Annotated in this window: 59 protein-coding genes and 3 tRNA genes (2 of these 62 running past the window's edge); 33 read left to right on the top strand and 29 right to left on the bottom strand. The window is 49.5% G+C overall.

Annotation, left to right across the window (positions count from 1 at the left end; all coding sequences use genetic code 11):
- Window positions 1–1,033 carry the 3' portion of an RtcB family protein gene (locus tag BM091_RS00855; protein ID WP_093392724.1) on the top strand. Its footprint begins 422 nt before the window's first position, so the window shows 1,033 of its 1,455 coding nt (coding positions 423–1,455); its start codon lies off the left edge, out of view; it ends in the stop codon at window positions 1,031–1,033.
- 42 nt (window positions 1,034–1,075) lie between these two features.
- Here BM091_RS00855 and BM091_RS00850 read toward each other — a convergent pair whose 3' ends face one another.
- The 3 genes from BM091_RS00850 to BM091_RS00840 all read right to left on the bottom strand — a co-directional run bounded on the left by BM091_RS00850 (window position 1,076) and on the right by BM091_RS00840 (window position 5,045).
- Window positions 1,076–2,668 (bottom strand): 4Fe-4S binding protein, encoded by a 1,593-nt coding sequence (locus BM091_RS00850; RefSeq protein ID WP_093392722.1) that lies wholly within the window; start codon window positions 2,666–2,668, stop codon window positions 1,076–1,078.
- A complete protein-coding gene (locus BM091_RS00845) occupies window positions 2,665–3,618 on the bottom strand; it encodes a DUF362 domain-containing protein (protein ID WP_093392720.1) in 954 nt (317 codons plus the stop codon). The genes BM091_RS00850 and BM091_RS00845 overlap by 4 nt, the downstream gene beginning before the upstream one ends.
- 83 nt (window positions 3,619–3,701) lie before the next feature.
- Entirely contained in the window at window positions 3,702–5,045 is a 1,344-nt protein-coding gene (locus tag BM091_RS00840) for a lipopolysaccharide biosynthesis protein (protein WP_093392718.1), read from the bottom strand.
- A 114-nt stretch (window positions 5,046–5,159) separates the two neighbouring features.
- On the opposite strand from BM091_RS00840, the gene BM091_RS00835 reads away from it, so the two are divergent.
- Window positions 5,160–5,235 (top strand) — tRNA-Ala (locus tag BM091_RS00835).
- 478 nt (window positions 5,236–5,713) lie between these two features.
- Here the strand turns inward: BM091_RS00835 and BM091_RS00830 are convergent.
- Window positions 5,714–5,790 (bottom strand) — tRNA-Arg (locus BM091_RS00830).
- 195 nt (window positions 5,791–5,985) lie between these two features.
- On the opposite strand from BM091_RS00830, the gene BM091_RS14455 reads away from it, so the two are divergent.
- From BM091_RS14455 to BM091_RS00795, 6 genes are all read left to right on the top strand, one after another.
- The gene (locus BM091_RS14455) at window positions 5,986–6,672 is read left to right on the top strand and encodes a transposase (RefSeq protein WP_093392716.1); all 687 of its coding nucleotides are present in this window, start codon (window positions 5,986–5,988) and stop codon (window positions 6,670–6,672) included.
- Window positions 6,673–6,899: 227 nt separating this feature from the next.
- On the top strand, window positions 6,900–7,136 hold the full coding sequence (locus BM091_RS14170; RefSeq protein WP_342745434.1) for a transposase: 237 nt from the start codon (window positions 6,900–6,902) through the stop codon (window positions 7,134–7,136).
- Between the two features lie 1,052 nt (window positions 7,137–8,188).
- Window positions 8,189–8,629: a thioesterase family protein gene (locus tag BM091_RS00810; protein ID WP_093392710.1), complete on the top strand. Its 441-nt coding sequence runs from the start codon at window positions 8,189–8,191 to the stop codon at window positions 8,627–8,629.
- Between the two features lie 172 nt (window positions 8,630–8,801).
- On the top strand, window positions 8,802–9,239 hold the full coding sequence (locus BM091_RS00805; RefSeq protein ID WP_143083074.1) for a hypothetical protein: 438 nt from the start codon (window positions 8,802–8,804) through the stop codon (window positions 9,237–9,239).
- 16 nt (window positions 9,240–9,255) lie between these two features.
- Window positions 9,256–10,167 (top strand): SAM hydrolase/SAM-dependent halogenase family protein, encoded by a 912-nt coding sequence (locus BM091_RS00800; protein WP_093392705.1) that lies wholly within the window; start codon window positions 9,256–9,258, stop codon window positions 10,165–10,167.
- 151 nt (window positions 10,168–10,318) lie between these two features.
- Window positions 10,319–11,239, top strand: a complete 921-nt coding sequence (locus tag BM091_RS00795; RefSeq protein ID WP_177193466.1) for a LysR family transcriptional regulator — start codon at window positions 10,319–10,321, stop codon at window positions 11,237–11,239.
- Between the two features lie 55 nt (window positions 11,240–11,294).
- Here the strand turns inward: BM091_RS00795 and BM091_RS13790 are convergent, their stop codons facing one another.
- The 7 genes from BM091_RS13790 to BM091_RS00765 form a co-directional block, all read right to left on the bottom strand.
- Window positions 11,295–11,453: a hypothetical protein gene (locus BM091_RS13790; RefSeq protein ID WP_177193465.1), complete on the bottom strand. Its 159-nt coding sequence runs from the start codon at window positions 11,451–11,453 to the stop codon at window positions 11,295–11,297.
- 191 nt (window positions 11,454–11,644) lie between these two features.
- Window positions 11,645–11,721, bottom strand: a tRNA-Arg gene (locus tag BM091_RS00790).
- Window positions 11,722–11,794: 73 nt separating this feature from the next.
- Window positions 11,795–12,994, bottom strand: coding sequence for a thiolase family protein (locus tag BM091_RS00785; RefSeq protein WP_093392702.1), 1,200 nt, complete (start codon window positions 12,992–12,994; stop codon window positions 11,795–11,797).
- 124 nt (window positions 12,995–13,118) lie between these two features.
- The gene (locus tag BM091_RS00780; RefSeq protein WP_093392700.1) at window positions 13,119–14,282 is read right to left on the bottom strand and encodes an acyl-CoA dehydrogenase family protein; all 1,164 of its coding nucleotides are present in this window, start codon (window positions 14,280–14,282) and stop codon (window positions 13,119–13,121) included.
- A gap of 4 nt (window positions 14,283–14,286) precedes the next feature.
- A complete protein-coding gene (locus BM091_RS00775) occupies window positions 14,287–15,153 on the bottom strand; it encodes a 3-hydroxybutyryl-CoA dehydrogenase (protein ID WP_093393505.1) in 867 nt (288 codons plus the stop codon).
- A gap of 15 nt (window positions 15,154–15,168) precedes the next feature.
- Window positions 15,169–15,744 carry a TetR/AcrR family transcriptional regulator gene (locus BM091_RS00770; protein WP_093392698.1) on the bottom strand — a complete coding sequence of 192 codons (576 nt, stop codon included), beginning with the start codon at window positions 15,742–15,744 and terminating at the stop codon, window positions 15,169–15,171.
- A gap of 92 nt (window positions 15,745–15,836) precedes the next feature.
- Complete coding sequence (locus tag BM091_RS00765) at window positions 15,837–16,163, bottom strand: hypothetical protein (protein WP_143083073.1); 327 nt, start codon at window positions 16,161–16,163, stop codon at window positions 15,837–15,839.
- Between the two features lie 128 nt (window positions 16,164–16,291).
- Between BM091_RS00765 and BM091_RS00760 the strand changes: the two genes are divergently transcribed.
- The 8 genes from BM091_RS00760 to BM091_RS00725 all read left to right on the top strand — a co-directional run bounded on the left by BM091_RS00760 (window position 16,292) and on the right by BM091_RS00725 (window position 22,363).
- Complete coding sequence (locus BM091_RS00760) at window positions 16,292–16,636, top strand: STAS domain-containing protein (RefSeq protein WP_093392694.1); 345 nt, start codon at window positions 16,292–16,294, stop codon at window positions 16,634–16,636.
- A gap of 15 nt (window positions 16,637–16,651) precedes the next feature.
- A complete protein-coding gene (locus BM091_RS00755) occupies window positions 16,652–17,452 on the top strand; it encodes an ABC transporter ATP-binding protein (protein ID WP_093392692.1) in 801 nt (266 codons plus the stop codon).
- Window positions 17,449–18,243, top strand: a complete 795-nt coding sequence (locus BM091_RS00750; RefSeq protein WP_093392690.1) for an MlaE family ABC transporter permease — start codon at window positions 17,449–17,451, stop codon at window positions 18,241–18,243. The genes BM091_RS00755 and BM091_RS00750 overlap by 4 nt, the downstream gene beginning before the upstream one ends.
- 19 nt (window positions 18,244–18,262) lie before the next feature.
- The gene (gene mlaD / locus BM091_RS00745; protein WP_093392688.1) at window positions 18,263–18,721 is read left to right on the top strand and encodes an outer membrane lipid asymmetry maintenance protein MlaD; all 459 of its coding nucleotides are present in this window, start codon (window positions 18,263–18,265) and stop codon (window positions 18,719–18,721) included.
- A gap of 175 nt (window positions 18,722–18,896) precedes the next feature.
- Window positions 18,897–20,609, top strand: coding sequence for a tetratricopeptide repeat protein (locus tag BM091_RS00740; RefSeq protein WP_093392686.1), 1,713 nt, complete (start codon window positions 18,897–18,899; stop codon window positions 20,607–20,609).
- 3 nt (window positions 20,610–20,612) lie between these two features.
- Complete coding sequence (locus BM091_RS00735) at window positions 20,613–21,350, top strand: hypothetical protein (RefSeq protein ID WP_093392684.1); 738 nt, start codon at window positions 20,613–20,615, stop codon at window positions 21,348–21,350.
- Between the two features lie 97 nt (window positions 21,351–21,447).
- Window positions 21,448–21,951 carry a Mut7-C RNAse domain-containing protein gene (locus tag BM091_RS00730; protein ID WP_093392682.1) on the top strand — a complete coding sequence of 168 codons (504 nt, stop codon included), beginning with the start codon at window positions 21,448–21,450 and terminating at the stop codon, window positions 21,949–21,951.
- The gene (locus tag BM091_RS00725) at window positions 21,935–22,363 is read left to right on the top strand and encodes a hypothetical protein (protein WP_093392680.1); all 429 of its coding nucleotides are present in this window, start codon (window positions 21,935–21,937) and stop codon (window positions 22,361–22,363) included. The genes BM091_RS00730 and BM091_RS00725 overlap by 17 nt, the downstream gene beginning before the upstream one ends.
- A gap of 14 nt (window positions 22,364–22,377) precedes the next feature.
- Here the strand turns inward: BM091_RS00725 and BM091_RS00720 are convergent, their stop codons facing one another.
- Window positions 22,378–22,875, bottom strand: a complete 498-nt coding sequence (locus BM091_RS00720) for a MogA/MoaB family molybdenum cofactor biosynthesis protein (RefSeq protein WP_177193464.1) — start codon at window positions 22,873–22,875, stop codon at window positions 22,378–22,380.
- Window positions 22,876–22,934: 59 nt separating this feature from the next.
- Window positions 22,935–25,019 (bottom strand): elongation factor G, encoded by a 2,085-nt coding sequence (gene fusA, locus BM091_RS00715; RefSeq protein WP_218148763.1) that lies wholly within the window; start codon window positions 25,017–25,019, stop codon window positions 22,935–22,937.
- A gap of 226 nt (window positions 25,020–25,245) precedes the next feature.
- On the opposite strand from fusA, the gene BM091_RS00710 reads away from it, so the two are divergent.
- Window positions 25,246–26,175, top strand: a complete 930-nt coding sequence (locus BM091_RS00710; RefSeq protein ID WP_093392676.1) for a TetR/AcrR family transcriptional regulator — start codon at window positions 25,246–25,248, stop codon at window positions 26,173–26,175.
- Window positions 26,176–26,189: 14 nt separating this feature from the next.
- Window positions 26,190–26,441 (top strand): acyl carrier protein, encoded by a 252-nt coding sequence (gene acpP, locus BM091_RS00705; protein ID WP_093392674.1) that lies wholly within the window; start codon window positions 26,190–26,192, stop codon window positions 26,439–26,441.
- Window positions 26,442–26,477: 36 nt separating this feature from the next.
- Here acpP and BM091_RS00700 read toward each other — a convergent pair whose 3' ends face one another.
- Complete coding sequence (locus tag BM091_RS00700) at window positions 26,478–26,669, bottom strand: hypothetical protein (protein ID WP_093392672.1); 192 nt, start codon at window positions 26,667–26,669, stop codon at window positions 26,478–26,480.
- Window positions 26,670–26,817: 148 nt separating this feature from the next.
- On the bottom strand, window positions 26,818–27,057 hold the full coding sequence (locus BM091_RS00695; RefSeq protein WP_093392670.1) for a hypothetical protein: 240 nt from the start codon (window positions 27,055–27,057) through the stop codon (window positions 26,818–26,820).
- A 157-nt stretch (window positions 27,058–27,214) separates the two neighbouring features.
- Between BM091_RS00695 and recD2 the strand changes: the two genes are divergently transcribed.
- The 14 genes from recD2 (at window position 27,215) to BM091_RS00625 (ending at window position 44,731) form a co-directional block, all read left to right on the top strand.
- Window positions 27,215–29,392, top strand: coding sequence for an SF1B family DNA helicase RecD2 (gene recD2, locus BM091_RS00690; RefSeq protein WP_093392668.1), 2,178 nt, complete (start codon window positions 27,215–27,217; stop codon window positions 29,390–29,392).
- Window positions 29,389–30,549, top strand: a complete 1,161-nt coding sequence (locus BM091_RS00685) for an efflux RND transporter periplasmic adaptor subunit (protein ID WP_093392666.1) — start codon at window positions 29,389–29,391, stop codon at window positions 30,547–30,549. Before recD2 ends, BM091_RS00685 begins: the two co-directional genes overlap by 4 nt.
- Before the next feature lie 9 nt (window positions 30,550–30,558).
- Window positions 30,559–33,702: an efflux RND transporter permease subunit gene (locus BM091_RS00680; RefSeq protein WP_093392664.1), complete on the top strand. Its 3,144-nt coding sequence runs from the start codon at window positions 30,559–30,561 to the stop codon at window positions 33,700–33,702.
- Window positions 33,699–35,138, top strand: coding sequence for a DNA integrity scanning protein DisA nucleotide-binding domain protein (locus tag BM091_RS00675; RefSeq protein WP_093392662.1), 1,440 nt, complete (start codon window positions 33,699–33,701; stop codon window positions 35,136–35,138). Before BM091_RS00680 ends, BM091_RS00675 begins: the two co-directional genes overlap by 4 nt.
- 13 nt (window positions 35,139–35,151) lie before the next feature.
- Window positions 35,152–35,604, top strand: coding sequence for a PPC domain-containing DNA-binding protein (locus BM091_RS00670; protein WP_093392660.1), 453 nt, complete (start codon window positions 35,152–35,154; stop codon window positions 35,602–35,604).
- Window positions 35,605–35,666: 62 nt separating this feature from the next.
- Window positions 35,667–36,653 (top strand): PhoH family protein, encoded by a 987-nt coding sequence (locus tag BM091_RS00665; RefSeq protein WP_093392658.1) that lies wholly within the window; start codon window positions 35,667–35,669, stop codon window positions 36,651–36,653.
- Window positions 36,650–38,302: an HD family phosphohydrolase gene (locus BM091_RS00660; protein ID WP_093392656.1), complete on the top strand. Its 1,653-nt coding sequence runs from the start codon at window positions 36,650–36,652 to the stop codon at window positions 38,300–38,302. The genes BM091_RS00665 and BM091_RS00660 overlap by 4 nt, the downstream gene beginning before the upstream one ends.
- Entirely contained in the window at window positions 38,274–38,699 is a 426-nt protein-coding gene (gene ybeY, locus BM091_RS00655) for an rRNA maturation RNase YbeY (RefSeq protein WP_177193463.1), read from the top strand. Before BM091_RS00660 ends, ybeY begins: the two co-directional genes overlap by 29 nt.
- Window position 38,700: 1 nt before the next feature.
- Window positions 38,701–39,417: a pyridoxine 5'-phosphate synthase gene (locus BM091_RS00650; RefSeq protein WP_093392651.1), complete on the top strand. Its 717-nt coding sequence runs from the start codon at window positions 38,701–38,703 to the stop codon at window positions 39,415–39,417.
- The gene (acpS, locus tag BM091_RS00645; protein WP_093392649.1) at window positions 39,417–39,806 is read left to right on the top strand and encodes a holo-ACP synthase; all 390 of its coding nucleotides are present in this window, start codon (window positions 39,417–39,419) and stop codon (window positions 39,804–39,806) included. The genes BM091_RS00650 and acpS overlap by 1 nt, the downstream gene beginning before the upstream one ends.
- A 9-nt stretch (window positions 39,807–39,815) precedes the next feature.
- Window positions 39,816–41,411: an NAD(P)H-hydrate dehydratase gene (locus tag BM091_RS00640; RefSeq protein WP_093392647.1), complete on the top strand. Its 1,596-nt coding sequence runs from the start codon at window positions 39,816–39,818 to the stop codon at window positions 41,409–41,411.
- Entirely contained in the window at window positions 41,377–41,817 is a 441-nt protein-coding gene (tsaE, locus tag BM091_RS00635; protein ID WP_093392645.1) for a tRNA (adenosine(37)-N6)-threonylcarbamoyltransferase complex ATPase subunit type 1 TsaE, read from the top strand. The genes BM091_RS00640 and tsaE overlap by 35 nt, the downstream gene beginning before the upstream one ends.
- Window positions 41,814–42,557, top strand: a complete 744-nt coding sequence (locus BM091_RS00630) for a competence/damage-inducible protein A (protein WP_093392643.1) — start codon at window positions 41,814–41,816, stop codon at window positions 42,555–42,557. Before tsaE ends, BM091_RS00630 begins: the two co-directional genes overlap by 4 nt.
- Window positions 42,554–44,731: a 6-phosphofructokinase gene (locus tag BM091_RS00625; protein WP_093392641.1), complete on the top strand. Its 2,178-nt coding sequence runs from the start codon at window positions 42,554–42,556 to the stop codon at window positions 44,729–44,731. Before BM091_RS00630 ends, BM091_RS00625 begins: the two co-directional genes overlap by 4 nt.
- 10 nt (window positions 44,732–44,741) lie before the next feature.
- Here BM091_RS00625 and BM091_RS00620 read toward each other — a convergent pair whose 3' ends face one another.
- From BM091_RS00620 to rpsB, 14 genes are all read right to left on the bottom strand, one after another.
- Window positions 44,742–45,578 carry a class I SAM-dependent methyltransferase gene (locus BM091_RS00620; RefSeq protein WP_093392639.1) on the bottom strand — a complete coding sequence of 279 codons (837 nt, stop codon included), beginning with the start codon at window positions 45,576–45,578 and terminating at the stop codon, window positions 44,742–44,744.
- A gap of 85 nt (window positions 45,579–45,663) precedes the next feature.
- On the bottom strand, window positions 45,664–46,662 hold the full coding sequence (locus BM091_RS00615) for a glycoside hydrolase family 3 N-terminal domain-containing protein (protein ID WP_093392637.1): 999 nt from the start codon (window positions 46,660–46,662) through the stop codon (window positions 45,664–45,666).
- Window positions 46,652–47,290 carry a hypothetical protein gene (locus BM091_RS00610; RefSeq protein ID WP_093392635.1) on the bottom strand — a complete coding sequence of 213 codons (639 nt, stop codon included), beginning with the start codon at window positions 47,288–47,290 and terminating at the stop codon, window positions 46,652–46,654. The genes BM091_RS00615 and BM091_RS00610 overlap by 11 nt, the downstream gene beginning before the upstream one ends.
- Window positions 47,287–47,922 (bottom strand): poly-gamma-glutamate hydrolase family protein, encoded by a 636-nt coding sequence (locus tag BM091_RS00605; protein ID WP_245735241.1) that lies wholly within the window; start codon window positions 47,920–47,922, stop codon window positions 47,287–47,289. The genes BM091_RS00610 and BM091_RS00605 overlap by 4 nt, the downstream gene beginning before the upstream one ends.
- An 18-nt stretch (window positions 47,923–47,940) precedes the next feature.
- Window positions 47,941–48,588: a YkgJ family cysteine cluster protein gene (locus tag BM091_RS00600; protein ID WP_093392631.1), complete on the bottom strand. Its 648-nt coding sequence runs from the start codon at window positions 48,586–48,588 to the stop codon at window positions 47,941–47,943.
- Window positions 48,585–49,316, bottom strand: coding sequence for a tRNA (adenosine(37)-N6)-threonylcarbamoyltransferase complex dimerization subunit type 1 TsaB (gene tsaB / locus BM091_RS00595; RefSeq protein ID WP_093392629.1), 732 nt, complete (start codon window positions 49,314–49,316; stop codon window positions 48,585–48,587). Before tsaB ends, BM091_RS00600 begins: the two co-directional genes overlap by 4 nt.
- Entirely contained in the window at window positions 49,313–50,407 is a 1,095-nt protein-coding gene (gene rseP, locus BM091_RS00590; protein ID WP_093392627.1) for an RIP metalloprotease RseP, read from the bottom strand. Before rseP ends, tsaB begins: the two co-directional genes overlap by 4 nt.
- 10 nt (window positions 50,408–50,417) lie before the next feature.
- Complete coding sequence (gene dxr, locus BM091_RS00585; protein ID WP_245735206.1) at window positions 50,418–51,602, bottom strand: 1-deoxy-D-xylulose-5-phosphate reductoisomerase; 1,185 nt, start codon at window positions 51,600–51,602, stop codon at window positions 50,418–50,420.
- Window positions 51,599–52,426 (bottom strand): phosphatidate cytidylyltransferase, encoded by an 828-nt coding sequence (locus BM091_RS00580; RefSeq protein WP_093392626.1) that lies wholly within the window; start codon window positions 52,424–52,426, stop codon window positions 51,599–51,601. The genes dxr and BM091_RS00580 overlap by 4 nt, the downstream gene beginning before the upstream one ends.
- Before the next feature lie 5 nt (window positions 52,427–52,431).
- Window positions 52,432–53,163, bottom strand: a complete 732-nt coding sequence (locus BM091_RS00575; protein ID WP_281243971.1) for an undecaprenyl pyrophosphate synthase — start codon at window positions 53,161–53,163, stop codon at window positions 52,432–52,434.
- A gap of 44 nt (window positions 53,164–53,207) precedes the next feature.
- On the bottom strand, window positions 53,208–53,765 hold the full coding sequence (gene frr / locus BM091_RS00570; RefSeq protein WP_093392622.1) for a ribosome recycling factor: 558 nt from the start codon (window positions 53,763–53,765) through the stop codon (window positions 53,208–53,210).
- Window positions 53,755–54,498 (bottom strand): UMP kinase, encoded by a 744-nt coding sequence (pyrH, locus tag BM091_RS00565; RefSeq protein WP_093392620.1) that lies wholly within the window; start codon window positions 54,496–54,498, stop codon window positions 53,755–53,757. Before pyrH ends, frr begins: the two co-directional genes overlap by 11 nt.
- A 3-nt stretch (window positions 54,499–54,501) precedes the next feature.
- Complete coding sequence (gene tsf, locus BM091_RS00560) at window positions 54,502–55,086, bottom strand: translation elongation factor Ts (RefSeq protein ID WP_425443302.1); 585 nt, start codon at window positions 55,084–55,086, stop codon at window positions 54,502–54,504.
- A 38-nt stretch (window positions 55,087–55,124) separates the two neighbouring features.
- Window positions 55,125–55,949: a 30S ribosomal protein S2 gene (rpsB, locus tag BM091_RS00555; protein ID WP_093392616.1), complete on the bottom strand. Its 825-nt coding sequence runs from the start codon at window positions 55,947–55,949 to the stop codon at window positions 55,125–55,127.
- Window positions 55,950–56,214: 265 nt separating this feature from the next.
- Between rpsB and gspG the strand changes: the two genes are divergently transcribed.
- On the top strand, window positions 56,215–56,291 hold the 5' portion of the coding sequence (gene gspG, locus BM091_RS00550; protein ID WP_093392614.1) for a type II secretion system major pseudopilin GspG. The gene runs 355 nt beyond the window's last position; 77 of the gene's 432 nt are visible here — the first part of the coding sequence; its start codon is at window positions 56,215–56,217; its stop codon lies beyond the right edge, outside the window.

Raw genomic sequence — 56,291 nt, 5'->3', positions numbered from 1 at the left:
TTCTCTTTCTCAGAAGGAATTGAAAAAAGTTCTGGCCGAAGGAGCCCGTTGGGCGGTCAGGAACGGTTTTGGAACGGAGAGCGACCTGGATCGTATAGAAGAGGGTGGGTGTATTTCCTGGGCTGACCCGGATCAGGTTTCTCAGAAGGCTCTTGAGCGGGGCAAAGATCAGCTTGGCACGCTTGGATCGGGAAACCATTTCATAGAAATAGGTTTTGTGGAAGAAATATTTGACGAGGAAGCCGCGAAGGCCTTTGGTCTTTTTCCGGGACAATTGACGGTGTTTGTGCACACGGGATCCCGTGGTCTCGGTCACCAGGTCTGCGATGATTTTATTTCCCTGCTTGTCAAAACCAGCCAGAAGTACGGTATCGACCTGCCTGACCGGCAACTTTGCTGTGCTCCCATCAGTTCTCCGGAAGGAAAAGCCTATTTAGGAGCCATGGGGGCTGCGGCCAATTTTGCTTTTGCCAACCGCCAGATGATTTCTCACTGGGTTAGAGAAACCTTTGAACAATTCTTCAGAGAGTCGGCAGAGCGTCTGCAGATCCGCCTGCTTTACGATATTGCTCATAACATTGCCAAGATAGAAACCCATGAATATCAGGGGAAGAAGGTAAAAGTATGCGTTCATCGAAAGGGTGCTACCCGATGTTTCGGGCCCGGTAGACCTGAAGTCCCCGAAGCCTATCGACATGTGGGCCAGCCCGTCCTTATTCCCGGTGATATGGGTCGTTATAGTTATGTGCTGGTGGGAACGGAACGGGCAATGGAAGAAACCTTTGGGAGCACCTGCCACGGCGCCGGACGGCTCTTGAGCCGAAATCAGGCAATCAAAGCCGCCAGGGGGCGTTCAATTGCCCAGGAACTTGCCGACCGTGGGATCTACGTTAAAGGTGCCAGTAAGGCGACGATTAAAGAGGAAATGCCCGAAGCGTACAAGGATGTAAGCGACGTTGTTGAAGTGGTTCACAATGCAGGGATAGCGAAAAAAGTAGCCCGCCTTAGACCTGCAGGAGTCATGAAGGGCTAAGAGGGAAGGGGAAAGAATGCAGGCTTCCTTCCTCTTCCCCCCTTAACGCAGTAGCAACGGTATCCCTGATCGACTTTCCCCGCTGGAAGTAATCCTGATCGCCGGTTTCGATTTTACCGGGCATTTGTTTTCACAGATTCCACAACCCGTGCATCTTGCAAGATCAACGCAGGGAAGCTGGAGATCCACAACGCTCCCGTCTTTCCGTTTCAGTCTTTTCGTTTCAAAGTAGATTGCCTTGGGAGACGTGGGGCAGTGTTCTTCACAGACAATGCATGGAATGTTTTGCGACCAGGGCAAACAAAGGCTTCTGTCGATGTAGGCCGATCCAATCCTTATGGGCTTTCCGATTTTTTCTTCAACCGTAAGCGGCCGAATGGCCCCGGTGGGACAGAGGGCACCGCAGGCCGTGCAGGTATGTTCACAATACCCGAAGGCCATGACGAGCACGGGAGTCCACAAGCCCGCAACACCGGCCTCACCAAGTGCAGGCTGGATGGCGTTCGTCGGACATCTTTTCATACAGATCCCACACCTGTAGCAGGTCTTCAGGAATTCCTCTTCAGGAAGAGAACCCGGGGGCCGAATGAGCCTATCCCGTGGAATCACCACGCCCCGACCCTTTACGCGTTCCATAAGAGGTAACGACAGCCCTGCTATCGCACCCGTTAGAAAAACACGCCTTGTAATACCGGTATCACCTTCGTGACCTTGCTTGCTTGCGAAAGAAAATGAAATAACCCCTTCAGGACATTTGGACATACACCTCAGGCAGAGTAAACATTCACTTTTTCGCCAGTCAACGCCCGGTTCGGGATCTGCATTACCGGGACAATATTTCATGCAGATCCCACAGTGGGTACATCTTTTTTCCCGTCTTTTTATTGTTAGCAGGGAAAACCGGACGAGCAGTGCAAATAACGCCCCCAGAGGACACAAGATGCGGCACCAGAATCGCGGATAAACCCGGTTTAAAGCGACGATGCCTATAAACAGCAGACCCGTTAGCCAGCTGACCTGATAAAATCTGAGTTTCCATCCGGAAAGTTCCATTGCCCACGCTTCCATGTGACCTGAGATTTCGTAAAAGAAATTTATGCCCAGACCGCCCATGAACTCCGAGATTTTCTGTAATCCCAGAAATAACGCCGGAAGAATGAGCAGGGCAAAAGATCGATAGATCAGAGAAATGGGATCAATAACGCCGGCCATGTTCAGACCTGCAACAGAGGATATTATCAAAGCCAACAGCACGGCATACTTGATTCGCCGGTAACGAAGGGCCCTAACCTGGCTCATTACACCCTGAGACGCTACATGATGTACCGTTCCCAGAGGACAAAAGAATCCGCAGAAGAACCGTCCTGCCACTAACGTCAGGGCCACGACGAGAAGAGACCACAAAAAACCCTTACCGGGTAGGTTCCCCCCGAGAAGAAGGGACAAAGCCGTAAGTGGATTCACCAGAAAAAAGAAGCGAATTGGCCCCGCCGATGGCGCTGAAAGGCTCTCGGTTCCTTCCTCGATCACGTCATAACCGACCCGCTCTGCGTTAATGAGCAGAAACCACAGGAAAAGAACGAAAAAGATCCCCTGACTTACCCTTCTCAGCCAGATCCAGTGCGCAGGCTTCATAAAGTCACCGTCTTAATCATATCATCGGGAATCTGCATCGTGCCGAGCCCCTCTTCCGCCGCCAGCCTGATGTAATGAATTTCACCGGGGATTCGGCCGAACAATACAGCTGCTCTGGCGTCGGCAGCTACCTGATCGTTGCTCAAGATCACCCTGTTTAACCGGGTTACGGCTTTGAGGTCCCCTCCTGACGGCCCGTTACGGGTTAGTATCCTTGTGGCGTCAACAAGGGTCACGGCCGGTCTAAAAAAGCCGGCCAGGTCGACTATGCTCTGATGGATGTCCTGATGAAGAACCCATCTGCTACCCCCTACCGCTCCAATCCAGTTTTTCATAGCCCCGGTAATCCCCGTGAGGGAGTGGTGCTTCAGTACGGGAACATTGATTATTACGTCGGCTTCGAGAAAGGGGGTGAGGACCGGCCAGGCCTTTATCCGGACTCCGGATATTTCGGCTTCCCGGATAATACCGGGACGAGGATATATCAGCTCTGCTCCGGTGTATTTGGCCACGGCGGATACGCCGGTCAAAGAAAAGCATCGGTTTGCGTCGTGGATTGTGTTGTCGGCAATTACGACCTTTTTTGCTCCGGCGTCGATGCAGAGTTCGACAAGAGAGCGCAAAACCTCCGGATTGGTTGTTGCGGCATACTCAGGACGGCGTGCCCACGATATGTTCGGCTTTATTGCCACGGTGCTTCCGGGTGGAATAAATCTGTTGATGCCCCCTGCGGCTTCGAAAACCTTTTTTACAAGAAGATGATGAGATGAGGCATCATCCCGGGTGCTGATTCCTTCGATGAGAAAAGGTTGATGTGCTGCACCGATACGGCTTGCCTGGGCATTAAGGCGGTAAAATCCCGTGGTTTTCGCTATAAAAAGCGCAAAGCCCGTAACTGCTGATTTTAATACCATTCTTCTTGAACATCCGTTATTTTTCAACTTTTCCATGGTTTTCCCCTTCTTTCCACCAGTTCCTCAGGGTTCTTTCGCGAAAGTCCCTCTGTTTCGGAGAATAGTTAGCATTTAAATCATTATACTGCCCGATCTCCGGAGTTAAAGTTTTTATTTATCATGAGTAGTCTTAGAGATGATGAAATAAAGGCATGAACCCCTATTGCAGAAATCACCCCTACAAAACCGAATTTGGATCCAAGAATCCAAATACACAGAAGAAAAGCTGTATTGGCGGCGGCCTGAATTAGAAAATTTTCTCTTACAAGGCCACGGGCCACAATCAGGGGAGAAAGTGGAGTGACGGCAACAGCGTAAGCTTGAACAAGCATAAAAATTGTAAATTCTAAAACGTATTTCCTGAAAACAGGCCCGAAGATTTGGGGAAGCCATATTGGAGAAGATGCGGAAAGCACCGTCGCTGTTGCAAAGGCCACGAGCGCCAGAGCCAGCACAGCCTTTAATGCCGATCTTAACAAATGACGAGGGCGGGAATGGACATTCATGTTGCTGAAATGGGGGTAGAGGACTTGGATCAGAGGTTCCGTCGGCTTTTTGAGCACGTGGCTGACCTGCTGAAAGATCTTGTAAATTCCCGTCGCATCTACGGAGACGAAGTAGGAAACGAAAAAAACATCCAGAAATTTTACCGGTATGTCTATAGTAGACGTTACATTGGTCCAGATTGCAAAGGTTATGAAGGGTTTTTTGGGAAGTCTTGAGGTAGATGACCACCAGGATCCCCAGCCATTTTTGCTTATCACGTACTGAGCGCAGAGGTTTAAAAAAATATAGCCGGCACACTCTGAAAGAAGCCAGGCCAGCAGAAAGCTTATCAGACCACCGTGATAGAGTGTGACCGTCATTACCCCTGCAATCCTGATAAGGCTGTACGTAAACCTTTGCACCGCAAGCATTGAAAAGTTATCGGTGAGTCTGAGGATACCGGTGGACGTTCCCGTTGCATTAAACAGAATTAGAAATGAATATAGCCTGCAGGCTATTACAATTTCATCGCTCCATCCCATAAGACCTCCAACGGCTGGAGCAACAAAATAGGCCACGGCGGCGCCTGTTATCGCAGAAAGACAATCAAGAGTGTATCCAAGACGGATATATCCTCTGAACTCATCGGGCTTTCCTTCGCCCAGCGCCATAGAGCCGAATCGTATCAATGCGGCCCAGGACTGAAAGGTGAAGATGCGATCCAAAAGTTTCGCGTAGGTTTCGGCGAGAACAAGCACGCCAAATGACGCCGTTCCCAGACTTCTCACCGTGATGGTCAAAGCAACGAGTGAAATGATTCGGGCAGAAGCATCGCCTCCAAGAAGAACGATCGTGTTGCGCAGTACACTGCTCTTTAAAAGCTTTTTCGGGCTCCAGAGGGTTCTGGTTAGAGTGAACAGAATTTCCGATGTTTTCATCTCAATCGCTCGTTCTTTAATTTTCCTTCCCCTGAGTAAATACCACGCATCTGCTGCCCGCAAAAGGAACAGTTTGACATCGGTCGCGTAATTGTATAGGAATTTGCTAAAAGTGGGGATGTAGCTCAGGTGGGAGAGCGCAGCCTTCGCAAGGCTGAGGTCACGGGTTCGAATCCCGTCATCTCCACCATTTGTTTAAAATCCATGCCCACTCGGAAACCCCTGTTAAGTTAAGAGCTTATAAGCCCGGATGTTATTCACATGGGTCACCTTGGCGATCGGCAACCCGTTGCCGTGACGGTACTCGGTGTAAAATGCCCTCATGTACCATTGTGATGATGGAGAACAACGGTTCTTAAAGATAGTCACCGAAGAAATCCAGAGCCCAGAAACAAACCCAACAAAGGCATCTGTCTGGTTACACACCCTGACATGTGGCGTATCCGAGAAGCGAGAATTGGCTTATATAACCGAAATCTATAAAGGCAGGACCAATAACAGATGACCAGAACGATATGGCAAAAAGCAAAAATCAGAATGATGAAACCTGCCCTTCTTTCCCATCTCTGCGAAAAGAGCCGTTTAAAAGAAACCTTCCATTGCGGCGCCCTATGGACGCACCGCCAATTTCGTCTCTCCGTGAAACCCGGATAAGTTATTGAAATTACTGGTGCGCCCGGCAGGATTCGAACCTGCGACCTACGGATTCGTAGTCCGGCACTCTATCCAGCTGAGCTACGGGCGCATCCAAGCTATCTTTATCTAGCAAACTTGTTGGGAATGATCAAGTGCAAAGGCCCGTTCATCCGGGAAATCGATGCCCGGCAGTTGTCAACGAAAAATGGATACGGCAGGATCTTGGCTGATCAACACCGCTCTCACAGCCAAAGGAAGTCCTGACCATGTCCACATCTATTTTCTGTAACACGCTTTCGGACTGATGGGAATCACTTATGAAGCGACGGAATGCGCTGGTTCTACAGTCGTCTTCAGGGCTCGGCTGAATCACAGTCTGCACAGATGCCCGGAATGTGGTCACCGGGAAGCGGTCTTCAGGGGAAGCAAAACACGGCGTCTGCTGATGGGCCCTATGGGGCGTAAACGTTGTTATTTGGCCATCCAGTATCACCGCATGGGGTGCCTGCAATGCGGCGCGTTGCGCTGGTCCAGACTCCCCTTTGTCGACGGCAAACACCGGTGCGGCGGTGCTGGACATGCTCTGCTTCGGCACAATTCGCTCGGTTGCCGACCACTTTTACGTTGGCTGGGAGTGGATCAAAACATCCATCGAACCAAACTCGAGAGACTCAACCGGACGATTCCTCTCGACAGAGTCAATTACATCGGTATCGACGAGTTCAGCATCAAGAAGGGAGACCACTGCATGACCATTTTCGTTGACCTGACGAACGGGCGGATCCTCCATGCCGTTGAGGGCAAGAGCAGGCAAGCCATCAGCCCTTTCCTGCATACCTTGAAAAGAAAGGCCAAGAAGCTGAGGGCAATCGCTATGGACATGAACGGTGCCTGCATCTGGGCCGTTCGTGAAGTCCTTCCGGACATTGCCGGGATTTTCAATTGCTACCATGTGATGGCTATGACGAATCAGACCGTCGATGAGTTTTGAAGTGATTACCGGCGGGAACTGGATGTTTTTGACAAAAAAACTCTCAAAGGGAGCCGCTTCCTGCTGCTTCGCAATTACGAATACCTTGACGACAACAGCCGGGCCGGACTTGAGTAATCGTTGGAAGTCAACCAGCCGCTCTACGTCATTCATAGCATGAAGGAACAGCTAAGGGTATTCCGGGAAAAGAGCGACGAATTCAGTGCCGCAAAATTCTTGGAAACTCGGTGTCGCGATACGCGATACGATGGCTTCCGGCATCCAACCATCTGGTGAAGGATGCAAAGACCTTGGCCGCCTACAAAACGGGCTTGCTCAATTACTTCCATCACCGCATCACCAACGGCCCGGTAGAAGGATGTATCATCAAAATCAAAACGCTGAAACGTCGGGCCTATGGCTTCAGGAACATGCACTATTTTCGCCTCCGCCTCTACCATCTGCACAGTCAGAAGTGCTCATAGCCGGATGAACCAAAGTGAAAGATAACCGGCAAGTAAGGATACTCCAGGGCACGGGTGATCAGCAATGCCGTAAACCGGAAACTTACTTCCACACCCGTTAATCGCTCGAATTTTGTGCCGACCTGTGCCGCAAAATCAGACCCGAACCACAAGGATCCAGAGCGCGGGACGGGGTGGCAAAAAGTCCGGGGATGCGGTCAGTTTGCCTGTCCTGGATGTGTCTGCGCCATGATTGAAATAGTTGTTAAGGTGCCAATTGGCTTTCCTGCTCGGGAAGCATTAGGACAGGAAGGACAGGTCAGCTTGTAGTGATTGTTAGCCTTCAGGGCTGTACTCTTAAGCTTCTTCCCGAACAATCCACAGTATGTCAGGGAGGTTTAAATGAAAGGCCTGTGAGGAGATCTTTGAGATGAACGCAGCCACAAACTCAAGTTTTCCACAAAATGACATAACTGATGGAAATCATTATAGATATAGTGTAATGCCATATGATCTACAGAAAGCTTGTGATTTCAATACCTTAGTAGAAACCTTGGCTTTGCAGCATTCTTATCAATTCATGAAAATAAAAGGAATCTTATTGTTTTTTGTGTACCATTACACATTTGTGCTAGCAATTACAGGCAGTTAGATGGTAAAATTATCATTTATGGAAAACTTGGGACAAAGTTAACCAAACATATAAGCATTTTGGAATTGGCTGAGATTCTGGATAATGTATCGGAGGCTTGCAGGAGAAGGAAGATCAGCAGAGGGGAGCAGGTTAATCTTATTGAAAAATGAATCCTGCTTTCAGGGAACCCCATGTTGAGTCCAGCAGGTCCGGGAAGCTACTCTGTCAGGATACCTTATCCCAGGTCATGTGCAAACAGCCAGCAATTCAGGTACCTGTAAATAAACTTCCTGCTAGAAGCACATTTATTAGTGTTTCTCATGAGCTGCATTAGAAAAATTAATTGGCCTCACCATAACCGACAAGATATACATATTAAACAAAACACTAATTAAGCTATTAAACAAGACACTATTTAAATTCAAGAGGAGGAAGCGAGATGCGTGATTTAAATCGTGATTTGGAATATCGGTTTACATATACTGTTCCGGAAGATAGGACGGTTCCATATCTGCTTCCTGAGTCTTCCGAATTTCAGGCAATGCCTCGAGTCCTTGCGAGTGGGTTCATGATAGGAATAATAGAGTGGGCATGTATTAAGGCTGTAAACCCTTATCTTGACTGGCCTAAGGAGCAAACAGTTGGAATTGGTTTCAATTTGACACACAGTGCGGCGACACCCCCAGGGATGACCGTCACTATAAATGTAAAGCTATTGAAGGTTGAGGGTCGGAAATTAACCTTTCAGATCGAGGCTTTCGATGAAGTTGATACGATTTCGGAGGGCATACACGAAAGGTTTATCATTTACCCGGATAAATTCGCCGCGAAAATGGAGCAAAAACTACTTAAGAAAGGCCCGGCATCGGCGAAACCTTGAAAGGGCACTGTCCGAGTTTCTTTCCGACAATGACGTTCTGCCCCTGCTGTCTTCGGTTTTAATGCTTTTTGAATCCGTAAATATCGTTTCTAGTGATCTTATAAAGACAACGGCAGGTGTTGCCTATCACGAAGTTTTGTTAACGGCTTATGAATGGCGGCTTCTGCTTCCGATGATGGCTACTAAAAACTCTGCATGGGAGGATCGGTTACTTCAGGGCCTCATTGCTCCCTACTATGAAATGCCCGAAGTGATTAGGTGCATGGTTTTAATTGCTATGTCGAGAGGCGTATGGGATGGGTACGCCGCACTGAATTATCTTTTTAAAGATCAGGGACTTGTAGATGCTTCCAATAAGATCATAACGGTGATTAAGGAGCTTGCAAGGTTAAAGCGACATGTAACGGCAATGGATGTGGTTTCTGCCTGTGACAATAATAAAATGCCATACACAGCGGACTTTCTCATTAGTATTTTCAAAAGCTTCGGTATAATCAGTCCGAAATTCAGTGATTTGACAAGGTTTTCTTACCATAAAGGACCCGTGTACGAGTTAAACCCAAACCTGGTCTTTACTATGAACGATAAAAATGTCAGCCAGCTAAAGTAGCAAAAAGGAGATTAATATGGATATCGGACCCATCATAGGGTTTGCAAGTGATCTGGGCTTAAAAGACGATTCGGTTGCGCTCTGTAAAGGGTTGATGATTAGCATATGCCCGGAAGTTTATATCGTGGACATATGCCACACGATGACCCCCTTTGATATCGAGGAGGGAGCGTGGTTGGCTCTTGATTTGCCCAGATTTTTTCCGGAAGGCCGAACTATATTTGCCGTTACCACATATCCTGCTACCGGCACAGAGGCTAGATCCATAGCTGTCCGAATAAAAAAAGCCGTGCCGGGTGGATCACTTGAGAAGTGGGAAGGACCGGGAGGGGGTATGGAGCGTACTTTGGAGGGAGGTTACATTTATGTGGCACCGAATAATGGCTTGTTGACCTTTGTACTCGAAAGATACGGGTATATTGAAGCGTATGAAATAATTTCAACTGAGTTCATTCCCGAAAATCCTGAACCTACTTTTTTCAGCAGAGAAATGGTTGCAATACGGGCAGCCTGCATTGCCAAAAAAGTGGTATCACAGGGGGTGCCTCTGTCCAAAGTTGGCCCTCCAATAACAGAAGATAAGCTAGCAAGAATAAAACTGTCTCTGCCGGAGAAAATAGCGCACAATGAGATAAGAGGCAAGATAATTAGAATTGATTATCCTTATGGAAATGTGTGGACTAATATATCTTTCAACGATCTGAAGTCTATGGGAATTAATTATGGTTCACGACTTACAGTTGTTATAGGAGATATATTGAGTTTTAATGTTTACCTGACACGGACGTTTGCCGATGCAGGCGGTATCGGAGATGTTATCTCATATATAAATAGCAGGGGTTATTTTTCTCTGGGCGGGTACGCTGCGAACCTGGCCGACCTGTGTAATTTAAGAAGGGGTATGAATGTTGTTGTTATAAAGGTGTAGCTTATAGATAAGATGATTGTTCTGCCTGCTATGGTATTTAATCGTGAGTCAAAGAATAAGGTTTATGTTCATCCATGCGGACATTTAACGTTACCGATGATTGTTTAGAATTTTTGATATTTCTTTGTTAGGCGACATGAGAGTGGAAAAAATGGAATGGCAACAAATTGTAGCGTTCTACGAGCTGGTTAGGTGTGGCAGCTTTACAAAGGCGGCGGATAAAACGTACAGAACGCAGTCTGCCATCAGCCAGCAGATAAAGGCACTGGAGGAAGAGCTAGGATGCACTCTCGTTGAACGAATTGGCAAGAAAAGCATAAAACTCACGAGAGCCGGCGAGCTGTTTTTCAGGTTTTGCAAACAGGTATTGAGTATGTACGATGCTGTGGTGGGTGAACTTGAGAATATAAAGGATAATCCACAGGGTAGGCTCGCAATTGCGGCACCCTATACGACGCTCTATAATGTTTTACCTCCCTATTTCAGAAAATATCTGTCTCAATATCCCGGTATCGAACTGATCATCCTGGACCGAACACAAAGCGAAGTATTGCAGCTTGTAAATAACGGCGAGGTTGATTTTGGAATAATACTGGAATCCAGAGTTTCTCAAAACCTCGTGGTCATACCGTGGCATGTTGTTCGATTCATGTTGCTTACGCCGATTGGACACCCTCTAGCCGGATTGAAAGAGCTAAACCTTTCGGACATTGTTCAGTATCCATTGATACTTCCGCTTAGAGGTCATCCGCACAGGAAACGGCTGGATCAACTATTTGCCCGAGAAAAAGTGTGCTGTCATGTTGTGATGGAATCGTCGAATGTTGAACTCAGCGCTCTATATGTCGAAAATGGCCTGGGGATTTCTTTTGCCACAGTGATACCACATTTATTGCCGTTCAAATACAGAAAACTGGAGTTTATCCCCCTTGATTGGCTTTTTGACCCGGACCGTATTGCGATTGTAATGAGGCGTGGGACCGAACTACCCGATTACAAGAAGGCTTTTTTGCAAAACCTGTTTACAGATATTGAAGATATCGACCTGAATAGTTATCTGGCAGATTTATGAGGCTTTTATTCTTGTTTAGTCAAGTGTGTCCGTAGGGGAAGGGGCTTTTCCGGATTTAGCGATGGTTTTCCGAAATCACGGTGAGCTTTTCCACCCGTATTTTTTGTTTCACCTCATAGATGAGACGGTAAAGCCCCAAACCGCTACCGTCACGGATCTTATAGGACGTGCCCCTGGGTTTTGCGTTTCGCAGGTGTATATCCCTTGTGATCATAACAACTTACCCATGGTTTGACGGTATCTGTTACGGCCACGCAGCCGTAATTAACCCCATACGGTCAAAATACCGTCAGGGGAGCTGGGTTTCAATGGACGCCGTTGGTCGTTATTGCCTTTTTCGTGTGCCCTGAAGCCCTGATTTTGCTTGCTTTGCTGGAGTGTGCTGGTTTGTGCTATGCTGTAAACTGGTGCCCCCGGCAGGATTCGAACCTGCGGCACCGAGATTAGGAATCTCGTGCTCTATCCTCCTGAGCTACGGGGGCATTAAAGTACCTGGGTGCTCAATATCACGGACGATGCCTCCGTGTCAACGAAAGCATCGCCCGAAGAATTTATTTAATCTCGGGCAACGATTGTAGCCATGCCCATCCCGCCGCCGACACAGAGTGTTGCAAGACCCACGTTGAGATCGCGGCGCTTCATCTCATAGGCGAGAGATATTATGATTCTCAGGCCTGTACAGCCCACGGGGTGTCCAAGGCTTATTCCGCTTCCATTTACGTTCGTTATGGACCGATCGATTCCAAGGCCTCGTTCGCAGGCTATGTATTGAGCGGCAAAGGCCTCGTTGAGCTCTATAAGCTCTACGTTTTTCAGCGTCATTCCGGCTTTTTTTAACACCTTCTGGGTAGCGGGAACGGGACCATAGCCCATAAATTCCGGCTCCACGCCCGCCACGGCCGTTGCAACAATCCTTACCAGGGGTTCAAGGCCCAGTTCGCGGGCCTTTCTACGGGTTGTAATCAGGGCGGCTGCGGCTCCATCATTTATGCCTGAAGAATTTCCGGCAGTAACCGTGCCGTTTTTTTTGAAGACCGGAGGAAGTTTTGCGAGATCTTCAAGGGTAAGCCCAAAGCGGGGATGTTCGTCCTGATCGAACACGATTACCTGTCCCTTGGGTCCTTTTACCTCTATGGGCACTATCTCGTCTTTGAACTTTCCGGCCTTTATGGCCGCTTCGGCCTTTTGATGACTGGCCAAAGCAACTTCGTCCTGTTCCCGTCTGGAGATGTTGTATTTCTCCGCAAGGTTCTCAGCAGTTTCTCCCATAATCATGGGGCGGCCCAGAAGCCGGCTTCCAGAGTGGAGAGCTTCCCACAGGGCGTCCGTACATTCCTGATGCTGGAGCCGCATTCCCCATCTTGCCTTTGACAAGTAGTAAGGTGCGGAACTCATGGATTCCACCCCGACAACCATAATCAGTTCCGCATCCCCTGCCTTTATTGCCTGAGCTGCCGAGGCTACGGCCTGCATGGATGAGGAGCACTGCCTCTGTATGGTGTATGCCGGTACATGAACGGGAAACCCGGCAAGAAGGGCTGCCGTACGGGCCGTGTTGGCCTCGTCGGCGTTCTGCAAGCAATCTCCGGCAATTATGTCATCGAGCATACCCGGGTCAATCCCGGTGCGATCAACAACGGCCTTCATTACGTGGGCGGCCAGTTGAGATGCTCTGACGTCTTTCAGAGTTCCTCCAAATCGCCCGATGGCCGTACGAACACCTCCCACCAGTACTATGTCATCATCTCTCGCCACGACTACCCTCCGTGCTGAAATGTTGCCAGTCCTTTCCCGCCCGAACCATCCCCCTCGGTGCGGGCGGGTACCGGCATATGGTTCAATCGCTTTCCCTTACCCCTTCCTGACCCTGCTCCGAGCGTTATAAAGTCCTCGATATAATGAGGCGTTGAATCTCATTGGTTCCTTCGTAAATCTGGGTAATCTTCGCATCTCTCATCATCCGCTCTACCGGGTATTCTTTTATGTATCCATAACCGCCCAATACCTGCACTGCCTCGGTAGTTACCTCCATGGCGACATCGGCGCAGAAGCACTTCGCCATGGCACTCATCCTTATGAGTTCGGGGCTGAGGCGGCTCATGTCCTTGGGGAGATGGTCGTACATGGAACAGGCCTTGTAGAGCAGCTGTCTTGCTGCCTCAACCTTCATGGCCATATCGGCGAGCTTAAAACCTATTCCCTGGTGTTCTATTATGGGTTTTCCAAAGGCAATTCTTTCTTTAGCGTAGGCCGTTGCGTATTCAAATGCACCTGCCGCAATCCCCAGGGCCTGAGCGGCAACGCCGAGTCGCGAGAAGTCCAGAGTTTTCATCATGATGTGGAAGCCGTCGGTTCCGGAGCCGAGAAGGTTTTCAGCCGGTACTCGGCAGTCTTCAAAAATAAGCTCCACAGTGTCAGACCATCTGATGCCCATTTTGTTTTCTTTTTTTCCGACGGAAAAACCGGGAAAATCCTTTTCGACGATGAAAACGCCGGCATTTTTGTGAGAAGGGCCCTGCGGATCGGTTATGGCATAAACGGTTATTACGTCCGCCACTCCGCCGTTTGTGATAAAGGTCTTTGTGCCGTTCAGCACCCATTCATTTCCGTCTTTTACTGCCCGGCACCTGAGGCCCGCAACGTCGGATCCGGCGGCCGGCTCTGTAAGTGCAAAGGCCGCAAGGAATTCTCCGGTAGCAAGCTTGGGAAGGTATTTCTTTTTCTGTTCTTCGTTAGCTGCGAGCAGTATGGGAAGGGATCCGAGTTCGTGATCTGCTATGAGAAGGCCGCAGGCCGCATCGACCTTGGAGAGCTCTTCGACGACAATGGCCATGGCAAGCATCCCGGCTCCGGAGCCGCCGTATTCTACCGGGAAATCTACGCCGTAGAGCCCGTTTTCCCTGAGAAGGTTCACCATGTCCCAGTCGAACTCTCCTGTTTCATCCCGGCGTGCGGCCCCTGGAGCTACCTGCTCTTTGGCCAGACGCCGCACCATGTCTCGAAGCATCTTCTGTTCTTCCGTAAGTTCGTACTGATGAGGCATATCGTTACCTCCCCTCATATTTATTGGTATAGTCGTAAAAACCTTTCCCCGTTTTACGGCCAAGGTATCCGGCTCTTACCATTTTCCTCAGAAGCGGTGCGGGCCTGTATTTATCTTCACCCAGCTCTTTGTGAAGACCTTCAAGAACGTGAAGTAATGTGTCCAGCCCGACCATGTCGGCAAGGGCAAGGGGCCCGATGGGGTGATTTGCTCCAAGCATCATCGCCCTGTCGATGTCCTCTGCGGAAGCCAGGCCTTCGGAATAAACGAATATGGCTTCGTTTATCATGGGGCAGAGGATTCTATTGACGACGAAGCCCGGAGCTTCCTTAACTTCAACGGGGGTTTTTCCTATTTTTTCCACGAAGGATCGGGCAATGTTGAAGGTGTCGTCAGAAGTGGCAAATCCTCTTATGAGTTCCACGAGTTTCATGACGGGTACGGGATTGAAAAAGTGCATGCCGATAAAGCGGTCGGGTCTTCGGGTGACGGAAGCCATCTCCGTTATGGAAAGACCGGATGTGTTGGATGCAAAGATGACGGATTCGGGGCAGAGTTCGTCTATTTCTTTGAAGACCTGTTTTTTGAGCTCCATTACTTCGACGATTGCCTCTATGACCAGATCTGCTCCCTCAACGGCTTCCTTGATGTCAGTTGTGCCCTTTATTTTGCCCAATATTGAGTCAGCCGAAGCTGCATCCAGCTTGCCCTTCGCCACCGCTCGTTCCAGGTTTTTCTTTATCGTTGACAGGCCTTTTTCTACGAAGGCACTTTCGATGTCCCTTATTTTAACTTCGAAGCCGGCTTCGGCGATAACCTGGGCTATTCCCGATCCCATGATTCCTGCGCCGAGTACACAAACCCTTTTAATTTCCATTTTATCCTCCTACCAAAGGCTTAGCATTGACAAAAAACCATGAGCCAGTGTGTTTATGTCCGTTTCATCTTCTCGCATTAACCCCTGGACTGCAATTCCCTGTACTGCTCCGATAAAGGCTATTGAGGCTGCTCTGGGATTTGAAACGCGGGGGTGGTGTTCGAGGACCCGTGACATGGCTTCCACAAAGATTTCGTATACTTCCTTGATGACCTTTTCCGCCGGGTGGTGGGATCCCGAGAATTCCGTTGCCAGAGTGGCAAAGCATATGGTGGCCTCGGGGTAGCGGTTGAAGTGAGAACACATGAGGTCTATGATGTCTGAGATGGTTTTGCTGGAAGGGTGCTTTACCCGATTCAACTGATCGGCGTAGGCTTTGATGCCTTTGGAGAGCCACTCGATTACGGCATAGAGCAGATCTTCCTTGGTTGTGAAGTGGTGAAAGAGTGCTCCCGTTGTGACTCCTGCCATGCGGGCTATTTCGGAAACCGTGGTTTTATGGTAGCCGAATCTTGCGAAATGCCAGACGGCGCTTTTGATGATGCTCATGCGGGTATTTTGAGCCTGAATCTCTTTCTTGGTCATTTTTCTTATTCCGTAGTGGGTTAAGTTACATAGTACGTACTAGCCATTATGCGACTCAGGGCCAGTGTGTCAAGCTTTTTGTCCTTTAATTGTTAGCAACACATTAATTGTTCATTGCATTTGGCCGATTTCCGTGGACCATGGAAAACTGCCATACTTCCGTCGGAATATCTATGTGCCCCTACCCTTGCTCTGAGGTAACCCATCCGATAAGGATTGGGAGGAATAATTTCATTTTCTAAAAGGATACGCAATTGAAGGAAAGGTATCCTGACCGTGTCGATTTCCCCGCTTACCCCTTTGAAAGAATCTTCCCGTCTGTAGCTTTCCTGTTCTGATCCTTTCAGACACAGCATGAGCTGCACGACTAATGTGCTGAAGGACTCATAGGTTCTATGGCCTCTACGGCTTTTCATCATACCGGAACAGGGTTTTCCCTGCCGTGTCCTTATCGGGGTAAGATGAGCACTTTACAAGCAAAGGGCCTCAAAGCTATAGAGGTAACTACATAACTTTGAAATTCCCTGAATTAAATAAGGGTGGGCTTATGCAGAATGGTTTGTCCGGAGATCTTATTGACATGAGAGTTTCATCATCGGGAACTCTTTCCATCGAAATCAGGGGAAGGCTTACGAGGTATGAAGTTCCGCGGATATATCGAAGGCTTAAAAAAGAGTTGAATTCCCGGGCAATAGCCGGCGTCGAGCTGAACCTTTTCAATGTGTCCACGGTGGATACGGCGGGAGTGGCACTTTTTGTTGCGCTTTGCAGAGAGGCTAAAAAGAGAGGGATTTCCTTCAAGTTGAAAAACCCTTCCGAACATGCCGTGAGAGTGATAAAACTGGCCCGTCTTGAAAATCTTCTGCTGGAGAACCGGACTGGTGAGGGCTGACGGAGTAATCGTCTTATGACCGGTGATATTGCAATAGAGGTGAAAGGACTTAACAGCTTCTACGGCACGAGACAGGTACTCTACGATGTGTCGGCCCTTATACCCAGACATGAGATTTTCGTCATAATGGGCATAAGCGGTTCCGGTAAAACGACTCTTTTCCGCCATCTAATCGGCCTTAAGGAAACGCCGTCGGGGTGTATATGGATTGACGGAGAAGACGTCGGAAGATGGGGTAGTTCGGAGTGGAATAACTATCACAAGCGTATCGGGGTTCTGTTTCAGAACGGGGCTCTTTTTAACTCTCTTACGGTAGGCGAAAATGTGGCCACGCCTCTACGGGTTCATACCGGTCTTCCCGGCGAAATCATTGACATCATGGTTGAGATGAAACTGCACATGGTGGGCCTGTCGGGACTGTCGGGATTTATGCCGTCTCAGTTGAGCGGAGGGATGCGCAAGAGAGCCGGACTTGCAAGGGCTCTGGCGATGGACCCTGAGTTTCTTTTTGTTGACGAGCCCTCATCAGGGCTTGATCCAATTACTGCTGCGGGGCTTGACGAACTCCTGCTTTCTCTTAAGGCTGCCCTGGGAATGACCGTTATCGTGGTTACCCATGAGCTCGAAAGCGCTTTCAGGATAGCCGACAGAATGATGGTAATGGATCGTGGACGCATCCTTGCATCGGGAACCCCCGATGAAATAAGAAGAAACGATAATCCAAGGGTGAGGCAGTTTCTGGAACGAAGAGCCGAAGAGGCGGGAGAGGACGTGGAAGCTTATCTTGAAAGGCTGTGCGCGGTGAGGCGACGATGAATTACGGAATTACCTTGATTTATTCTCTCGGGCGATGGGGTCTTGGACAGATATTCGGTTTGGGTCGTCTGGGGATTTTCCTGCTGTCCTCTGTTGCCGGGCTCTTTCGACCCCCGGGAAAGTTCCTTGCTGTGATCAAGCACATCCACTTCATCGGCCACAAATCCCTTTTTGTGATATGCTTTACCGGTGCCTTTTCGGGCATGGTGCTGGGACTTCAGGGGTATTACACTCTTTCCAAATTCGGTTCCGAGGGTCTTCTTGGGGCGGCCGTAGCTCTCAGCCTGATCCGGGAACTGGGGCCTGTTCTCACGGCGCTTATGATAACCGGCCGTGCGGGATCGGCAATATGCGCGGAAATAGGGATAATGAGGATTGAAGAGCAGATAGATGCTCTGCGTTGTATGGCCATAGATCCTCATTCTTACATGATTACTCCCAGATTTATCGCCGGCCTTATCTGCTTTCCCCTGCTAACCTCGATTTTCGACCTAATCGGTATCATAGGCGGTTATGGGGTAGGGGTTTTGCTTCTCGGTGCAAACCCAGGCGCTTATTGGGACGGGATATACAAAAGCGTTGACTGGTCCGATGTCTCCATGGGCTATGTAAAGGCTTTTGTATTTGCGATAATAACTATATGGATCTGTACATACAAGGGGTTTTATGCGGGGGTGGATACGGGCTCCATGGGGCCGGAAGATGTAAGCAAAGCAACGACCGATGCGGTTGTGGCTTCTTCCGTATCTGTGCTTGTTGCGGACTATGTGATTACGTCCATTATGCTTTAGTGACGAAGGAGTCCTTAAAATGGAACATGTAAGCCGCCGTCTCGAGTTTGCCGTTGGCTTATTCCTGCTCATCGGTTTGCTTGCAACGGGATACGTTTCTTTCAGGCTCGGAGAGGTTTCTTTGTGGAACCTGAAAGATTATTATACCGTATACGCCCGTTTCAGTAATGTGGCCGGATTAAAGAAAAAAGCTCCGGTCACCATTGCGGGCGTTGAAGTCGGTTATGTGGAAGACATTGTGCTCGATCAGGGACAGGCTCTGGTTAAGCTTCGTGTGAAGAAGGATGTCAGACTCGAAGAAGATGTAATAGCAAGCATAAAAACCATGGGCATTATCGGGGACAAGTACATTGCCATATCTCCTGGAGGACTTGACTCTTACATTCCTCCGGGAGGCGAAATAGTGGACACTCAGCCTCCCCTGGATATTGAAGAGCTCCTTGGGAAATTCGTCTTCGGTAAGGTCAAAGAAGAGTGACGGTTTCGCTTTTTTCCCGCAGCCCTGATTTTTTGAAATTCCGTCATGATTTATGCCCTTCCGGCTTCCTTCGGCTTAAATTGACTTTCCGGAATAGGCTGTGATATGCACTACTACACCGATCCTTTAGTTTTGAATATTTAAGGTGCTACTTACGGAGGTTCACGTACTATCCATGAAAAAATTTGTGATGATTATAGCGCTGAGCCTTATGGTTTCCTGTGCAACCTTTCATAACCCGCCGAATCTTAAATACGAAGCGGTGGAGCCGGAATTGAAAAATTCCCCCCTCTACTTCAAGTATCTGAAAGCTCAGTTGTTGCTTCACGAAGAACGGTTTGATGAGGCTATAGAGGTTTATAAAGAGGTCCTCAGCCTGCGGCCGGGATCGATTGAAATTCTGAGGGAATTATCAACCTTACTGGTTCGGCAGGGTCGCATAGAAGAGGCGTTGGGTTATGCCGAAAAACTGCTGAACCGTGCCCCGGGCGATCCTGAAGTTCTGGTCTTTGTCGGGCGACTTTACGCCGGAGCAGGGCGGTGGAAGCAGGCCATTGATGTGTTTGAGAGGGCCTTTGCCATCAATCCTGAAGATGCCGATGTGTGTTTGCTTCTTGGGACGCTTTACGCTCAGGTGGGAATGTACGATGAAGCCATTAAAAGGCTGGACCTTCTCACGGAGATTCTTCCTGACAACCCCCTTGCCTACTACTATAAAGCCAGGGTCCTGCTGGAGATGAGGTTGTACGAATTTGCCGAAAAGATGTATCTGAAGGCCCTGGAGATTGATCCTTATCTTACCGAGGCTCTCCTTGACCTTTCCTATCTTTATGAGAACACGGGCAAGAAAGATAAAGCCGTGGAGGCTTACAGGCGCATTTTATCTTACGATCCCGATAACCCGCTGGCTCTTGAGCGGCTGGGTAACTTTTTTATGAGGACCGGCCGGCTGGATGAGGCGCTGGAGATCTTTGAACGGCTGAGCATGCTGGAAAAGTCGGGAGATCTGGAGAACAGGCTTAAAATCGGAATTATACATCTAAAAAAGCGCAGCTATGAGGAAGCAATAAAAGATTTCAGAGCCGTTTTACAGAAGGAGCCGGAGTACGATCAGGCTCTTTTCTACCTTGCCACCACCTACGAAGAACAGGGGGATTTTGAACAGGCCATAGTAAACTATCGGCTTATTCAGCCTTCCAGCAGTTTGTGGAAGATTGCTCAGATAAGGCTTGCGGTTATCTTTTCCCGCAAAGGGGAATACGATACGGCCGTTGATGTTTTGAGAAAGGCGGCGGCTGTGCCCGAAGGTGGGCATCCCGAGTTTTTCCTCTATATGGCCATGTTTCGTGAGGAGCAGGGCAGGCTGGAGGAGGCCATTGCTATCCTTGACGAGGGCCTTGATAAGTTTCCCGGAGACGTTGATCTGCTTTATCGTAAGGGTATTGTGCTGGATAAGCAGGGTAGGAAGAACGATGCAATTAAGGTGATGGAGAAGATTCTCGAAAAGGACCCCAATAATGCCGAAGCGCTGAATTATATCGGATATACTTACGCGGACCAGGGTATCCGCCTGGATGAAGCAGAAAAGCTTATAAGGCGAGCTCTGGAACAGCAACCCGACGACGGCTACATTCTGGACAGTATGGCCTGGGTGTACTACCGGATGGGGAAGTACGATAAAGCCCGGATCTACATCGATAAGGCACTTGAAAGAGTTCCCGAGGATCCCGTAATAACCGACCATGCCGGGGATATATACAGAGCGCTGGGAAGCCTGAAGAAGGCCCTTCGGTTTTACGAGCGGGCTATTGAGCTGGGGCATGAAAAAAAGGCCGAAATCGAAAAAAAGATTAAACAGATTAAGGCCCGTTTTGGAAGACCGGATTGATCGATGAAACTCGAGGATGTTTGCATATCTGGGAGGGAAATTTTCTCGAAAAGCCGGAGGTTGTGCTCCTTCGCAGCCTTTGCACTTTATCTGACGGGATTGATTTCCTTGATCCTGTGCCTTTCTTCCTGTACGCCGGGGTTCGTGCATCTCGGTGGAAAGCTGAAAAAATCCGGGGTGGCAACGGCCGATCGCTGTGCTCTCTGGGAGCAGTATTTCTGTCGCCTTCAGGGCCGGGTTGTGGTCGAAGGTTCCGAAAGGGCCTTTACGCTGGTAATATGGAGTGCTCCGGAAAGAATCAGGGTTGATGTGGTTTCAGGATGGGGCGGTACGGTGGCCGTGGGGATTTTCGATGAGAAAAGGGATAATCTTGTGTGGCTACCGTCCAGGAAGGAAGTCTATCTGTCTAAGGATGGCAGCCAGCTGACGAAGTATCTTCTGGGTGTTGAATTTCCGCCTCAAAAAATTCGGGAACTTATTTCAGGATGCGGTCCCGACATGGGCGAAAGGCGGAGTGGCTACGAGATTAGAAGATTAATAATCGGAGAGCAGAAGAAGGTGATCGTAGAATACGATCCGCCTTTTAGATTCTCCGATTCGGGAACCTATCCACAGCATATATTGATAAGCACGGAAGAGGGATCTGTCAGGCTGGATGTTGAAACGGTTGAATTGCGGAGTGTAGAGACGGAAGTATACAAGTTATCTTTTCCCGGGGACGTTAAGGTGTTTCGCCTGTAGCCGGTCTTTCGGACAGGGTGGTATTTATTGCAACCTTGCCCTTTGAGAAGGTTTTTATTAGCGTCCCGGACGGATAAGGAAGGCGAAGCTTTTGGCCATGCTTTGCGAAGTACCGAGGTTTGCGGTTGATGCCATGCTCGGAAAGATGGCTAAATGGCTCCGTTTTATGGGATTTGATACGCTCTATGTCTATGTCAGGTATCCCCATGAAGTCAGACGGCTCGTATCGGAAGGTCGTGTTTTTGTGACGCGGAATCGCAGGTGGCAGGGGATGAAGGGAGTTATAGTAATTTCTGCAAACGATCTTGACGATCAGATAGTGGAGCTTGCCGAAGTGCTGGATTTTGCCCTTCCGGATGACGACGAATGGTTTTCCAGATGCGGCCGCTGCAACGCCGTTCTCGAGCAGGTGGATCGCCGGTCCGTAACCGGAATGGTTCCTGAGTACGTGTGGGAAACGACGGAAGAGTTTTTTCGGTGTCCCACCTGCGGGAAGGTTTACTGGCCGGGAAGTCACGTTGAGAGGATGCAGGGTAAACTTGAGAGTTTAAAAAGGGCCTTAGCAGAAAAGGGAGGTAGGGATTATGGCGGATCTTTTTGAAAAAGTTAAGGTGATGGGACAGAAGGCAGCTCTTACCGCTCAACAATATGGTGAAACCGCTCTTCAGTGGAAGATGAAGCTCTTGAAGAAACAGCAACAGAAGCTTCGTCAGAAGCTTGCCGCTCGGAAGGCGGAGAAAGTTTTTAGCGAGTTTGGCCTTGAGATCTATCGTCTTATTAAAGAGGGCGTAACCGATTGGCAGAATGCTCCTTCCGTAAAAGAAAAGCTGGAAAAGATGAAACTGGCGGAAGCCGACATAGCACAGTTCAATCAGATCATTGAGGAGATTGAGAGGGCTTTTGAAGAGAAGAAGCGAGAAATTAGAGAGAAGTTTGAAGCCCGGAAAAAGAAACTGGAGTCTTCAGAAGCCGCGCAGGAGCAGACCGAGAAGCCCGAAGAACCCGCGGAATAATTCGTCACTTTTTCTTACGAACCCGGGGGAGCGCATTCTTCAGTGCTCCCCCGAATTTTTTCCAGGGCGTGAGGGATGGCCTTACGAATGACCTGATAATTTTCCTTTGCGCCTTTTGGGCTTCCGGGAAGGTTTACGATCAGGCTCTGCTTTCTTATGCCCACGACGGCTCGGGAAATCAGAGCATGAGGGGTTATCCTGAAGCTTTCCATTCTCATGGCTTCGGCCATGCCGGGAACTTCCCTTTCTATTACTTCTCTCGTCGCATCGGGCGTAACATCTCGAGGGCTTACCCCGGTGCCGCCGTTGGTAACTATAAGCTCGTAACCCTTAACATCCGAGAACTCTATTAATTTTCGTACGATTTCATCTCTTTCATCGGGAACTATGACCTTTTCGGCAACGTGAAATCCGTCTTCTTCCAGCAAGACCCTGAGGGCTTCCCCCGTCAGGTCTTCTCTCTGACCCCGTGAGCACCGATCACTGACGGTGATAATGGCCGCCTTTATCATCGACGTAATCCGAATTTCGGGTGAAGGGGGAGCGTATTTTTGCCGCTCCCCGTGCCACACTAACGACCTTCTTTTTCAGCTTCGGCCTTGGCCTGCTCTATTATTTTTTCCTGAAGATGAGCGGGAACCTCTTCGTAATGGTCGAATCTCATGGTGAACATTCCGCGTCCTGCCGTCATGGAGCGAAGATCGGCAGCATACCTCTGGACCTCTGCAAGGGGAACATGGGCCTTTATAATTTGCTTCTTCCCTTTGCTTTCCATACCGAGCACTTTGCCTCTCCGGCCGTTCAGATCGCCTATGACATCCCCCATGCAATCGTCGGGAACGACTATTTCCATGTACATTATGGGTTCCAGCAGAGTCGGCTTTGCCTCCATGGCGGCCTTCTTAAAGGCCATGGATCCGGCGATCTTAAAAGCCAGTTCCGAAGAGTCAACGGAATGATAGGACCCGTCCACGAGGTCCACCTTGAAATCTATCATAGGATATCCGGCCAGCACTCCCTCCTGAGCCGCTTCAACAATACCTTTTTCCACGGCAGGGATGAACTGCTTTGGTATCACGCCTCCAACTATCTTATCGACGAACTGAAAGCCTTCGCCTCTTGGCAACGGCTCCATCTCAATCCAGCAGTCTCCGTATTGTCCCCGTCCTCCTGTCTGCTTCTTGTACTTACCCTGAACCCTTGCTTTGCCTTTGATGGTTTCTTTATAGGGCACTTTGGGCAGACGGAGATTTACTTCCACTCCGTACTTCCTCTGAAGTTTTTCTACCGTTGCCTCTATGTGGATTTCTCCCATTCCCGAGATAACCATCTCTTTCGTTTCGTCATTCCGCTCCAGCTTGAGGGCCACGTCTTCTTCCATAAGCCGTGCTAAGGACGAAAAGATTTTTTCTTCGTCGCCTCTGGTTTTGGGTTCTATGGCAAGAGAATAAACCACGGGTGGAAGAGGCAGAGTTTTGAAAATCACGGGGTTTTTCTCATCACAAAGGGTATCCCCCGTTGCGGTGTCCTTAAGCTTTGCTACGGCCACTATGGAGCCCGGCAGTGCTTCCTGAACGGGTTTCTGGGTTTTACCCTGAAGGGTCAAAATGTTTCCGAATCTTTCCCTGGTCTGCTTGGATGAATTATACACGGTGGAATCCGGCACGAGCTTCCCTGAAAATACGCGCATGATCGTAAGCCGCCCGGCATAGGGATCGCTCAGGGTCTTGATCACGAGAGCGCTGAAGGGTTCTTCTTCGGAGGGTGCACGCTCAACCTCATTCCCCGCCGGATCCGTTGCCTTCCTTGGGCCTCGTTCCACGGGAGAGGGGAAGTACTTTTCAATAAGGTTCAAAAGCTGCGCTATGCCCTTATTTGCGACTCCGGAACCACAGGCTATTGGTATGAGCTTCTGAGAGATTATCGCTTTTTTGATGCCCCCTTCAATTTCTTCCGGCGTCAGGGCCTCTCCTTCCAGGTATTTTTCCAGCAATTCGTCGTCTGATTCGGCAACTCTTTCCATAATCTGTTCACGGTACTGTTCAACCAGATCTGCCAGATCCGCAGGTGGTTCGGTTACCTCAAACTTTCCCGACTCGTCATCGCCGTACATGTAAGCCTTTTGTTCAAGGACGTTTACCACGCCTTTGAAGTCTTCTCCGGCCCCGACAGGAACGATAAGGGGGACGCAGACGTCTCCGAAGTTGGCGACTATTTCATCGACGGTTTTCTGGAAATCGGCACGTTCTCTGTCGATTTTGCTTATGAAGATAAAACGAGGATGCTCAAGGGCGTCTGCCAGCTCCCAGGCTTTTTCGGTCTGGACCTTGATTCCATCTACGGCATCCACGACCACGATGACCCCGTCGGCACCGTGCAGGGCCATCTGCATGTCGCCGATGAAGTTAAAATCGCCGGGAGTGTCTATAAGATTAAAGATGTGTTTATTCCATTCAAAGGTGCAGAAGGATGTGGAAATGGTGATCTTTCTTTTGATTTCCTCGGGTTCGTAGTCCAGCAGGGAATTTCCCTGATCGACCTTATTGAGCCTTGTAGTAACTCCTGCGGTGTAGAGCAAGGCTTCTGCAAGGGAGGTTTTTCCTGCGCCTGTGTGGGCTACCAATGCGAAAGTTCTTATGTTTGAACCGTTTTTCATTTTGCTCCCCATTCCCCGTTTTTATTTGGCTTTGGTGTATAGATCCCGCCGGATGATACTCAAGCAGTTTGAGAACATAGTTTATTGATTTCAGGTAAGTCAAGGTCTTTTGGGGGTGATCTTTGAAAAAATGGATGTTTTCGGAAAAATCTTCTTGACGGGAAGGATTAGATGATGGATAAGACTGACCGGTCAGTACCACAACGACGGCAACCGAGGGAGACCTGTGACGGAAATCTTGCCTTCCGAGCCCGGCAATCAGGCTTCCGGTAATCCGATCCCTATGGACCATGTTGACTCCGTCCTCCAGAAGCCCAGGGCTGAGTGGGTAAGAACCTCTGCGAAGTTTCTTAGAGAAATGCCCGAGCACCAGCATGCTCCCTTTCTGAAAGCTCTTTTTAAGAAGGTAACCCTTATAGACCCGGGGATGCTGAAAGCCCTTGTGGAAGGGCTGTGTCGGAATCGAGAGGTCTGTTCTCCTCTGATTCAGGGCCTGGGACTACTTCTGGAATTTCGCGAATATCTGAATGTCGAGGGAGAAGGATCGGGGCACCGGTCATTACAGCCCGTTGTCGAAAGGATTCTCGATGCGGCTCTTTCAGTGTTTTCAAAGAGAGGCTATCACGAAGCCACGATGGAAGAAATCGCTCAGGTTGCCGGGGTGGGTAAGGGGACCCTTTACAGGTACTTTAAGAGTAAGGATGAACTGTATCATGCCCTTTTAGAAGTGCGCCTCAAAGGGCTGGACGATGAAATACAGCAAATCATTAATTCTCCGGAACTTGACGTCGTTGACACGATTTACAGATGCTTTCAGGTTTATCTGAGGTTTTTTGAGCATTACCGGGGGTTGTACCGGCTGATTTTACGAGAATGGAAGGCAGAGGAGCACGGCATTTACATAAAGCGTGCCCTCAGAAGGCTATATCCCCTCAAGAAGAAAATCTTTGAAGCCACACGATCGGGGATTTTCAAACCTCTGCACTTTGAAACAACCTTCTACGGCTTTATGGGGTTTTTACACGGTATTGTGCAGAAATGGCTTGACCACGGTTGTGATTATTCTCTTCTGGACGACCTGCCCGTCGCTTCGGAGATTCTGCTTTACGGGGTTATAACCGAGAAGGAACGGGAGAAACTGGAAAAACAGATTTAAGCAGGAGGTAGGAGATGGATAAGGAGGCCATTAAACAGCGGGTTGTCGACCTCATCGTGGAAAAGCTGGGGGTAGAAAAAGAAGACGTGAAACCCGAGGCTCATGTAGTGGACGATCTTGGAGCGGATTCGCTTGATGTTGTGGAGCTCGTTATGGCGCTGGAGGAAGAGTTCGACATAGAAATACCCGATGAAGATGCCGAAAACATTCGCACCGTTCAGGACATATTCGATTACATAGACAGAGTTGTGGCCGCAGCTTCTTAAAGCGGAAAGTTGAAGAGAAGGGGCGGAAGCCTCTTCTCACCCGGATTGATCTTCCTTTAAAATCTTTTCTACATCAACCCCCTGAGTTGACATGGCGGTCTTTTTTATGGCCCAGAAGATTTCGTGAAAGTGGGTTTCAAAGTTGGACGGGGAGATCCGCCCCAGTTCTATGAATTTGACGACTATTTCTTTCGCCATCTTCAGGAATTTTTCGTCATCAGGGTGCATAAATCCGCCCTCTCTCAACAGGCTTAACGGTCACCTTTTTTGGAAGGGTTGCAGGCAGTTCTGAAGGAAGGCCGGATTTTACTGTGCTGCAACCCTTCCGGGATCGAAATACCCTCCTCAGGCATTCCGACCCAAAGGCCTGATATTATCAGCTACCGAAGTTTTTTCTGCGTCTGTGGGATGAATTTCTTCCATGCCTTCCGTGACGATTCCTGCGACCTCGAGGCCTGAGGAAATCCACCCGGATGAATTCCTTACCGTTTACAAAGGAGACGTAAAGAGGATAGATGTTAAGCTCTCTCTGGACGATGGATTTTATTTTTCGCAGGTCAGAACTCTTGGTGACCCCGTATTTTCGGTAGTCATCCGTCTTGATGTAAAGAGACATAAGTTGCACCTCGGAATGTGCGATTTATTCGTTCAGCCCATTCAAAATATTAGATACGATTGCCAATTGTGTCAAAAGAGAAAAGAATGTTATGTCTCTAGAACTTATGCTAAAGACGTCGGGGCTGGGAGATGAAGCCGTCTGAGGATAGGTTGTTGTGGAAGTCATTCGAGGAGAGGTCGAACGGGTAACTTTTGTGAGTGACGAGGACGGTTACGGCGTAATTCGTCTTCGTGTACCGGGTGTGTCGGATCCCGTCACGGCTACAGGGTATTTTTTTGATGTGTCGCCTGGTGAGTTCCTTGAGTTAACAGGGCAGTGGGCAATACACGAAAAATACGGCCGCCAATTTAAAGCAAAGTCTTACAGGTCTCTTCTTCCTTCCTCTCTGGAGGCCATGAGGCGCTATCTGGGTTCCGGAATGATAAGGGGAATTGGCCCGGTTCTGGCCGATCGGATTGTTGCAAAATTCGGTGAGAAGACCTTTGACGTTATGGAAAAGGATCCTGATCGGCTTCGTGAAGTCGATGGCATCGGCCCGGTGAGGCTCGAGTGCATAAAAAAAGCCTGGGATGAACAGAAGGACATACGCGAGCTCATGCAGTTTATGCAAAATCACGGGTTGCCCGGAAGTTATGCCCATAGAATCTTCCGCTGTTACGGGAAAGAGTCTCTTAACGTCCTTAAAAGCGATCCCTACCGCGTTGCCATAGACGTTCACGGAATAGGTTTTATATCGGCCGATAAGATTGCCATGGCCCTGGGTATCCCTCCCGATTCCCTAATAAGGGCAAAAGGAGCAATTTTGTACATGCTTCATGAAGTGGGATCCGACGGGCATGTATGTTATCCAGAACATCTTTTGCTGGACGTCGTTTCCGACAAACTGGGTATCTCTCGGGCTACCCTTCTCCTGGGACTTGAAGAGCTGGAACGGGCCAATCTGGTCCTTCGTGATAATCGGTCCGGAGGGGATAATTTCGTATATCTGCCGGGTTTTCACAGGTGTGAGGTGGGTGCGGCTCAGAGGCTTGCCAGAATAGCAGCGATGCCAAGGCCGCTTCCCCCGATTGGTCCGATTATTGAGTACGTTCAGAATAAATTGCCTTTTGCTCTGGACGACCGACAGAAGGAGGCTCTTTCTACGGCGCTTTCGTCGGGAGTAACCCTCATAACCGGAGGACCGGGAACGGGAAAAACCACGCTGGTGAAAGCCCTGGTTGAAGCCTCCAGGGTGTTGAATGAGCGCATTGTGCTTGCGGCGCCTACGGGTCGTGCTGCAAAGCGCCTTGAAGAATCCACAGGCCAGAGAGCTTCCACCATTCACAGGCTTCTGGAATATTCACCCCGTGACGGAGGGTTTTCTCGTAATGAAAGGAACCCTCTGAAAGGTGACGTTTTTGTTATAGATGAGACATCCATGCTGGATCTGGTGCTGCTTTATCATTTCCTCAAGGCCGTACCGGACGGAGCCTCCCTCGTGTTCGTAGGCGATGCCGATCAGCTCCCCTCTGTTGGACCCGGGGACGTTTTAAGAGACCTGATCGAATCGGGCGTTTTTCGCGTCATAAGGCTGAACACGATTTACCGTCAGGCCAGAAAAAGTGCCATCATCATCAATTCTCACAGGATTCGGGAGGGTAAGTTTCCGCTGAAGCATGATGGAAGGAAAGACAGGCTGTCGGATTTCTACTTCATAGTTCGTGAGGATCCGGAGGATGTTATCAGGACAATGATCAAGCTTTGTGCCGAACGTATTCCCGCAAGATTTGGACTGGATCCGATAAAGGATGTACAAATCCTGACTCCCATGAATCGGGGACCCCTTGGGACTTATGCTCTTAATCGAATACTTCAGGATGTTTTTAACCCGGGTTCGATTCAGATCGAGCGCGGGGGTATGAGGTTTCGTCCCGGCGATAAAGTCATGCAGATAAGAAATAACTACGAGAAGGACGTTTTTAACGGGGATCTGGGACGTATAGTGAAGGTTGATTTTGAGTACCAGAAGGTTTTTGTCGATTTCGAAGGGCGGGTGATTGAGTACGATGTGACGGAACTTGATGAACTATCCCTTGCATATGCCATAAGCATTCACAAGGCTCAGGGAAGTGAATACCCTGCTGTCATCTTTCCCGTTGTGACACATCACTATGTGCTACTTCAGAGAAATCTCGTATACACGGCCGTGACGCGAGGGAAAAAACTGGTGGTCATGATCGGAACTTACAGAGCTCTGGCACTGGCCCTGAAGAACACCAAGCTTCAAAAGCGCTACAGTCTGCTCAGAGAGCGTCTTATTGAAGAAAGGGAAAAGGTCGGAGAAAGACGGTGAATAAGAAAGCCCTTCTGCAAGTCGGATTGGCCGCTTTCGTCGTTTTTGTGTCTCTGGTGGTGATGAAGTGGCTTGAAGGGTTCAAAAAGCCCGTGCCAACGGTGAGTGAGCAAAGACCTCCGACGGCTGTACGCGTAACGAAGGTCGAACCCTACCGGGGGCCCATTGTGATCTGGAACAGCGGGGTGGTGGAAAGCTTCAGGAGTGCAGATCTCGTTTCACAGGTGTCCGGTAAGATTATCCGGGTTTCCGAAAGGTTTGTATCGGGAGGGAGGTTTAAGGAGGGCGAGGAGGTTATCAAGATCGAAGAGGTGGACTACCAGCTGGGGGTAATTCAGGCTCGTGCCGCCCTGGCGGAGGCACGGGCAAATCTTGAGCTTGAGGAGGCACAGGCCGAAATCGCCAGGAAGGAGTGGCTCAGGAGTCGGAACAGGTTACCCGTTCCAAGGCTCGTGGCAAGGATACCTCAGGTTCAGGCCGCAAAAGCTAAGCTGGAGTCCGCAAAGGCTCAGCTTGAAAGATCCATGCTGGATTTACAGAGAACGTCCATAAAGACGCCTTTTCCCTGCGTTATAAGCGAGAAGTACGTGGACGTGGGTCAGTATGTTACGGTGGGTCAGAGGCTGGCGAGGGTCTTTTATACGGGGAGTGTCGAAATAACGGTCCCGATAGGAAGGGACGACTTAAAGTGGTTGAAGGTACCGGGTTTGACGTGTCCTGTCGATGAAAGGGGCAGTGATGCGGAGGTGGTTGCTCTTGTCGGAGGTGTCGAACGCCGGTGGCAGGGCAGGGTGGTCAGGTGGCGGGGGCAGGTGGATGAAGCCACACGACTCTATCCCGTTATCGTGAGGGTTGACCGTGCCTATGACACTATTCCGCCTCTTGCCGTGGGAACTTTTGTTAATGTGGGCATCCACGGTTCGGTGGTGAAAGCCGGTATACTGCCAGTTTCGGCAATAAGGCTCGACGATAAGGGTGGCGAGATCGTATGGGTTGTTGAAGGTGGCGTTATGAAATCCCGTCCCGTAAAGGTGGCCCACAGGTGGAAGGGGCGGGCCTACGTTGTTTCGGGGCTTAAAGGTGGCGAGGATGTGGTTATTTCCGATCTGCCTCTGGCAACCGAGAATATGCCCGTAAGCATTGCGGGTCGGGAATAGGGAGAGAATGTGAAGTCCATCATACGCTGGTTTGTTGAAAACCATGTGGCGGCAACCATGTTGAAAGTGTTCGTGGTGGTTGCCGGACTTCTGCAGCTTTATACCATGAAGGTCGAGGTTTTTCCCGAAGCATCGCTCGATCAGGTGTCGGTCATCGTCAATTATCCCAATGCATCTCCTGATGAGGTTGAAGAAGCCATCATAGACAAAATAGAGGAAAGGGTTGTCGGCCTTGAAGGTGTAAGGAAGGTGACCTCCATTGCGGCAGAGGGAGTGGGGGTTGTGACCGTTGAGTTTACCGAAGATCGGGATGTTCAGGAAGTGCTGGATGATGTCAAAACGGAGGTCGGCCAGATTACGACCTTCCCGGAAGAGGCGGAGACGCCGATTATTCGAGAAAATGTGGTGAGAATGGAGGTTATAGACCTGGTTGTTTACGGAGATGTGAGTGAGCGGGTTTTAAAAAGGGCCGCTCAGATTGTAAAAGACGAGATTATAAGGCTCCCTCACGTCTCCCTTGCTGAAATATTCGGCGCAAGAGAGAGTGAAATTCACATAGAAATCCCCGAAGAAAATTTACGGAGTCTGGACCTTACCCTCCAGGACGTTGCCTCCGTTGTGAGACGGTTGAGCCTGAACCTTCCGGCGGGGAAGGTTACCAACCTTGAGGGTGAGGTTCTGTTCAGAGCAACGGGTCGGGTGGAAACCGCAAGGTTTTACAATGACCTGGTGATTATCAGCATGCCTGACGGTTCGAGGGTCAGGATAAGGGATATCGGAAGGGCCCGTGAGGGTTTTGAAAACATCGGCATGTCCGTCCGCTACAACGGTAAGCCCGCAATGTTAATAGTGGTGTACCGGGTATCGGAACAGAATGCCCTCACGGTAGCCCGGGAGGTGAAAGAGTTCCTGCCCCTTTTGAAGAAGAGGCTTCCGGCCGGTGTGGATGTTGGCTATTTTGCCGACATGTCTCTGGTGCTTAAAGACCGTATAAGGTTGCTTGTAAAGAATTTAGCTATGGGGTTTGTTCTTGTCGTGTTTCTCCTCGGAATATTTCTGGACTTCAGGCTTTCTTTGTGGGTTTCTGCAGGCATTCCCGTCTCTTTTCTGGCGGCCTTTGCAGTGCTTCCCTTTGTGGACGTCTCCGTTAACATGGTATCGCTTTTTGCTTTCATTATGGTTCTGGGTATTGTTGTGGACGATGCCATTGTTGTGGGCGAAAACATTTTCCGGAAGTCAAGAGAGGGTCTGAATCCCGTTGATGCGGCGGTCAGCGGAACGGTTGATGTGGGTATTCCGGTAATATTTTCGGTGCTTACTACTATGGTGGCCTTCGCTCCTCTGCTCGGCGGAAGTGGTATGATGGGTAAGATTATGAGAAACATTCCCCTCGTGGTGATCCTGGTTCTTGCCGGGTCGCTCCTGGAAGCGATATTCGTTCTTCCGTCCCATCTTTCCAGGAGCAGCTCTCTTGCAGGGGTTGACCGCCCCAAAATGGCGGACAGGCTTCTGGCCCTGTTCGTATCGGGGCCTTACAGCCGTTTCATGAGCCGTTGTTTCAGGTATCGCTACCTTGTGGTCGCTTTTTTTGGGGCATCGATTATTCTTTCACTGGGGATATGGAAGGCAGGATGGATCGGTTATACCTTTTTCCCGAATGTTGAAGGTGACTGGATAATTTGTTCTTTGCGGCTTCCCACGGGAGCCTCGGAAGAAAGGACGAGAGAGGTCGTCAACGAAGTGGAAAAGCGTCTGGCGGCGGCAGTTGAAGAAATTGAGGGAACTCCGTCGAAGGACAGGGAACTTCTGGTAAAAAGTGTATCAACTCTGATAGGCGTCCAGATGAGCACGGAGGATCTATCGGGGCAGTTTGTCAGCGGTAGCCATCTGGCGCAGATCTTTGTGGAGTTACTACCGGCTCAGGAAAGGGACGTTTCCAGTACGGCCGTTATGAACAAATGGCGTGAAAAATGCGCAGGTCTGCCGGGTATAGAAGAAATAACCTTTCAGAGTGCGCTTTTCAGCCCCGGTAAGCCCATTCAGGTGAATTTCTATGGTGATGACGAAGAAATGCTGAGAAAAGCAGCCGAAATGCTGAAAAAAGCTCTTTCCGAGTACTCCGGTGTGTATGACATAGGCGACAGCATGGTTGCCGGAAAGCCCGAAATAAAGTTCGATCTTCTGCCCTGGGGAAGATCTCTCGGGCTTACGCTTCAGGACCTGGCGGGTCAGGTAAGGCATGCCTTTTACGGAGCAGAGGCTCTCCGCTTTCAGCGAGAAAGCGACGAAGTGAAGGTTCTTGTGCGTCTTCCGGAAGAGGAACGAAGAACCCCTGATAATCTCGAAAACCTTTTCATCAGAACTCCCGCCGGGGGATGGGTGCAGTTCAAAGATGTTGCTCAGGCCAGAATAAGCAGGGGATATACCTACATTGAACATGAAGCAAAGCAGAGGGTTGTTAAGGTAACGGCGGACGTTAATACTGCCGTGGCCAATGCCAAGGAGATAAGAAGTGATCTTGCGAAGAGGGTGTTGCCGAAAATCCTGGGAGCTTATTCGGGGATAAGATATTCCTTTGAAGGTGAGGCAAGGGAGGAACGAGAATCCCTGAGAGATGTTTTCAAGGGATTCGGTGTGGCCCTTATCGGGATCTATACACTCCTGGCAATTCCCTTCAGATCCTTTACACAGCCCCTGATCGTCATAACGGCCATACCCTTTGGAATCGTCGGCGCACTTCTTGGTCACATATTCCTGGGGTATGATGTCAGTATAATAAGCCTTTTCGGAATTGTAGGGCTATCGGGCGTGGTGGTTAACGATTCGCTCGTGCTGGTGGAGAGGATCAACAGGTTGAAACCGAACTCAACCATCAGTAGTGCGGCTTTAGAGGCAGTTATGGTGAGGTTCAGACCTGTGATATTAACGTCCCTTACAACCTTTGTCGGTCTCGTACCCATTATTTTTGAAAGGAGTGTACAGGCAAAGGTGCTTATCCCCATGGCCATAAGCCTCGGCTTTGGGATAATTTTCGCCACGGTGGTCACTCTTATCCTGGTTCCCTGCCTGTACCTGATCCTCGAAGATTTTCATCTGTTGTTAGGAAAAGCAGGAGTTTTGTTGAGAGGTTTATTGAGGCCTGTGGAAAGATGAACTATGCAAGCAAGAAACTCAGAATAGTGAACGTACTGGAAGGCCTTATGGAAGGGCTTTCCGATTTCTGCGGTCCAACCCGTGCCGCACTGATTTACGCAGAGCATCCGGAGGATCCGCTCCGTATCTGGGATCCTTTCAGACTGCTTGACGGGCATGAACCCCGGCTTAAGGAGCTCTATGTTGATTCGGAGAAGTGGAGGGAGTGTGAACTGAGCCTTGAAGAGATGCGCTTTTTCGGCGAGATGGTTCCCGAAAAGGACATCGGGCTTAGCGGTGTTATTTCTTACGGTGGTAGGACCGGCGCCATATTCTATCAGATGTGGTTCGTTGATCATCATCCCGACCTCTGCTCCCGAGGACCCGTAGAAAGATGGCTTGAACATGCGGTCTGTATGCTTTCTCATGATTTCGTTACCGAAGATGCCTTTTACACGGCGAGCTCGCGTTACGTGTTAAGGGAGTACGCAAAGTACGCCGTCAGGGATTACATCCTCGATGAACTGAATTTGCTCATCGGCTGGGATATGCCCTATCATGTAACGTCCGTTCTGGACGTTATTCTGGGCCTTTCCAAGCTTCCGGAAGAGGGATCTTTGCCCGAAGGACGCCTGGCCGTTGTGGAGCCGAAAATTTGTGAGGCTCTGCCTCTGGCCGTAAAATTTCCTTCTGCGGATCGACCTTTGCTTAAGAATCTGAAACACGTCAGAAAGCTTCTTACGGCCGTGAGGGATAATCCGGAACTGGCACTGATATCCGACGGAACCTCCATCATAGGGATAGGGCGCTGTGACGGTAAACTCCCTTCGGTTGTTGCCGAATTTAAGAAAACTTACGGATTCGTGCATATTGGGGAAAACCCCGTTTGCAGTTTCTCTGAAGGAAAATTTTATGCCACGAACAGACAACCTCATCTGGTGGAGCTGGAGGAGCTCCTTCTTGAGGCCGATCTTGAAGAGGATGTACGCGATGAAATCTTCAGGATATGCCTGACGATTGTGCGTCGCTCCGTTGAAGAAAAGCACGGTTGTGCGATTGTCGTGGATCTGAACGAAGCGCCCATACCGATATCCGGACAGCGACTTGATAAACCTTTAGACCTATCTGATCCTGAAAACCTTAAGCTTGCCTGTGCATTATCCAAGCTCGATGGGGCCGTTCACATAGGAAGAGACCTTCGCCTTCACGGTTTTTCGTGTCTTCTGGACGGGTTTGCCGTTCCCGGCGAGGATAGATCGAGGGGTGCAAGGTACAATTCGGCCATGAGGTTTACCGCGCAGCATCCGGGTGTTATTGTTATTGCCGTTTCTGCCGATAGGCCGGTGGCGGTTTTTCAGGAAGGTGTTGATGTTACCGGCCATAGGTGGTTTGAGAACTACGCCGAAGATAAAATCTTCAAAACTCCTATGACCCTTAAGGAATGGCTGGGTCTATGAGGCAGGTGGTACTATGAAATACGCACAGGGACGGATAGGACGGGTTTTCGTTTTAAGACTTGAGGAAGGCGAAAAGCTTCCCGACATTCTTGAGGACTTTGCAAAGGAGCAGGGTATTCGAAACGGAGTCGTTTTCCTTCTCGGCGGAGCCGATAGGGGGAGCAGGCTTGTCGTTGGTCCCGATGAAAGCGTTTCGGATCGGATAGTCCCTCTGGTCCACGAAATGTCGGGAATAACGGAAATGGTGGGCCTGGGAACCGTTTTCCGGGATGAGACGGGTTCTCCGACTGTACATCTCCACATGGCTGCAGGAAGAGAGGGAAATGCTTCCGTTGGGTGTTCCAGAGCCGGGGTTTTGGTGTGGCTGGTGGGGGAAGTTGTTATAATTGAGCTGGAAGGCCTTTCGGCTTTGCGCCGACGGGATCCGAGAAGCGGTTTAAGTTTACTTGATTTTACGGAGGAATAAATTATTTTTGAATGCAATGTGTGAAAATAATCAAAGCCTTCGGATTGGAGGTTTAGAAAGACGTGACCCGTGTTGCCTGTGCCGTAAGGCGTGAATTCAGAACCTTTGATGATGCCGAACTGATTCAACAGTTGGCAGGAGAGCGGAATACGAATCTGAAGCTCATAGAAAAGCAGATAGGCGTGAAGCTCTACCTGAGAGGGAATCAGCTCCTGATGGAGGGATCGGAACCGCAGGTTGAAGTATCGCTCAGGCTCTTTGACGAACTCGTGGATCTCATAAAATGCGGATATCCCCTTTATGCCAGCGACATCGTTTACGCTTCGAGAATCTTGAGCGACAACATCCATGCAAACCTCAAGGATATCTTTTTCGACAGGGTTTTCGTCACTTCCAGCAAGAAAGTGGTTACCCCGAAAAGTGAGAAACAAAAGGAGTACATTGATGCCATCCGAAAATACGACATTGTTTTCGGCATAGGGCCGGCTGGAACGGGAAAAACCTATCTGGCGATGGCCATGGCGGTCGCGGCACTTACTGACAGGCTTGTCCGGCGTATCATACTTGTAAGGCCCGCCGTTGAAGCGGGAGAAAAGCTCGGCTTTTTGCCCGGTGACCTCGTAGAAAAGGTCAATCCCTATCTGAGGCCTCTTTACGATGCACTCCACGATATGATGGACTTTGACCGGGCCGCCAAGTTGATCCAGCGGGGTGTAATAGAGATCGCACCGCTGGCCTTCATGAGAGGTCGAACACTTAATGAAGCCTTCGTCATTCTTGATGAGGCTCAGAACACAACCCGGGATCAGATGAAAATGTTTCTGACGAGACTTGGCGTGGGATCTAAAGCCGTTATAACGGGAGATGTTACGCAGATTGACCTGCCCGATGACAAACCTTCCGGATTGGTGGAGGCTATGGAAATTCTTAAAGATATTGAGGGAATATGTTTCGTATATTTTACCCGCCAGGATGTGGTGCGTCACAAGCTCGTTCAGGACATTATTCATGCTTATGAACAGGCCGAAAAGCGGCGAAGGTCTGTATGAAGGAAAAGGAAAATCTTTCTGCAAAAAAGATAAAAAAGGGTAAGGTCTTTTCAGAACGGTTGGGTTCCAATGAGGGAATCGTTGTCTTTATCGGTCTCTGTACTGTTACCTTCTTGAGCCTTCTTTTTGTCACAGGGGCTTTCAGGGGAAATCAGGAGAGCTGGCTCAGAGGGCTTGCAATTTTTCTGGGTTTCCTGATTCTTACCGGTGCCACACTTTCCGTACCCTATCAAATAGGTGCAAAGCACCTGTTCCGTAAGAAACTACAGAAAAAAGATGCGGTCTTCCTCTCATCGGCCCTCTGCATCGAGGTTGGGGCCATCTACTGCATTAACTGGTTTCAGATTCATCTGGCCGATGTGCCGTCGATGATCGTTTCTTCCGACGAACTGGGTCTGTTGACTTTGCTGTTTCCTTCCGTCGCCCTTCCCATGATCGTCGTGACCTTCTTTAACGTTTCCGTTGCGTGGGTTTTCTCTTTTGTCTCATCCATCTTCATGAGCTTTATAATCGGGCGAAACGTTGAGGTTCTGGTTTATTACACTTTAGGAGCACTTTTTGCCGTTCATTTACTCTATCCCTATCACGATAGAATTAAACCGATACGGGTTGGATTGTGGACCGGTGTTTTCCAGGGCTTGCTGGTGCTGTGTGTTTTGATTGTCGATGGGTCTTCCGTTGCGTCGGAGATGGCCCTCTGCTTTCTGGCGGCGGTTTTCGGAGGGATACTTTCGGGGATTCTTGCTTCCGGTCTTATACCCGTTGCGGAATACCTCTTCGGTTATACGACAGACACCAGGCTTATGGAGCTGGCAACCCTCGATCACCCGTTGCTTCAGGAATTGCTCGTTCACGCTCCTGGAACCTATCAGCACAGCATAATAGTGGGAAACATGGTGGAGGTGGCAGCAAGGTCAATAGGCGCCAACGCCCTTCTGGCCAAGGTTGCCGCTTATTTTCACGATGTGGGCAAGATAAAGAAACCGCTCTATTTCATAGAGAATCAGTTTGGTTGTGAGAATCGTCACGATAAGCTGGCCCCGTCAATGAGTAGCCTGATACTGATGTCTCACGTTAAAGACGGAGTGGAGCTGGCCCGAAAGTACAAGCTCGGGAAGGAGATAATCGAAATTATAGCTCAGCATCATGGAACAAGCCTCATCTCTTACTTCTACCAGAAAGCCGTGGAGGCTCGGGAGAAGGCTCAGGAGCAGAAGAAGGGAACGGAGTTACCACCCGTCAAAGAGGAGGACTTTCGATATCCCGGCCCGAAACCTCAGACCAAAGAGGCAGGTCTGGTAATGCTTGCCGACATGGCGGAGGCGGCATGCCGTTCTTTACCCAATCCCACGCCTGCCAGGGTTAAAGGTATGGTGAATAAAATTATAAATCAGGCCTTTGTTGACGGGCAGCTTGATGAGTGCGAGCTGACCCTGAGAGACCTTCATCAAATTGCAAAGCATTTCCATCAGATCCTTTCCACAATCCACCACAGGCGTATAGAATATCCTGCTCAGGAACCGTCAACCAGAGCTAGGGAAACCGGAAATGGCAGAGATTCTAATCAGCAACAACCAGCGCCATCCGATCGACCTGAAGTTCCTGCATCGGCGGGCGGAGTTGATCTTAAGCGCCTTGGGCTGTCATGATGTGGAGCTGAGTATCCTGCTTACTGACAATCGGGAGATTGCCCACCTTAACAAAACCTACAGGAGTGTTGATGAGCCCACGGATGTTTTGTCCTTTCCCATGGGCAATGGAGACCCGGAGCATGAAGGTATTCCCCGTATTCTGGGAGATGTTGTCATATCGATAGAGATGGCAATGGAGATGTCTGAACGCTATAATGTTCCACTTGAAACCGTTCTGGATGTGTTGCTCACTCACGGTGTTCTCCATCTCCTGGGCTACGACCATGATACCCGGGACAATGCCCGGGAAATGGATGAAAGGGCTCTGGAAATCCTGAGATTGTTCGGGCATATGCCCGAAAACCTGAACTGGTACCTTACTGAAAGCTGGTACGAAGACGATCGGGAGGGCTGAGATGAAGCTGGCAATAAATGTTGATCACGTAGCGACGGTAAGACAGGCCAGAAAGGCAAAATATCCCGATCCCGTCGCTGCGGCAATTCTGGCGGAACTGGGGGGAGCTCAGGGAATAGTGGTGCACCTTAGAGAAGACAGACGGCACATTCAGGACAGGGATGTCGAGATTCTTCGTCAGGTGGTCAAGACCCATCTTAATCTGGAAATGGCGATGACCGAAGAGATGATAAGCATTGCTCTCAGGATTAAGCCCGATCGATGTACGCTGGTTCCCGAAAAAAGAGAGGAATTGACCACCGAGGGTGGGCTGGACGTGGTGTCGCAGGAAGAGAGAGTACGAAGTGTTGTGGAAAGGCTTCATGGTGGTGGGATTGAGGTGAGCCTTTTTATCGACCCCGACATTGCGCAGGTTGAAGCGGCTCACAGGGTGGGAAGCGACGTTGTGGAATTACACACGGGTATTTTTGCCGAAGCGGTCGACCCGCAGGATAAAAAAGCCGCTTTTGAAGCTCTGGAAAAGGCGGCCAGATATGCCCGGAGCCTTGGACTTAAGGTACATGCAGGTCACGGACTGGATTACAGCAACGTCCTGGAGGTAAAAAAGATAAAGGAAATCGAAGAGCTCAGCATAGGACATGCAGTTGTCGCCAGAGCCGTCCTCGTGGGGATGGAACAGGCCGTGCGTGACATGATCAGGCTTATTGAGGGATCCTGATGGCAATCAGGGGTATAGGCATAGACATGGTTAAGGTTGACCGCATTGCGGATATGGTCTGCCGTTGGGGACGGCGCTTTACGGGCCGTGTATTTACGGATTACGAAAATTCCGAAGCCTCAAAGAAAGCCGTGCCTTATCGCTATTATGCCCTGAGATTTGCCGCAAAGGAGGCTTTTTCAAAGGCTCTGGGAACGGGTATAAGAACCCCTGTTCGCTGGCGGTCTGTCGAGGTGAGAACCGACGAACTCGGAAGACCCTATATAGTTACTTCTCCTGAGCTACGGAAATTTTGTCACGATCGAGGTGTTTACAGATGGCATCTCTCCCTCAGTGACGAAGGTGAATATGCTGTGGCCTGTGTGGTAATGGAAGGTTTCGACGAGTGAGGTGGAAGGATGTATCTGGTAACGCCCTCCGAAATGGCAGAAATTGACAGGATAACCATAAGAGAACTCGGAATTCCCGGTGTCGTTCTTATGGAAAATGCCGGTCGTGGCGCTTTCTCTTTTTTCTGTGAAATTCTGCCGGATTTTCTTTCCAGGAAGATAGCCGTTGTTTGCGGAAGAGGAAACAACGCAGGAGACGGTTTCGTTATAGCCCGACTTTGTTATAGTGCAGGGGCCGATGTCAGGGTTATACTCTTGACTCATCCCGAAGTCCTGGTCGGAGATGCCCTTACCAACTTTGAGATTCTTCAGAAACTTTATGTACCGGTCTATATACTGGACTCGGAAGGCAAATCCGATGCCTGGGATGTTCTTCGTGAATGTAACGTGGTGGTGGATGCCATTTTCGGTACCGGTCTGAGCCGCGAGGTGACGGGGATTTACAGAAAAGCCATCGAGACGATCAACTCAATGGGGGTTCCGGTACTGGCCGTTGATATTCCATCCGGTGTGGACGGATCGAGCGGGAGGATAATGGGGGTTGCCGTTAGGGCAACGGCCACGGCGACCTTTGGCCTGCCCAAGATCGGGCATGTGCAATGGCCTGGCGCCGAAAATACGGGAAGACTCAAGGTTTTAGACATCGGCTTTCCTCCATCCGTTATTGAGTCCAGGGGGCTTCGCAGGTATCTGCTTGTTGAAAGCCTTGTGGGGAGATGGCTCCAGAAGCGTAATCTTATCACTCACAAGGGAAATGCAGGTCATGTTGCAATCCTTGCGGGATCGCCCGGAAAAACCGGTGCCGCCGCCATGGCCGCAATGGGAGCGGTAAGAGGCGGAGCGGGTCTGGTTACCCTCATGGTTCCGAAGAGTCTGAATCCAATCCTGGAAGAAAAGATTACCGAACCCATGACCCTGCCTCTTGACGAAACGTTGACCCAGACCGTTTCGCTGAGTGCTGAAGAGAAAATAATTTCTTTTGTTTCCAGTAAGCAATGTTTTGCCCTGGGCCCAGGGCTGTCTCTTGAACCCGAACCTCAGTATCTCGTAAGAAAGCTTATCCCCGCCGTTGATTGCCCAATGGTGATCGATGCCGACGGACTTACGGCAATTTCCGAGAATGTTGAGGTTCTCAGGGATGCCCGTGCCCCTGTGATTCTTACGCCTCATCCCGGAGAAATGGCACGCCTTACGGGTATGACCGTTCCGGAGATTCAGGCCGATCGTCTTGGCGTAGCCCAAACGTTCAGCAGGGAGTACGGGGTAATTGTGGTTCTTAAGGGTTTTCGCACCGTGGTGGCCTCTCCGGACGGCAGGGCGGCGGTCAATACCTCAGGCAATCCCGCTATGGCTTCCGGAGGCATGGGCGACATACTGACGGGGCTTATTTCGGCTTTTCTGGCTCAGGGTATGGATCCCTTTGAAGCGGCCTGTACGGGGGTTTACGTTCACGGGGCGGCGGCTGACAGGGTTGTCAGGGAAAAGCTGTGGGGAACCCGGGGACTGGCTGCAACAGATCTTCTTGATTGGATCCCAAGGATAATAGCCGAACTGGAGGCATGGCAGGGTAATGGAACGACTTATCCGTTTGACCTGCTCCTCTGAAGAAACCGTCGATTTAGGTCGAAGCATAGGGAAAATGCTCCGCCCCGGTGATGTCCTGGCTCTGTGGGGAAGCCTGGGAGCGGGAAAGACAACCTTTACGAGAGGGGTTGCCAGAGGAATTGGCATCCCCGAGGACATTCCCATAACGAGCCCTACCTTTACTTTGATCAACGAATATGAAGGGCCTCTTAAGCTGTACCATATAGATCTGTACCGGGTTGCTTCCGAGGACGACCTGGAAACGCTCCCTTTGAGAGAGATCCTTTACGGTGCGGGAGTGTCTGTGATTGAATGGCCCGAAAAGATAGGGGGTTATCTTCCGCATTGCCGATGGGATGTTCGGTTTGAAATCGTGGACGACGAGCGCAGGAGAATTACCGTTGAAAGGGTTGAGGACAGCAGATGAAGTCGGCCGTTGTTACAGTCGGTAATGAGTTGATATACGGGGAACGTTCCGATGACAACAGGACATGGATGCTTTCAATTTTGAAGGAAAAGGGGCTTCCCGCCGGCCTGGCCTTAACCCTCCCTGACGACGAAAATTCTATAGCCCTCTGGATTAATGTGCTCAAGGATAAGGGATACGGTCCTGTCTTCGTAAGCGGTGGTATAGGAGGAACTCATGACGATCGCACGAGGCAGGGGATTGCCCTGGGGCTCGGTCGGCCGTTGATCTGTCATGAAGAGTGCTTTAAGATTCTGCAGAAGCGCTACGGCCGTAATTTTTCGGAGCAAAGGCAACGCATGGCCTGGCTTCCTCAAGGTTCGATGCTTATTCCGAACGAGATCGGCGCCCCGGGGTTTTACGTTGACGAAGTGTATGCCTTTCCCGGCTTTCCTGAAATGCTCAGACCCATGTTCATTTGGGTTCTGGATAGACTTGTCAAAAGACCCGGCGAAAGGTGGCTTGTAAGGGAGTGGCATCTGCCTCTGAGTGAGGGTGTAATCGCCGCCGATGTAGAAAGGTTTGTGGAAAAACATCCTGCGCTGTCCGTGGGACTGTATCCGCATATTGGCGAAAAGGGTTCTGAAGTCACCGTTAGGTTAAGGTTTCGTCCCGGTGATGAGAAGGCCGTGGAAGAATTTACTGCACTTATCGAAACATACGCTGTGATAGGGGAAAGAAAAGGGGGAGGGTATAAATGAGAATAGCGGTGCTCACCAGCGGTGGAGATGCCCCCGGGATGAATGCGGCCGTAAGGGCGGTGGTGAGAAGGAGCCTTGTTAAGGGATTTTCGGTTTTTGGCGTCTGGAACGGCTACCAGGGCATGGTTGACGGAGAAATCAGGCCTCTTGGATGGCACGACGTGGGTGGGATAATTAACAAAGGTGGAACCTTCCTGGGCACCGCTCGTTCCGAAGATTTCAAAAGGTATGAAGGGCGTCGGGAGGCCGTAAAACACCTGTTAGAACACGGCATAAATGCTCTGGTGGTCATCGGAGGAGACGGTTCGCTTACGGGGGCTTATGTGCTGGCTAACGAATGGGCCGATCATGTGAGGGAACTGGGGGGAGATGGTGACTCAGTGCTGCACGTGGTGGGTCTTCCGGGCTCAATAGACAACGACCTTTACGGTACAGACATGTCGATTGGTGCGGACACCGCCCTTAATCATATTGTAAGAGCCATGGATGACCTCAGCTCCACGGCCGCCTCTCACCAGCGCACCTTCGTGGTGGAAACCATGGGAAGACACTGCGGCTATCTTGCTCTGATGGCGGGGCTCGCAGGCGGCGCCTCATGGGTATTGATTCCCGAAGAAGAACTGGACATGAGGTGGCACAACAAGATGATCGAAGCGATTGCCAAGGCTCGTGAGGCCGGTCGTCCGCATCAGATGGTGGTCGTTGCGGAAGGTGCACGCCATGCCGACGGCCTGCCGATACAGTCAAAGGAAGTGTGTGATTTGATAAGTAAACGATTAAACATAAACACGAGGCTTACCGTACTCGGGCATGTGCAGCGTGGAGGAGCCCCCACCGCTTTTGACCGCATATTGGCTACACGTTTGGGGGTAGCCGCTGTTGATTTTCTGGCGGAAAATCCCGAAGCCAGACACTGCCACATGGTGGGGCTCAGGGAAAACCGAATAGTCTTCACTCATCTGGAAGAGGTGGTTCAAAAAAGCAAAGCCGTTGTGGAAGAGCTGGAAAAGGGCAATTATCAGAAAGCTCTGGAACTCAGGGGAACCAGCTTTCGTAATGCCCTCGACCTCGTAAAAATGCTTACCCGAATAACCCCCGCAAAGGAATGTGTTGATGACCGATCGGTGTTGATCCTTACGGGTGGAGCAGATGCTCCGGGCATGAATGCGGCCGTGAGTATTGCCGGGAGGTATCTCATAAATCACGGTATAAGGGTTGTCGCTGCCAGAAACACCTTTTTGGGGCTCCTTGAGGATTCAATAGAAACTCTTGACTGGCATCAGCTGGTTCATTGGGTTAACCGGCCGAGTTCTGAAATAGGTACCGCCCGGGTTGATTTGAAGGACGATGACTACGGGAGGATTGCAGAGGTCTTTAATCGGCGGAATATATGTGGCCTGATCGCCATAGGGGGTTGGGGTACGTACCGGAAGATTTACAGAATGGTGCAGTTAAGAGAGCGTTTCGACGAATTCAACATACCCGTTGTCCTGATTCCGGCAAGCATAGACAATAACCTGCCGGGAACGGAATTCAGCATCGGGGCGGACACGGCACTTAATGTTATCATCGATGCCGTTGACAAAATACGAAACACTGCGGGCGCTAACAGGCGGACCTTTATAGTTGAAGTTATGGGCCGCCGCTGTGGGTTTCTTGCACTCATGAGCGCGATGGCTTCGGGAGCGGAAAAGGCATATCTTCCGGAAAAGGGCATTTCTCTCGAAGAACTCATATCCGACGTGAGGATGATTCGAGAAAGCTTTGCATGCGGGAAAAAGATGCTGATCTTTCTGAGAAATGAATCGGCCTCGGTGCATTATACAACGGATTTCATAAGACGTATTTTTGAAGAAGAAGGGAAGGGAATGTTCGGAGTACGCACTGCGGTGCTGGGCCATGTACAGAGAGGTGGTGTGCCCACGGCTTTTGATCGTATCCTGGCGTCTCGTTTTGGAGCACGGGCGGGTCTCATAATGCAAAAAAATCTCTCCCGAAATGAGGCGGAAGCAGTGGTGCTGGGATTGAAAGGAAAGGAGGTCAGTGCTGTGCCACTGGAAGTTGCCGTCTCCGAGATGGATTGGGAAGAAGGGCGACCCAGAGAACAGTGGTTTATGGAGTTATGCCCGATTGCCGACAGCCTCGCCCTTCCTTCCGCTGAATGTGGTTTGTGACAAAAGTGGCTTAATCCCTTCTGGCAGATAGTATCAACGTCTCTCCTATCTCCAAAGCCCAGGCTCTGTGTTTCTCCATAATTTTGTGAATTGAACCTTCCTCAATAGCGGTTCTCAACGCTTTACAGGAATTTGCTTTTTCCGCACTGCTTACCAGGCTGAAGACGGAATCAGAAGCCCAGAAATCATCTGAGAAAAAAATCGTGGGGTCTCTGTAGTACTTATCTCCGAATATTTGCCCTGAAGACTTTCTCACCTCCACATTGCTGAACCCCAGCCTTTCTAGCCTGATACGCAATTTTTCAACGGGAATGTACTTCTGCTGAAGCTTTCTTGCAGCAATCGGTATGAACTCATAATGCCAGTAAGATCCCCTGTGAGGATCAAGCTGAGCGGGATCACAGGTATGAATTATCAAAAAACCACCTTTCTTCAGGACTCTACGGGCTTCCTTCAGGAAAATGTCCAGGTTGGGAAATTCCGGACTATCGTCGAGATGGTGAATGACTTGACTGACAAAATAGACATCTACGGTGGAGTCTTTCAGAGGTAAAGCCAGTATGTTGCCTCGCCCTAGGTGGACATTACTAAATGCTTTCAGGCGCTTTCTTGCTTGTATAACTCCGGTCTCAGATGCCTCAAGACCTATAACGAAGAATGACGATTTTGCAAGGTACTGGGTGTATGCCCCTGTACCGAATCCTCCTTCAAGGATAACCGCCTGATCATTTTTCACCGGGACCATATCAAGAATCTGGAACACTTCTTTAAGGCCGATAGGCTGTCTAAAATTGTCGTAGGATTTGAAGGCATCTTCATAATTACAATATATCGATCCTGTCTTCATGAATTTCTCCTTAATTCTCTAACCGGGAATTGATCATCACTGCTATTATTTCAAATTATTCAAGATCTGGTCAAGGCTGCAGGGTTCATAAAAGCTGTCTATGTTGGTCTAATAGCCTGTAGGCCGAGTATGAATGATGTTTACAGAACAGCTTATCCCTATCTGCAAGTTCGACCAATGCAGAATGTATTTCTATTGCATGATTTATATCATTGCAGACCAGGAAACAATCAACTCCCGCCATGGTCGCATTCCAGGCAATTTCTTCGGCGGTAAACTTACCCTTTACTGCACCCATATCAAGGTCATCGGAAAACACGATTCCCTGAAAGGACAATCTTTTTCTGAGCCATTCCCGGCATGCAAGGTCCGACATAAAGGCGGGTTTGGCCCTGGGGGTGCTGTTCCAGAGGGGATAAGAAGCGTGAGATACCATAATGCCCCATACCCGGGAGCTTACGGCGGCCGAAAAGGGCTGGAGATCCTGCCACATCTGTTGAGGAGTCAGCCAGTAAATGGAAAGTTCTTCTTTATGAGGATCCAGAGTCGCCCGACCCAGTCCGGGATAATGCTTGGCAACGCAGCGGATGCCGTGCTTTTGATGTAGCTCTATCCACAATGATCCGATTCTTGCTACAAGTGCAGGGTCGGAACCGAAACAGCGACTCCTGAGAAATTCGGGGGTTTTCGGGGTTGCCACGTCCAGCACCGGTGCAAGATTGACATTGATTCCGTGAGACCTCAAAGAGACGGCCGTTTTGTAAACTGCCGACGATAAGTCCGCATCACTACCTTTCCCCAGTTCTTCTGCCGAGGGTGTTTCAACGAAAAAGAGCCGTCTTACGGAGCCTCCCTCCTGATCCACGGCTATGTTAGGTTCCCTGTCCAGCTTGCTCCTGACGTATTTCCTTATTGATGATGTAAGTTCCTTGAGTTGCCCTGAAGATTCTATGTTCCTGCGGAATAGAACGAATCCCGATATTCGGTATTCATCAATCAACTCCTTGAGTTCCCCGTTAAAGCTGGTGCCTTGAAAACCGACCCATATGCGGGCCCCTGCTTCTACGACCTGATCACTTTTCATTTTTTGATTCCTTCTCTGACATCTTTTCCATTCGCTCAACAAATGCTTGCTTCATTCTTTCGATCAGCTTTTCTTTTTCTTCAGGGCTCAGTCGCTTGAATTCTTCAAAAGAAATCCTTCCCTCTCTGGCGGGCTCCGATTTTTCTTTTTCAGACGGGTGCGGTTGCAGGGGCGCAGGAATTGGCGGTGGCGGTGAAGTGTTCTTTTTTGCCGGAGAATAAAGAGAGATGACATAGGATTTTTCAGAGTATTCCACGGATATTTTGTTCTTTTCTATACTGACCACCTTAAAAGGTCCGATTGATTCGCCTTCTTTAACGAATAGATACCTGTCTTCGATGTCAGGAGGCAGGAATTTTTTGTTCACACTCAGGATGGCTTTTTTCTCAAGACCCCGGGGCGTTTCGTATATGATTATTCCATAAAGTTGTAGATCTTCGTTTTCAAAGGGCTCGGAGGTGTTGATTTCCGACGTTGTGGATTGTTCAGGCGGCTTTCGGTCAGGAGAAAAGAGATTTTTTTCAACAATGACCGAACTTTCCTCGGCACGACCTACTACGGGCGTGCTACAGAAAAGCACGAAGGCACAAATAAGACACCACAGGCCCACAAAATCTATGTTTTTCAAGAGGGTACCTCCGTCTCTTTTATCGTTTTTGATCTAAACCGGCCGAATATGGCCGTTCTAACCAGGCCTGCCAATTTTAACATTATATCATTCGGCCTCAAAAAGGAGTCTCTAAGTCCCCGCGGTATTTCCAGTTGAACTCCGGAACCGGTGAGATTTCTATTAACGACGTTCCTTTTACTCATTCCACCGATAGGACCACAATGACATCTAATGGCGTTAAACCCGGAATCTTTAAGAAGAAGTACAATCTTTTGTGACAGCTCAAGGTCACGGCCTCCAACGACTATTGGGTCAAATTCACTTCCGCGAATTCCGTGAATGGCGATGGTTGTATAAACTTTACGGGATACGGTCAGCCACCGGGGTTCGTTAAAAAGTGTGCTGGGAATATGAAGCCTGGAATAGTTTTCTGCTGCTCTGATCCCTTCAAAGGCGTAAAACCAGAAATCTTCGCCTGCCGTTGCATCGGCAAGCTCTGAAGTTCCGGGTTCAATTAGCCCCCCGTGAGGTGCCATAATGAGCACGGGTAAAATTCCCCGCCTGTACCTTATTCGGTAGTCTGTTCCCTCAAAACCTCCGATTGAAGTACCTTCAATTGAAAAGCTGTGGTTTCTGAAAAAACATTTCATAACAATCACGGTAGCTTCCTAATTCCTGCGGAACCTGGAAGGCAATGTTAAACCGGCGTTGTTTCTTCGCATTAATGTTGTAAATCTCTGTATTAGCACAGGTCGGTTTTTATTTTCCTCCGAGGCACTTCCTTCAAGCAGGTATTCACACTCTTCGCTGCCGAAACGCCTGCAAACTACAGGACGATAAGGGTAAACGGCACAGCGTGCTTTCCCCGCCGGGTTTTCTTCAAAAAGAAAAGGGCAGAATACCTGACCGTACCCGCATCCCTCGGAAAACCACAGCTTCCAATCGTTGGGAAAGGGCCAATTGTCGGGAAAATCCGGGTAACCGGCGATAAAAAAGCAACATTTACCGCACCTGATACAGTAATCGTTATCTTCTCCATCGAAGGAGTCCGTAAATGACAGCGTGTTCTCCCCGATAGCTGTCATTTCCCTGAAGAGATTGGTCCGCTCCACAAGTATAAATTCTACCCTTTTGACTGCCCTCTTCCCTCTTTTTAACATTACGCCCTGCGACGCCAGATAAACAATGCCTTTCATCAGGAAGGAAATCGGGAAAAAATTGTGGGCGATCGTTACCCGAAGGTTTGGCCTTTTAAATACCCCCAGCAGTCGGGCAGTTCTGAGCTTTTTGACCGATATAGCCGAACTTCCTTTCATTTTGATTGAGGTATCTTAATGTCTGGATTTGCCAGTTCCGCTTCGGAAGGCCTTACGTAACAGGGCGTTAGCGTTACGGGATCGTCTGTTGAATTATTGATGAAATCCGGTAACGCCGCCGCTGCGAGATGAACGGCACGGATTATATTGAATTCCGGTGGAGCTTTATAAACGCGTCCACCGAGTTCTGCCGTTAAGTATTCGCCGATCACAGAGCACCCGTTCCCGCAGAGAACAATTTCGCCTTCAAAATCGTCAATCGCGGTGATCAGAAGATCCGCCGATGTTACAGAGTACTCGGTGGTTCTTGAAACCGTCCCCTGACCGCTTCCTTCGTAAAGGGCCCAGTAAAATTCCTTTTTACGGGCGTCAACCACAGGGCATATAAGCCCTCTGAAAAATGAGAACTGACGGGCAAGGGCATCAAGGGAGGGAATGCCCTTCACGGGTTTTCTTAACCCCCAGGCAAGGCTCTTAAATGTCGTTACTCCTATGCGGATACCGGTGAAGCTTCCCGGGCCCGTCCCAACTACAAAGCCGTCAACATCCGATATTGAAAGGCCAATCTCTTTTAACAGATAATCAATATGGGCCAGAAGACGGCGACTGTGAGTTACCTGAGACGTGATGCTCTCTTCAAAGAGGACAGTTCCATCGTCGTTACCGTTGAATTCTACCAGGGCCAGTGAGCCCGTCATCGTTGAAGTATCTGCTGCCAGGATCTTCATCTGTTTCTCACCAGGTCCGGTAGCGACGGAAATATTCTCACCAGATCGTTATAAAAGACGGCTATCATGAGAATAATGAGAAAAGCCAGGCCTATCTTCTGTATCCACTCAAGAGCCTTTTGATGAAACCTGCGTCCTGTTATTGCTTCGATGGTGAACAGGAGCAGGTGCCCGCCGTCAAGTGCGGGAAAGGGAAGAAGGTTTATAACCGCCAGGTTCACGCTTATAAGTGCCATGAAGGCGATAAAAGGGAAGAAGCCTTCTTGCGCCTGCTGACCGGCCATCTGTGCGATTAATATAGGGCCTCCAAGGGTCTCAAAAGGTATTATGCGCTGGATTAGCTTTACAACCGTTACGAAGAACAGTTTGCAAACGACAATTGTCTGGACGATACTTTGAATCGCTGCTTTTAATATACCGACCTTTTTGAGTTCAACCTTTCCCGATGCCGTAATACCGATGACGGGCCTGGTCACGGGCTCGCCAAAGAGATTTTTTATTTCCCTGAACGTAGGAGTGACCCGGAACTCCAGATATTCGCCACTCCTCAAAACCACGATTTTCAACGGTTCATTGCCGGGCTTCCACTTTGAAATGGAATCTGCGAGCTCTTCCCACGACGATACCGGGGTTTCGTTTATTCTTACTATGAGATCACCCTTTTTTAGCCCGGCGGCTTCTGCAGGGGATCCAGGCTGGATCTCGCCCACTTCGGGCATTAAACGGGTTACTCCTGCAAGGGCAAAAACGATGAAGAACAACAGGATTGCCAGCAAAAGATTCATTAATGGGCCGGCCGCTACTATGAGAAACCGCTTGTACAAAGGCTGAGACAAAAAGGTACGGTCATGAAACTCCGGCGGGATGTCTTCCAGGGAATCTTCTCCCAGCATTTTCACATAGCCTCCAAAAGGAACGGCGGCTATGCAGTATTCTGTCTCTCCCTTCCTGCGCGACAACAGGGCCGGTCCAAAGCCTATGGAGAATTTTTCCACTACCACGCCTGACCATTTTGCCACAGCAAAATGACCCAATTCGTGCACGAAGATTAAAATACCCAGTACTATGGCTGCGTAAAATACGGTGCTCATCAGACAGAAATCATCTCCTTTTTTCAGCTATGATCGAAGCCGAGACCTCCCTTGCCCATTTATCTGTTTCAAGGACCTGTTCGAGAGATTCTAAAGCTTCTCCGCCATGTTTTTCCAGGGTTTTTTGTATGACCTCGGGAATATCATAAAAGCCGATCCTTTTTTCCAGAAATGCCTGAACGGCCACTTCATTGGCCGCATTCAGTACCGCAGGGTATGTGCCTCCTCTGGCACAGGCCTCTCGTGCCAGCCTGAGACAGGGAAATCTTTCTTCGTCCGGTGGAAGGAAAGAGAGCCTGGAAAGCTCTATTAAGTCCAAAATGGGCAGGTCTATTTTTAAACGGGCGGGAAACGATAAGGCATAAGCTATGGGTATTCGCATGTCGGGGATTGCCATCTGGGCGATTACCGATCCGTCTATGTATTCAACCATTGAGTGAATAATGCTTTCCGGATGAATAACAACGGCTATCCGTTCCAGTGGCATTTCAAAAAGCCAGTGAGCTTCTATTATTTCAAGGCCCTTGTTCATAAGAGTGGCGGAATCTATAGTTATCTTGGCTCCCATAGACCAGTTAGGGTGCTTAAGGGCCTGATCCGGTGATGCTTTTTCGATTTTATCACGAGGCCAGTTGTAGAAAGGGCCTCCCGAGGCGGTAAGAATAATTCGCTTCACGTCGTCTTTTCTATGCCCCTGAAGAGCCTGAAAGACTGCGTTGTGCTCACTGTCCACGGGTAAAATGGATGCTCCTGACTTTCTGGCTTCTGAAGTTATTATCTTTCCCGCTATAACTAGAGTCTCTTTGTTGGCCAGTGCTATCGTTTTTCCGGCTCTTACGGCATCGTAGGTAGGAAGAAGCCCCGCAGCGCCCACGATAGCCGAAACCAGAAGGTCTGCTTCCGGAAGAGCGGCAATGTGCCTGTATCCATCGGTGCCTGAAAGCAATTTTACCTGTAAAGCTTCCGAATCCAGTAGCCTGGCTAACCTGGGAATGTCTTTTTCGTCTTTGATAACGGCATATTGCGGCCTGAACATACGAATCTGTTCGGCCAAAAGCTCTACATTTTTCCCTGCGGCAAGAGCGAGCACTTTAAAGCGATCGGGGAACCTGGAAACGATGTCGAGCGTCGATCTGCCTATGGAACCGGTTGATCCCAGTATGACCAGGTTCTTTTTTGCTGTGTTTCCCATCATGAAATTTTGCTCCAGAACTGCCATAAAATCCACACAGAGGGAAAAGAAAAGAGCAAACTATCCAGTCTGTCCAGAAGACCACCGTGACCGGGCAAAATTACACCCGAATCCTTCACTCCATGTTGTCGCTTTATCATGGATTCAATTAGGTCTCCTAAAGGAGCGGTGATACTTACCACTGCTGAAGTAACCAGGGCTTCTAAAAGACCGAAATCCGGAATGAGAACTACCGCCACTATTGTTCCGACGGACAAAGAAGCAACGGTCCCGCCAACGGCTCCCTCTAAGGTTTTCTTCGGGCTTACAGAAGGAAAGAGAAGTCGCTTTCCGAATTTCCTGCCGCAAAAAAAAGCTCCCACATCGTTGGCTACCACCGTTGCCAGCACGTAAAAGATTAAGCTTCGATAGGGGATTCCGTTTGTTTCAAAAAGCAGGACAAAGGCAAGAAGATAGCCCGTATAAATCCAGGCCAGTAAAAGATCCACGGCCTGATTTCGTCTTTCCCTGCTTAAAGGATCCGTAAAAAGGCACCAGCAAAATATTGCAAAAAGGCCCAGGCATAGCGCGCAGTGTAACCCCCTTTCTCCACCGAGGAAAGCGGCAGTGGGAAATATCATGACCGGCGCCGAAAAAATCAAGGTTTTAACCCGATCCCGCTGCGCATAGGAGATAATTGTGAGATATTCGTGGCAACCAATGAGGGCGGCTATTGAGACGGCCACGTAAAAAAGATAGGTAGAGCCCGAGAAAATCAGCAGAACAATCGGTAAGGCTATTAGAAGCCCCGTGGACCAACGTTTTATGAGGTTGCTGTCGTAGTTCATAGTGGCTAGCTTAAGTGTGCTATTTCCCGGGCCTCGACCTGCTCGCTGGTCATGCCGAAGCGCCGTTCTCGCCTCTGATAATCCTCAACGGCCTTTAAGAACTCTCTTTCCCTGAAGTCCGGCCACAGCACGTCGGTAATGTATATTTCGGTATAGGCAATTTGCCATAGAAGAAAGTTACTCACCCGAAACTCTCCGCTGGTCCTTATCAGCAGATCCGGATCGGGTACTTCACCGGTAAAAAGATGTGTATTGATTGTCTCGACCGAAATGGCGGAAGGGTCGAGAACACCGGATTTGACCTTTTCGGCAATTAACCTGACGGCTCTTACAATCTCCTGCCGTCCTCCGTAGTTTAAAGCAACCTGGAGATACAGAGAACTACCACAAGCGGTTTTTTCCACGGCTTCATCAAGAAGCCTGCATATGTCCTCCGGGAGACCTTCGCGATCCCCGATGTGAACCACTCTCACCCCGTGCTCAACAAGTACCGGCAGTTCGGCGTGAAGAAACCTTTTCATCAGTTGCCACAAAGCCTGGATTTCCGATGACGGCCTTTTCCAGTTTTCCTTGGAAAAGGCATACAGCGTAAGGTAAGGAATACCCCACTCAAGGCAGCACTTTATTACTGCCTTGACGGAATCTATACCGGCTTCATGCCCGTAAACCCTGTTTCTAAAACGTTTTTTTGCCCACCGCCCGTTGCCGTCCATTATGATGGCAACGTGCCTGGGCAGGTTTTCCAGGCTTTGCGGTCGGGGAATACTTCCGGAATAAATAATTACACCTCCAGAATTTCTTTTTCTTTCTTTTCCAGAAGTTTCTCCACCTTTTCTACATACTCATCGGTTATTTTCTGAACTTTTTCCTGAGCTCTGAATTGCTCGTCTTCGGAAATCTGCTTTTCCTTTTTGAGATCTTTTATCATTTCGTTGGCATCTCTTCTTATGTTCCTTATAGCGACCTTGGCTTCTTCTGCCATTTTTTTAACGAGTTTTACCAATTCCTGCCTTCGTTCTTCGGTAAGAGGAGGAACATTTATGCGGATGATTTTGCCGTCGCTGTTGGGAGTTAAGCCAAGATCTGATTTGAGAATGGCCTTTTCCACTTCGGAGACGACATTCTGATCCCAGGGCTGGATCATTATGGTTCTGGGTTCCGGTATGGTTATCGTTGCCAGTTGATTGAGAGGTGTGGCCGTTCCGTAATAGTCAACCTTGATGGATTCAACAAGAGCAGGAGAGGCGCGACCGGTCCTGAGCCTTTTGTACTCGCCTTCCAGGTTTTTCAGGGTCTTTTCCATTCGAGATCTCGCGTCTTCATATATTTCATTCAGCATGCCCCACCTCCTCAACGATTGTGCCCACGGGTTCACCTCTGATAACCCTTTCAATATTCCCCGGAACGCGAACGTTAAACACAATTATTTTAATTTTTTGGTCTCGCGCAAGGGAGATGGCCGTCGCATCCATGACTTTTAGATTCTTTGCAAGTACTTCCGTGTAACTCAGTCGCGCATATCTGGTTGCTCCGGGGTCTTTTTCAGGATCACTGCTGTAAACGCCGTCCACTTTTGTCCCCTTCAGCAGTGCTTCTGCACCTATTTCGATGCATCTGAGCGCGGCGGCAGTATCTGTCGTAAAGAAGGGCAGACCTGTGCCCGCTGCAAAGATAACGATGCGCCCCTTTTCGAGATGGCGCACAGCCCGGCGCCTTATAAAAGGTTCTGCAACCTCCCGCATCGTTATTGCCGATTGTACCCTCGTTGCCACGTCGTGTTTTTCCAGCGCCTGCTGGAGGGCCAGAGCATTCATGACCGTTGCAAGCATACCCATGTAATCAGCAGTTGCCCTTTCCATTCCCTGAGCTGCGCCCTGTACTCCCCGGAATATATTTCCTCCGCCTATTACAATGGCAATCTCGACGCCGAGCTTGTGGACAGAGGCAATTTCGGCCGCCATGCGGTCAATGGTTTGAGGGTCAATACCGTAGCTCAGGTTTCCCATAAGGGCTTCGCCGCTGAGTTTTAAGAGCACGCGTTTAAAAACCGGCCCTCCGGACGCCTTCGCCATAGCTTATTCTTCTCCTAGCTGATACCTGGTAAACCGTCTTATGACCACTTTTTCACCTATCTGAGCTACCAGCTCGTTGAGATAATCACGGATTGTCTTGTCGGGATCCCGTATAAAGGGCTGCTCCATAAGAGCCGCCTCTTCAAAAAACTTCCTCATTTTTCCTTCCACGATTTTCTGAATCACATTTTCGGGTTTACCAGTTTCCCTCGCCTGAGCCTCGTAGATTGCCCTTTCTCGCTCTACGATTTCCTGCGGGATGTCTTCCTTTTCCACACCCAGAGGGTTCGTTGCGGCAATCTGCATTGCAATGTTTTTCGCAAATTCCTGGAATGCATCACTTCTGGCGGCAAAGTCGGTTTCGCAGTTGATCTCCACAAGAACTCCTATCCTTCCGCCGCCGTGAACGTATGCCTGTACCAGGCCTTCTTTTGCCTCCTTGCCGGCCCGCTTCATGGCCGTCGCAAGGCCTTTTTGCCTCAAGTAATCGATGGCCTTTTCCATATCGCCATTCGTGGCCTCCAGAGCCCTCTTGCAGTCCATCATTCCTGCGTTGGTCTTCGCCCTCAATTCCTTTATCATTTCCATTGAGACAGCCAAGGTTATCCCTCCTGACATTATGTTGGTTATTCTTCGTCCTCTACATCCGCCTCATCTGCTACGGGATTGACGATTTCTACCTCCGGCCCACCTTCTTCTTTCAGGCTTTCGCCCGGGGTGAGCTCGACTTCGAGTTCCTTGTCACTTTCGGCCTGCAGAGATTCTTCATAGCGTCTGCGTCCTTCGATACATGCATCGGCAATCCTCGATGTGATAAGCTTAATGGCCCTGATGGCGTCATCATTTCCGGGAATGGGATAGTCAATTACATCAGGGTCACTGTTGGTATCTATTATTGCCACAACGGGTATTCCCAGCTTGTTTGCCTCCGCCACGGCAATCTTTTCTTTGGGGGTGTCCACTACATAAACAACCCCCGGAAGATGCTTCATTTCTTTAATACCACCAAGATTTGCCTCCAGCTTTTCTCGCTCCCTTGCAAGCTTCAAAACTTCTTTCTTGGGAAATTTGGAAATGCTTCCGTCTTCGAACATTGCATCCAGTTCTTTTAGTCTTTCCACACGCTTCATGATGGTTTTAAAATTTGTAAGCATGCCGCCCAGCCATCGTCGGTTAACGTAATACATACCGCAGCGGGTGGCTTCTTCGCGAATGATGTCCTGGGCTTGAGGCTTTGTTCCGACGAATAAAACGGTTTCTCCCGAAGCGGTAGCCTCCACCACGAAATTGTAGGCTTCCTGAAAAAGCCTTACCGTTTTTTGAAGATCTATGATGTAAATACCGTTTCTGGAACCGAAGATGTAGGGTTTCATCTTGGGGTTCCACCGGCGCGTTTGGTGACCGAAGTGGACACCCGCTTCAAGAAGCTCTTTCATCGTAACAACCGCCATGTAAACCTCCTTCTTTGGTTTGAACTTCCACCCTCGCGAGCACCTTGTAAAATGGGCACCAAAGAAGCGAGGGTGTGCAGTTTTGTTACTTCACGCCAAAAGCCGGATATATCTAGCACAGTAACCCGGGACCTGCAACCGCTTTATGGATAATATCTTAATTAAGCTTTGCTTGACGAAAAGGTTCCACATTGTTAAAAGCTGGAAAAAACAATTGCCGGTAATTGAGAAACTTAAGCCTCTTTTCTGGAGTGGTGGATCAGTTATGAGAAGTGAGAGCTTTTTGTTTAAGCAATCGGAACGGGGTTTTACCCTTATTGAGTTGCTCATCGTAATGATTAT

It is taken from the genome of Thermodesulforhabdus norvegica (assembly GCF_900114975.1).
Taxonomy (GTDB): Bacteria; Desulfobacterota; Syntrophobacteria; order Syntrophobacterales; family Thermodesulforhabdaceae; genus Thermodesulforhabdus; species Thermodesulforhabdus norvegica.
Note: the sequence above shows the minus strand (reverse complement) of the source record. Positions and strands in the feature narration are given on the sequence as shown.

Coding starts and splice junctions, on each gene's coding strand:
- BM091_RS00765 (WP_143083073.1), bottom strand. CDS start 16,163: ATGATGAAAAGCCGTAGAGGCCATAGAACCTATGAGTCCTTCAGCACA.
- BM091_RS00675 (WP_093392662.1), top strand. CDS start 33,699: ATGAACTATGCAAGCAAGAAACTCAGAATAGTGAACGTACTGGAAGGC.
- BM091_RS00600 (WP_093392631.1), bottom strand. CDS start 48,588: ATGAAAGGAAGTTCGGCTATATCGGTCAAAAAGCTCAGAACTGCCCGA.
- fusA (WP_218148763.1), bottom strand. CDS start 25,019: ATGAAAAACGGTTCAAACATAAGAACTTTCGCATTGGTAGCCCACACA.
- BM091_RS00795 (WP_177193466.1), top strand. CDS start 10,319: ATGGAATGGCAACAAATTGTAGCGTTCTACGAGCTGGTTAGGTGTGGC.
- tsaE (WP_093392645.1), top strand. CDS start 41,377: ATGGAACGACTTATCCGTTTGACCTGCTCCTCTGAAGAAACCGTCGAT.
- BM091_RS00720 (WP_177193464.1), bottom strand. CDS start 22,875: ATGATAAAGGCGGCCATTATCACCGTCAGTGATCGGTGCTCACGGGGT.
- tsaB (WP_093392629.1), bottom strand. CDS start 49,316: ATGAAGATCCTGGCAGCAGATACTTCAACGATGACGGGCTCACTGGCC.
- mlaD (WP_093392688.1), top strand. CDS start 18,263: ATGGAACATGTAAGCCGCCGTCTCGAGTTTGCCGTTGGCTTATTCCTG.
- BM091_RS00660 (WP_093392656.1), top strand. CDS start 36,650: ATGAAGGAAAAGGAAAATCTTTCTGCAAAAAAGATAAAAAAGGGTAAG.
- BM091_RS00740 (WP_093392686.1), top strand. CDS start 18,897: ATGAAAAAATTTGTGATGATTATAGCGCTGAGCCTTATGGTTTCCTGT.
- BM091_RS13790 (WP_177193465.1), bottom strand. CDS start 11,453: ATGATCACAAGGGATATACACCTGCGAAACGCAAAACCCAGGGGCACG.
- BM091_RS00780 (WP_093392700.1), bottom strand. CDS start 14,282: ATGCCTCATCAGTACGAACTTACGGAAGAACAGAAGATGCTTCGAGAC.
- BM091_RS00755 (WP_093392692.1), top strand. CDS start 16,652: ATGACCGGTGATATTGCAATAGAGGTGAAAGGACTTAACAGCTTCTAC.
- BM091_RS00770 (WP_093392698.1), bottom strand. CDS start 15,744: ATGACCAAGAAAGAGATTCAGGCTCAAAATACCCGCATGAGCATCATC.
- BM091_RS00800 (WP_093392705.1), top strand. CDS start 9,256: ATGGATATCGGACCCATCATAGGGTTTGCAAGTGATCTGGGCTTAAAA.
- BM091_RS00640 (WP_093392647.1), top strand. CDS start 39,816: ATGTATCTGGTAACGCCCTCCGAAATGGCAGAAATTGACAGGATAACC.
- BM091_RS00735 (WP_093392684.1), top strand. CDS start 20,613: ATGAAACTCGAGGATGTTTGCATATCTGGGAGGGAAATTTTCTCGAAA.
- acpS (WP_093392649.1), top strand. CDS start 39,417: ATGGCAATCAGGGGTATAGGCATAGACATGGTTAAGGTTGACCGCATT.
- BM091_RS00650 (WP_093392651.1), top strand. CDS start 38,701: ATGAAGCTGGCAATAAATGTTGATCACGTAGCGACGGTAAGACAGGCC.
- BM091_RS00805 (WP_143083074.1), top strand. CDS start 8,802: ATGATGGCTACTAAAAACTCTGCATGGGAGGATCGGTTACTTCAGGGC.
- pyrH (WP_093392620.1), bottom strand. CDS start 54,498: ATGGCGAAGGCGTCCGGAGGGCCGGTTTTTAAACGCGTGCTCTTAAAA.
- BM091_RS00620 (WP_093392639.1), bottom strand. CDS start 45,578: ATGAAGACAGGATCGATATATTGTAATTATGAAGATGCCTTCAAATCC.
- BM091_RS00695 (WP_093392670.1), bottom strand. CDS start 27,057: ATGTCTCTTTACATCAAGACGGATGACTACCGAAAATACGGGGTCACC.
- BM091_RS00730 (WP_093392682.1), top strand. CDS start 21,448: ATGCTTTGCGAAGTACCGAGGTTTGCGGTTGATGCCATGCTCGGAAAG.
- BM091_RS00605 (WP_245735241.1), bottom strand. CDS start 47,922: ATGAAATGTTTTTTCAGAAACCACAGCTTTTCAATTGAAGGTACTTCA.
- BM091_RS00580 (WP_093392626.1), bottom strand. CDS start 52,426: ATGAACTACGACAGCAACCTCATAAAACGTTGGTCCACGGGGCTTCTA.
- rpsB (WP_093392616.1), bottom strand. CDS start 55,949: ATGGCGGTTGTTACGATGAAAGAGCTTCTTGAAGCGGGTGTCCACTTC.
- BM091_RS00725 (WP_093392680.1), top strand. CDS start 21,935: ATGGCGGATCTTTTTGAAAAAGTTAAGGTGATGGGACAGAAGGCAGCT.
- BM091_RS00615 (WP_093392637.1), bottom strand. CDS start 46,662: ATGAAAAGTGATCAGGTCGTAGAAGCAGGGGCCCGCATATGGGTCGGT.
- frr (WP_093392622.1), bottom strand. CDS start 53,765: ATGCTGAATGAAATATATGAAGACGCGAGATCTCGAATGGAAAAGACC.
- BM091_RS00840 (WP_093392718.1), bottom strand. CDS start 5,045: ATGAAAACATCGGAAATTCTGTTCACTCTAACCAGAACCCTCTGGAGC.
- BM091_RS00845 (WP_093392720.1), bottom strand. CDS start 3,618: ATGGAAAAGTTGAAAAATAACGGATGTTCAAGAAGAATGGTATTAAAA.
- dxr (WP_245735206.1), bottom strand. CDS start 51,602: ATGATGGGAAACACAGCAAAAAAGAACCTGGTCATACTGGGATCAACC.
- BM091_RS14455 (WP_093392716.1), top strand. CDS start 5,986: ATGGGAATCACTTATGAAGCGACGGAATGCGCTGGTTCTACAGTCGTC.
- BM091_RS00700 (WP_093392672.1), bottom strand. CDS start 26,669: ATGCACCCTGATGACGAAAAATTCCTGAAGATGGCGAAAGAAATAGTC.
- BM091_RS00810 (WP_093392710.1), top strand. CDS start 8,189: ATGCGTGATTTAAATCGTGATTTGGAATATCGGTTTACATATACTGTT.
- acpP (WP_093392674.1), top strand. CDS start 26,190: ATGGATAAGGAGGCCATTAAACAGCGGGTTGTCGACCTCATCGTGGAA.
- BM091_RS00670 (WP_093392660.1), top strand. CDS start 35,152: ATGAAATACGCACAGGGACGGATAGGACGGGTTTTCGTTTTAAGACTT.
- BM091_RS00760 (WP_093392694.1), top strand. CDS start 16,292: ATGCAGAATGGTTTGTCCGGAGATCTTATTGACATGAGAGTTTCATCA.
- BM091_RS00850 (WP_093392722.1), bottom strand. CDS start 2,668: ATGAAGCCTGCGCACTGGATCTGGCTGAGAAGGGTAAGTCAGGGGATC.
- BM091_RS00750 (WP_093392690.1), top strand. CDS start 17,449: ATGAATTACGGAATTACCTTGATTTATTCTCTCGGGCGATGGGGTCTT.
- BM091_RS00625 (WP_093392641.1), top strand. CDS start 42,554: ATGAGAATAGCGGTGCTCACCAGCGGTGGAGATGCCCCCGGGATGAAT.
- BM091_RS00630 (WP_093392643.1), top strand. CDS start 41,814: ATGAAGTCGGCCGTTGTTACAGTCGGTAATGAGTTGATATACGGGGAA.
- rseP (WP_093392627.1), bottom strand. CDS start 50,407: ATGAGCACCGTATTTTACGCAGCCATAGTACTGGGTATTTTAATCTTC.
- tsf (WP_425443302.1), bottom strand. CDS start 55,086: ATGGAAATGATAAAGGAATTGAGGGCGAAGACCAACGCAGGAATGATG.